Genomic DNA, 54,921 nt, shown 5'->3' with positions numbered 1-54,921 from the left:
GGTGACCTCGGTCGCCGCGGGCTTGCTTTCGGGTGGCGGTGCGCTGCGCGCCTCCTGGGTCTGCAAGCGCTCCTGCAGTTCGCGATACCGGGCCTCCTGCTCCTGCGCCTGTTGCCGCAGTGCCTCGATCTGACGTCCCTGCTCAGTCAACTGCTGCTGCAGCGCCTCCATGCGTTTGGTCGCGCTCCTGGCGGGCGATGTACCCTGGGCCTGCGCAACAGCGCCCGACCATGCCAATGAAGAACAGGCCAGGAACGCAAGCGTCCTGTGCTGCCGGGATGTCTCCATATCTCCACCTCCCTTGTTTTTTCGCTCGGGGGTTGAATGTCGCGCGCCAGCGTAAACGCATCTTTCAAAACGTGGCAAGATGCAAGTTGAAAACAAAAGTAATGGCGAATGCACTGTCTCAAAACTGATGCAGTTCCGCTCGCGCTTCCCTGGCGCCTCGCAGCGCATGCAGTGCGACGCAAGTCCTTGCGGCACAACGCAAGAGACCGGCAACGCGCTCGCTCCATGGCGCGGCCGCCTGTCACAGCGGTGAGACAGCAGGCGCATCCAGTCGTCCGGCCGAACCCGGAGTCCCCCAAGGCGAAAGCACTACCGCACGTGCGATCGGTCCTACACAACCGTCAAGGCGCTGTGACAAATCGTTCGATTGCACGGCCGTGCGCGCGCCGGCGAAATGCGCACGGCCAGGGCAACCGGAGGGGCGCTTCCCTCGGAGATGAGCGCCATGCGAATGAGGCCACGCGGTGTTGGCACCGAAGTTGCACGAGGTCTCTTGAATTGCGGGAACGCAACTCATCCGCGCTTTGTCACGTCAACAAATGGAGACCCTATGAAGAAGACACTTCTGGCTTCGGCCATCACGGTTGCATTCGGGTTCAGCGGTGTGGTGTTTGCCAACGACACGGGCCAGCTCGCGGTTCAATTGACCGGTGAAGGCGACAACACGAGCACGAACACCAGTACCTCCAGCAGCACGAGGACCAGCACCAGCACGCGCACCTCGTCGCGCAGCGACAGCAGCACCAACAAGGATTCGGGTGACGCCTACACCAGCGCTGCACGCTCCGCCGCGCTCAACAACGGCTCCACCGGAACCTTCAGCAATGCCTTCAACGTGACGAAGGCGACGGCCACCAGCAATCTGACCGGCGTGGTGACGGGCAACAGTGTCTACAACATCGGCAACCAGGCCTACAACACCGGCTCCGCCGCGGGCGGCACCGGCAATGGCGGCTACGGCGGCGTCGGCCGCGGCGGCTCGGCCTCCGGCACCGGCACCGGCGGCAACGGCGCAGTCGGTGCGACCGGCGGCAACGCCTCCAACGGCGCCATCAGCCATGGCAGCGCGACCAATGGCAGCGCCAGTGCGGGCAGAGGCGGCGACGGCTACGGCGGCGGTGCGAATGGCTTCAATGCCAGCGGCATCGTGGTTGCGGATGACGACGGCACGGCCACCAGCACCAATGGCGGCTCGCGCACGGCAGGCGCAGGCACCGGCGGCGCCGGCGGGTCGGCCACCAACGGCAGCGCGACCAACGGCAGCGCCAGTAACGGCAACAACACCGCGGGCAGCGGCGGCGCGGGCGGCGCCGGTGGTGCGGGCAACGGCGGCACCAACACCGGCAACGGCGGCACGGGCGGCGTGGGCGAAGGCGGCAGCGGCGGTGCGGGCGGGACCAACACGGTCAACGCCGGGACATTCAACATGTCCAACACCATGACCAGCGTCGGACAGTCGGCGGCCGGCATCATGATCGCGAACCAGAACAGCGGCTTCTCGTCGCTGGTCCAGCAAAGCGTGAACGTGCAGGCCAACCTGGCCGTGGGACGGTAGGCCCCAGAGCTCGCACTCGCCGTGCGGCCTGCAGCGCATGCAGGCCGCGCGGCGATGCCGGCTCGCTCACCGGAGAGACACATGAGATCGATCGCACTCTTCGGGTCCGTCGGCCTGGTCGCGGCGTTGATGTTGGCGCAAAGCGCCGCGGCGCAGACGTCGGTGGTGCCGAACGGCACGACGGCGTTCTCCAAACCCGTCGATTCGGCGGTGCTCGCCACCTACCGCGGCGGCAACCAGCTGGTGCACAACGAGATGGAACTGACGGGCACAACGGCCGACAACACGGCCCGCAACGTCACGACGGGCAGCAACGCCATCAGTTCAGGATCCTTTGCCAACATGACCGGCCTGCCGGTGGTGATCCAGAACACCGGCGCGAACGTGCTGATCCAGAACGCCGTGATCCTTCACCTGCAGATGAACTGACGGGGGCCCGATGCTGCGCGGCCTCTTGCTCTTCATCTCGCTGATCGCAGCGGCCAGCGCAGCACCGGGTCAGGTGGCGCACCTGCCGTCCATGGGCACGGGCGACGTGATCATGCCGGTCGTCAGCATGCGGCAGGCACGCCTGGCCGGCACGCTGCTGCAGAAGTACGACTTCAGCTGCGGATCGGCGGCGCTCGCCACCTTGCTCACGCACCACTACGGCCACCCGGTCACGGAGCAGATGGTGTTCGAGGAGATGTACGCCCGCGGCGACAAGAAGAAGATTCACACCGAGGGCTTCTCGCTGCTCGACATGAAGCGTTATCTGGCCGCGCACGGCTTCGAGGCCGACGGCTTCGAACAGCCGCTGGACAAGCTCAACGAGGCACGCGTTCCCGCCATCGTGCTGATCAACGAGAACGGGTATCACCATTTCGTGGTGGTCAAGGGCGTGCAGGCCGACCGGGTGCTGATCGGCGACCCGGCGCAAGGCACGCGCGCGCTGCCGCGCAAGACCTTCGAAGCCATCTGGAAGAACAACCTGCTGTTCGTGGTTCACAACCGCATGGAGTCGGCGCGCTTCAACCTGGCGGCCGATTGGCGCGTGGCGCCGCGTGCGCCGCTGGGCGGCGGCGTCAGCCGTGAAGGCCTCTCCCACATCACCCTGCCCAAGCTGGGACCGGGAGAGTTCTGATGCGCACCGCCCGCCTGCTCTGCGCCCTGCTCGGCTTGGCCCTGTGCCTGCCGGCGCGGGCCGACGCCGTGTGGGAGGCCGTGAGCGACCGGACGCTGGACGGCCTGCGCGGCGGCTTCGATGTGGGCGGCGGCCTGCTGGTCAGCTTCGGCATCACGCGTGCCGTCTACATCAACGGCGACCTGGTCACTCAAACCACGCTCAATTTCGGCCGGCTGTCCGAGCTGACGCCGGCGCAAGCCGCGCAGCTCAACCAGCAGATGACGGCGCTGAACCTGGTGCAAACCGGGCCGAGCAACAGTGTCGCTCCGGACGTCCTGTCGACGGGCGCGGGCACCATCATCCAGAACACGCTGAACAACCAGCACATCGTGAATCAGACCGTGATCGATGCCCGCAGCAACGCGATGGGCATGATCAAGAACCTCAATATCCAGAACACGCTGAACGATGCCTTGACCCGTTCGGCTGCCCCGCGCTGAGTCCTCTCAACCTGCGTCGAGCGCCATGCACAAGGCATGCAGGTTCGGCACGATCAGCTGCGGCCGCGCGCCATGTTCCCAGGGCCGCTCGTCGCGCACCAGCCAGGCGGCCTGCATGCCGGCATCGAGCGCACCGACCACGTCGAGCGCCGCATCGTCACCGACGTGGAGCACATCCTTGGGCAGCAAGCCGACCGAGGCCGCGGCGGCGCGGAAGATCGGCGCATGCGGCTTGCCGCTGCCGAACTCGCGCGCGTTGAAGGCGGCGCGAAACCAGCGCCCGACTCCGGTCTGATGGACATCGGCATTGCCGTTGGAGATGGCCACCAGCGGATAGCGTTCGCTGAGCCACTTGAGCGCGGGCAAGGCGTCGTCGTAGAGCGTCACGCGCTGGCGTTCGGCGAAGAAGATCTCGAAGGCCGGATCGGCCAGCGCCGGGTCTTCGCCCGCGCGCCTGAGCGCCGTGCGTATCGATTCGCGCCTGAGCGCACTCAGGTCGTGCGCAAGATCGGAACGCTCCTTGGCCGTGGCCTCGCGCAGTTCGCGCAAAACGCCGGGCGTCACCAGCAGGTTCGCGGTCTTCGGCGCCTCGCGCACCAGCCATTCGTAGAGCACGCGCTCGGCGCGTTCGATGGTGGGCCAGATCGGCCAGAGCGTGTCGTCGAGGTCGAGCGTGATCGCGGCGATGCGCTTCACGTCGAGGGTCAGGGAATCGGGGGTCGCAAAGGCCATGACCGAGAATAGCGCATGCCTTTTCGCCCTGAAGCTCCTGCCGTCGAAACGAACCAGGAGCGCACCGCCGTGCTCTGGTGCAACCTCGGCTCGCCCGACGAGCCGACCGCCGCCGCGGTGCGTCCCTACCTTGCCGATTTCCTGGGCGACCCGCGCGTGGTCGAGATTCCGCGGGCCCTGTGGGCGCTGATCCTGCACGGCATCATCCTGCGCACGCGACCCGCCAAGTCGGCTGCCAAGTACGCCAGCATCTGGACGCCCGAAGGCTCGCCGCTCAAGGTCTGGACGAAGAAGCAGGCCACCCTTTTGGCGGGCTGGCTCGGCGAGCGCGGCCACCGCGTGACGGTGCGCGACGCGATGCGCTACGGCAACCCGTCGATCGCCGCGCAGCTCGATGCGCTAAAGGCCGAAGGCGCGACCCGCGTGCTGGTGCTGCAGGCCTATCCCCAGTATTCGGCCACCACCACGGCGAGCGTGATCGATGCCGTCAACGCCTGGAGCGCGCGCGTGCGCCGCGTGCCGGAGTTCCGCTTCGTCAATCAGTACCAAGACGAGCCGCTCTACATCGAGGCCTTGGCCCAGAGCGCGCTCCGCTACTGGAAAGACCACGGCCGGCCCGACCAGCTGGTGATGAGTTTCCACGGCATCCCCGAGCGCAATATCCGGCTCGGCGACCCCTACCAGGCCCAGTGCCTAGTAACCGCCGGCCTGCTGGCCGAACGGCTGCAACTCACGCGCGAGCAGTACCGCGTCACCTTCCAGTCCCGCTTCGGCCGCGCGAAATGGCTCGAACCCTACACCGATCCGACCCTGCGAGAACTCGGCGCGACGGGCGTCGCGCGCGTCGACGTGATGTGCCCCGGCTTTCCGGCCGACTGCCTGGAGACGCTGGAAGAGATCGCGATGGAAGGCCGCGAGGCCTTTCTGCATGCGGGCGGGAAGGAATTCCACTACATCCCCTGCCTCAACGACAGCAGCGCGTGGATCACGGCGCTGGCCGCGATCGCGGAACGCCACTTGAGCGGCTGGCCGACGCGTTCGGCCTGAGTTCAATAGCGACCCAGGTAGTCGCGCTTGCCGATCGGCACGCCGCTGTGCCGCAACACGTCGTAGGCCGTGGTTACGTGAAAGAAGAAGTTGGGCAGCGCGAACTGCAGCAGGTAGCGCTGGCTCGTGAACTCCAGCTCGTTGCTGCCCACCTTCATCGAGACGGACCGTTCCTCGAAGCCGTCGATCTGGGCGCGATCGACGCTGTTCAGGAAGTCGACCGTCTTGGCGATGCGCGCCTGCAGTTCGCCCCAGGTCTTCTCGGTATCGGGAAAGCTCGGCGCCGTGATCGCGGCCAGCCGCGCGGCACCGAGCTTGGAGGTGTCGCTGGCGCGCTGGATCTGCCCTGCCAAGGTCAGCATGTCCGGCGCGAGCCGCGCATCGACAAGCGTCGCTGGGTCGATTCCCGAGGCCTGCGCATGCGCGAGCCCCTTGTCCAGCAGATGGGAGAGTTGGCCGAGCCCGCGGATGAACACCGGGATCGAGATGTCGTAGAGGGAAAGCGTCATGAAAGCTCCGGATTGATGCAGCGGCCGATTGTGGCCATTGCATCAATCACGTGCCGGCGGCGCGCACAAAGGCCTCGATCGGCGCCAGATGCTCCGGCACATTGAGCGCCGGCGCATGACCGCAGCCCGGCACTTCGATGATCTGCAGGCGCCCCGCGGCGCCGGGGCCTCGGCGACGCATCTCGTCCAGCGTCGCCGGCAGCACGAGATCCGACTCCGCACCGCGCAGGCACAGCACCGGCACTTCGATCGCGTCGTAGTGCGACCAGAGCAGGTAGTCCTCCGGATGGGCAACGAACTGGCGCACCATGGCCGGGTCGTAGTGCGGCGTCACGCGGCCGTCGGGCAGGCGGCGCGTGGAGGTCTCGGTGAGCCGGCGCCATTGCGCGTCGCTGAGCCAGCCGTAGGGCTTGTAGACCGTGCGGAAGAAAGCCTCGAGCTCGGCCACGGTGTCGAAGGCGGGCGGCTGGCCGGCATAGGAACGGATGCGCTCGACCGCGGCTTGCGCGATCTGCGGCGCGTTGTCGTTGAGCACCAGGCTCGCGATGCGCGGTTTCATGCGCGGCTCCAGCAGCCCGCCGGCACAGACCATGCCGATCGCGCCGCCCATCGAGGTGCCGACCCAGTGCACGCGCTCGAGCGCGAGCGCGTCGCAGAGACCGGTCGCCAGGCGGGCATAGAAGGACAACTGGTACTCGTCGTCCGGCGCCGGGCTCCACTGGCTCAGGCCGCGGCCGATGGTGTCGGGGCAGATCACGCGGAAACCGCGTTCGGCGAAGCGCACGGCCAGCTCGTCCATGTCGCGAGCGGTGCGGGCCAGCCCGTGCCAGGCTATGAGCACAGGGCCGCCGGGCGTGCCCCAATCCATCCAGTGGATCTCGCGTCCCGCGATCTGCAGGTAGTTCGAAGTCGGTGCGTTCATCGGAGAGCCCTCGCACGCAGGCGACCGACGATGCCGGTCGGGAAGTAGTAGACCGAGAGCACGAACAGCACGCCCAGCCACAGCAGCCAGCGATCGGGCGAGAGCAGCGCCGCCAGCCAGGGCGCGCCGCTCGTGGCTTCGCTGCCGATGCGCAGCAGGTCCTGCAGGTAGCTCTGCGCGACGACGAAGAGCGCCGCGCCGACAGCCGCGCCGTAGAGCGTGCCCATGCCGCCGATCACGACGATGAGCAGCACGTCGACCATGATCTCGAAGCTGAGCGAGGTGTCGGGTCCGTTGTAGCGCAGCCAGATCGCGAGCATCGCGCCGGCCAGCGTCGCGAACAGCGCCGACAGCACCGAAGCCGTCGTGCGGTAGACCACCACGCGGTAGCCTATCGCCTCGGCGCGGAACTCGTTCTCGCGGATCGCCTGCAGCACGCGGCCGAAGGGCGAGTTCACGATGCGCAGCAAGGCCAGCACGAGCACCACCGCGGTCACGAACAGCAGGTAGTAGCAGAGCAGCCGCCCGTCGAGCGAGACGCCGAGAAAAGGTTCTTCGGCGAACTCAAAGCTCGGCGAGATCAGCTCGGGCAGCTTGAAGGTCAGGCCGTCCTCGCCGCCGGTGAAATCCGACAGCTGCGAGGCCAGCGTCTGGAAGGCCGAGGCCACCGCGAGCGTGATCATCGCGAAGAAGATCGCGCGCACCCGCAGCGAGAACAGCCCGATCGCGAGCGACAGCACCAGCGAAACCGCGAGCGCCGCGCCCAGGCCCAGCAGCACGGTGCCCCAGCCGGGCCCGAGCCGCGTCGCCGAGATCGCGATGCCGTAGGCGCCGATGCCGAAGAACATGGTGTGCGCGAAGCTCACGATGCCGGTGTAGCCGAGCAGCAGGTCGAAACTCGCGACCAGCACGATGAACACCAGCACCTTTGCCGCGACGCTTAAGGCCTTGACGCCAGGGAAGATGAAAGGCGCGAAGGCCAGGCCCAGCACCAGCACGACGAGCAGCACCGCGAGCACGCGACTGCGCGGCATGTCGTTGGAAAGAAGGCGAGACAGCATGAATGAATCCGATCGTCCTGAGTCCTGAGCTTGTCGAAGGGTCGAAGGATCAACGGCTGCTGGCGACGGGGTACACGCCCTGCGGCCGCCACAGCAGCACCGCCACCATCAGCGCGATGCTGGCGAACTGCGTCGCGGTCGGCAGCAGGAAGCCGGTGTAGTTGGTCATGAGGCCGACCAGCAAGGCGCCGATCAGCGCGCCGGTGGTCGAGCCCAGGCCGCCGATGATGATCACGATGAAGATCAGCACGTTGACCTGCGCGCCCATCTGCGGAATGAGGTTCTGCTGGAACAGGCCCCACATTACGCCGCCCAGTCCCGCGAGCGCGCTGCCGACCACGAACACGCCGACGAACAGGCGCCCGATGCGGTAGCCGAGCGACTCGACCATCTCGCGGTCCTGCACGCCGGCGCGGATCAGCAAGCCGATCTTGGTGCGGCCCAGCGTCCAGGCCAGGAGCCCGAAAACGAAGACGCCGACCGCCACCGCAAGGATGCGGTACTTGCTGATCGCCGCATCGCCCACCAGCAGCGAGCCGCGCAGCGCATCAGGCAGCGGCAACGGAAGTTGTCCCGGACCCCAAATCATCTTGATCAGCTCTTCGCCGATGATCAGGCCGCCCACGGTGATGAGGATCTGCTTCAGGTGCTGGCCGTAGACCGGCCGCACGATGAAGCGCTCGAAGGCCAGGCCGACCGCGCCGGCCACCGCCATCGCGACCAGCATGGCGGGGAAGACCGCTACCAGGTTGCGCCACAGCTCCTGCGAGCCGGTCCAGTCGCTCATGCCGCCGAGCACCGTGCTGGCCACGAAGGCGCCCAACGCGATGAACACGCCGTGGCCGAAGTTGAGCACGTCCATCAGGCCGAAGATGAGCGTCAGGCCCGAGGCGATGATGAAGATGATCATGCCCATCGCGAGTCCGGCGACGGTGAGCGTGAGCCAGGTGGAGAAGGAGCCGGTCAGCGGGAACGCGATCAGCGCGATCACCGGCACGAGCGCCATCGGCTTCCAGTCGAAGTCGAGTTTCATAGTGCCAGCCCCAAGAGCGATTGCTGCAGTTGTTCGTCGGCCGAGAAGGCCGCCATCGTCCCGCTGTGCACCACGCGCCCGTTGTCCATCACGGCCACGGTGTCGCCCAGGCGCTGCGCGAAGTTGATGTTCTGTTCGACCAGCAGGATCGTGACGCCGCTCCTCTTGAGCTCGCTGAAGGCGTCGATCATGTTGTTGATGATGGCCGGTGCGAGACCCTTGCTGGGCTCGTCGATGATCAGCAGCTCGCGCGGCTCGACGATCGCCCGGGCCACCGCGAGCATCTGCTTCTGGCCGCCCGAGAGCTTGCCGGCCGGATGATTCCAGAATTTCTCCACCGCGGGGAAGAGCTTGAAGATCCACTTCAGGCGTGCGTCGTCCATTTGCTCGGCGTTCTTGGCCGCGCGCGCCGCGAGCAGCATGTTCTCCTTGACCGTGAGGTCGGAGAAGATGCCCATGTTCTCGGGCACGTAGGCGATGCCGAGCCCGGCGATCTGCGGCGTGTGCAGCGCAGTGATGTCCTGTTCGCCGAAGCGCACGCGGCCTTCGGACGCATGCCACAGGCCCATGATGGTCCTGAGCGTGGTGGTCTTGCCGGCGCCGTTGCGGCCCAGCAGCATCGTGAGCTGGCCGCGGGGCACCGCAAGGTCGACGCCGTGGAGGATGTGATAGGCGCCGATGTGGGTATGGACGCCTTGAAGCTCCAGGAGGTTCGCGCTCATGCAGCCTCCTTCGCGACGCCCAGATACGCCTCCTGCACGATCGGCGAAGCGATCACCTCCGACGGCTCGCCGTCGGCCACGAGCTGCCCGTTGTGCAGGACGATGATGCGGTCCGCGAGCTCGCGCACCACGTCCATCTTGTGCTCGACCAGGAGGATGGTCTTCGTCCCGTCTTTCTTGAGCGCGCGGATCAGGTCGAGGATCACCGGCGCCTCGGCCGCGTTCATGCCGGCCGTCGGTTCGTCGAACATGAAGACCTTCGGTTCGAGCGCCATCAGGAGCGCGACTTCGAGCTTGCGCTGGTCGCCGTGGGGCAGACTTGCGACCGTCGCATGCTCCTTGGCCTTGAGCGCAACCTCGGCCAGGATCGAATCGGCGCGTTCGGTCAGCGCGCGATGATCGCTCCAGATGCTCCAGAGATTGAGCCCGCGCCGGTGCGCGCCCTCGCGTGTCGCCTGCACCGCGAGGCGCACGTTCTCGAGCACCGTGAGATTGGGAAAGAGATTCGTCAACTGGAAGGCCCGGCCCAGCCCGGCCCGGGTGCGCGCCGAGGCGCTCTGCCCCGACAGCAACTGCCCGTCGAGCAACACCGTGCCGGCCGTCGCCTTGAGTTGCCCCGAGATCAGGTTGAAGTAGGTGGTCTTGCCCGCGCCGTTCGGGCCGACGATCGCGGTCAGCGTGCCGGGTGCAAAGCTGCAACTGACATCGTTGACGGCGACATGGCCTCCGAAACGGACGGTGAGTCCGCGCGTTTCGAGCATCGGGCTAGCGCTTGTTCTTTACCGGGATGTCCATCTCGGACGCCTTGATCTCGTGCACCAGCTCCGGCACGCCCCAGGCAAACGCCGGGTCGGCCTTGATCTTGAAGTGGTACATGCTCTGCAGCGCCTGGTGGTCTTCCTTGCGGAAGGTCATCGGGCCCTTGGGCGTGTCGAAGCTCATGCCTTCCATGGTGGAAATGAGCTTGTTGGTGCCGGTGTCGCCGCCGGTCTTCTTGAGCGCCGTCACCACCGCCATCGCAGCCGAGAAGCCGCCGGCCGTGAAGAAGTCCGGCGGCGTCTTGAACTGCTTGTAGTGGGCCGCGACCAGCGCCTCGTTCACCGGATTCTTCGGGATGCCGAAGTAGTAGTAGGTCGCGCCTTCCATGCCCGGGAACTGCTTGTAGCTGGCCATCGCCGGCAGGATGTTGCCGCCGGTGGCGATCTCGATGCCGTAGCGCTTCAGGTCGAGGTCGGCGATCTTGAACGGGTTGCCGGCGCCGGCCCACACGATCCAGATCACCTTGCGGCCCGGCAGGTCCTTGAGCTTGTCGATCAGGCGCTGGGCGCCGGCCGTGAAGTCGGTGGTGTTCTGCGGCAGGTACTCCTCGTGGACGACCTTGGCCTTCTTGACCGAATCCTTGAAGGCCTTCACGCCGTCGCGGCCGAAGGCATAGTCCTGTGCCAGCGTGGCGATGCTGACGCCGGGCTTGTCGAGCGCCACCGCATTGCTGATCGCATCCTGGCTCGAATTGCGGCCGGTGCGGAAGATGTACTTGTTCCACTTGTCGCCGGTGATCGAGTCGGCCACCGCGGGCTCGACCAGCAGGATCTTCTTGTATTCCTCCGCCACCGGCAGCATCGCCAGCGCAACGCCGGAGGACGTGGGGCCGACCGCGAGCGCTGCCTTGTCGTCGGCATAGGCCGCCGCCAGCAGCGACTTGCCGAGGTCGGGCTTGCCCTGGTCGTCCTTCTCGATCACGACGAGCTTCTTGCCGTTGACGGCCATGGTGCCGCCCGTGGCGTATTCGAGGCCCATCATGAAGCCGGTCTGGGTCTGCTTGCCATAGGCTTCGAGCGGACCGGTCTTGCTGTAGATGTGGGCGATCTTGATCTCGTTCGACTGGGCCCAGGCGGGGGTCGTGAGAGCCGAAGCGGCCAAGGTGGCGAGCGCCGCGATAGCGACGATGTGACGACGGTGCATTCTTTGTCTCCTGATTTGGGATGACTGAATATTGCACAGTTCGTGCCAGTCACGATCGCCTTGATGGCAAAGGACTTTCCCTCGTACGAAGACGCGGAAGACTGGAATCAAGACACTTGAAATGCCTTAATTTCAGACAGTTGTACGTTTCTCAGTCAGGGTTTTCCAGACGTTCGTAGAGCGTCGCGCGCGAGATGCCGAGCAGCCTGGACGCCGCCAGCTTGTTGCCGCCGGTCTCCGCCATCGCGGCGGCGATCGCCCGGCGTTCCAGCTCCGCGATCTGCTGCGCGAGCGGCCGCAGCAGCGCCTTGCCGTCGTCGGCTTCGGAGGCCGCCGGCAGCGCATCGGGCGCCGCAATCTTTTCCTGCCCGGTCTCGCGCAGGATGCGCTCGAGCTGCGCCGCGTCGATGCGCTGCGAATCGCTGCGCATGGTCACCTGCTCCAGCACGTTGCGCAGCTCGCGGATGTTGCCGCGCCAGTGCTGCGCGGCCAGCAGCGCCAGCGCATCGGGCGTGAGCTCGGGCGGCGCCTCACCGCTGCGCAGCGCCATGTCCTCGCCCAGCGCCTCGACCAGCGCCGGAATGTCGGCGCGCCGCTCGCGCAGCGGCGGCACGCGCACCGGCAACACGTTGAGCCGGTAGTACAGGTCTTCTCGAAAACGCCCTTCCCGCACCAGCACCGCGAGGTCGCGCGAAGTGGCCGCGATCACGCGCGCATCGAAGGGCACCAGCTTGTTCGAGCCCAGCGGCTCGATCTCGCCCTCCTGCAGCGCGCGCAGCAGCTTGGCCTGCAGGCCGAGCGGCATGTCGCCGATCTCGTCGAGGAACAGCGTGCCGCCGTCGGCCAGCTTGAACTTGCCTTCGCGCGCCTTGCGGTCGGCGCCGGTATAGGCGCCAGGCGCGACGCCGAAGAACTCGGCCTCCAGCAGCGTGTCGGGCACGGCCGCGATGTTCACGCTCACGAAGAGCTTCTGTGCGCGCGCCGAGGCCGCGTGGATCGCATGCGCGAGCAGCTCCTTGCCGGTGCCGGTTTCGCCCAGGAGCAGCACCGGGCTGGAAGACTGCGCCGCACGCCGCGCATGGCGCTTGACCTCCACCGCCGCCGGGCTGCTGCCGATGAAGCTGGCGAAGGTGTACTTCGAGCGGCGCAAGCCGTCGGCCGACTGCTGGTAGAGCGGGTTGTTGCGCTGGCTCGCGAGTTCGCGCCGCGCATCGTCGAGGTCGCGCTGCAGCAGCGCGAACTTGCTGATGAGCGGCTGCAGCGTGTCTTCCGGATGGTCGAACAGCACGATGCCGATCGCGCCGATGACCGCGCCGGCCGCGCCGCCCTCGCCCTCCTCGCGCAAGGGAATGCGGCTGACGACGAAGGTGCCGGCCTTGTTGGTGAGCAGGTCGATCAGGATCGGCTCGCCGGTTTCAAGCACGCGATGCATTAGCGTGTTGGGAATCACGTCCTCCACCTGGTGGCCGAGGAACTGGTCGATGGACGAGAAGCCCAGCGCCGGCAGGAAGCGCCGGTAGCCCTCGTTGACCCAGACGATGCGCCCGCCGCGGTCGACCAGGAACATGCCCTGGCTGATGCTGGAGAACAAATGGAACATCGAGCGCGCGGCGAGCGCGAGGATGCCATCGGCATCGAGCGGCAGTGCGGGCGGTGGCGCGGTGGCGGCGGACATGGCCGGATCGTAGCGCGCGCATCCTGCGGCGCATCAATGGCCGACGAGTTCGGCATCAACGAATTCTTAGCACTTGGTTAGGATGCGAGGTTTTTCGAATTGCAGTAAGGGCAATGGTTCTCGAGGTTCGCAGACTTGCTATGCTGCGCGCCTTGCACGGCCCACCCGGCTGCGCCCCGGCCCAGCGGCGAACGATCGGTTCGCCAGCCACGCCACTTTTGCGGAACGCTTTTCTCATGAGGAACTCCCGGCTTCCCGCGCTCTGGCTCGCGCTTCCCCTGCTGCTGTCGGCCTGCGCACTGCCGCGCCCGCCCGAGCAGGTGACGGCACCGACGCCCGCGCAATGGCACACGCCCCTGCCCCATGGCGGCTCGCTGCCCGTGCTGGCCGACTGGTGGCGCCAGCTCGACGATCTGCTCCTGGTCGAATTGATCGACGCGGCACAGGCCGCGAGTCCCAGCGTGGCCAGCGCGGCCGCGCGCATTGCCGAGGCGCGCGCGACGCGCGTGTCTGCGGGTGCGGCACTGGCACCGAATCTCACGGGCAACGTATCGGCCAGCCGCGGCAACTCACCCACCAGCGGCTTCGGCGGCACCGGTAGCAGCGGCAGCGGCCTCACCGCGATTCCGCCGGTCACGACGATCCAGGCTGGCCTGCAATCGAGCTGGGAAATCGACCTGTTCGGCGGCCTGCGCGCGAGCCGCGATGCGAGCCAGGCTCGGCTTGCCGGCGCCGATGCGAAATGGCACGAGGCACGGGTCTCGATTGCAGCCGAGACCGCCACCGCCTACCTCGGCGAACGCGCCTGCCGGCGCCAACTCGCCGTGGCCACATCCGACACGCAGTCGCGTGCCGAGACCGCACGGCTGAACGATCTGTCGATGCGCGCCGGCTTCACCGCGCCGGCCGACGCCGCACTCGCACGCGCCGGTGCCTCCGATGCGTCGGCGCGCCTCACGCAGCAGCGGGCGCAGTGCGCGGTTCAGCAGCAGGCGCTGGTCGCGCTGAGCGGCATCGATGCGGGCACGCTGCAGGCCAAGCTCGATGCCGCGCCGGTCGATCGCCCGCTGCCGGCAGTCCAGGCCGTCGCCAGCGTGCCGGCCGAGGCGCTTGCGCAGCGGCCCGACGTGTACTCGGCGGAGCTCGGCGTGGCCGCGGCGAGCGCCGACGCCGGCGCGGCGCTGGCGCAGCGCTTTCCGCGCCTCACGCTGCAAGGCTCGATCGGGCGGCTGCAGATCCGCACCAGCGGCATCCGCGAGACGATGGACAGCTGGACCATCGGCCCGGTCGCGCTCAGCGTGCCGATCTTCGACGGTGGCACGCTCGCGGCCAATGTCGATGCCGCGCGGGCGCGCTACGACGAGGCCGTCGCGCTCTACCGCGCCAACGTGCGCCAGGCGGTGCGCGAAGTCGAGGAAGCGCTGATCAACCTGCAGAGCACCGATGCGCGCGCCGGCGATGCCGATGCCGCGGTGCAGAACTACCAGGCCTCCTTCGATGCCACCAGCGCGCGCTACCAGAGCGGCCTGGCCAGCCTGTTCGAACTCGAGGATTCGCGGCGCACGCTGTTCGCGGCGCAGACCGCGCGCGTCTCGCTGCAGCGCGAGCGCGCCGAGGCCTGGGTGGCGCTCTATCGCTCGATGGGCGGCGGCTGGACGCGGCCCGGATCCGCAACGACAACAACGACCTCAACGACAGCAACGTCGCCATCATGAAAAGAATGAAGCGTTCCACCCTCGTCATCGTGCTCGCCGTGGTCGTGCTGCTCGCCGCGGCCGCGTTCATGTTCTCGCGCGGCAAGCCGGAGGGCGCTGCCGCCAAGCCCAAGGATGCGGCGGCAGCGCCGGCCAAGCCGGCGCTGACCGTGACCGTCGCCAAGCCCGAGACCAGCGAGCTCACCGTCACGCTCGCGGCCAACGGCAATGTCGCGGCCTGGCAGGAAGCCAGCATCGGGTCCGAATCCAACGGCCTGCGCCTGGCCGAGGTGCGGGTCAACGTCGGCGACGTGGTCAAGAAGGGCCAGGTGCTCGCCACCTTCTCGGCCGAGACCGTGCAGGCCGACGTCGCGCAGGCACGCGCCTCGCTCGCCGAGGCCAAGGCCACCGCCGCCGATGCAGCCGGCAACGCCGCGCGAGCCCGCACGCTGCAGGCCACCGGCGCGCTGAGCCAGCAGCAGATCAACCAGTACCAGACCACCGAGCAGACGGCCAAGGCCCGCGTCGAAGCGGCCGAGGCCGTGCTCGCGGCGCAGCAGGTGCGCGGCCGCAACACGCAGGTGCTGGCGCCCGACGACGGCGTGATCTCCTCGCGCACCGCCACCGTAGGCAGTGTGCTCAGCGCCGGCACCGAGCTGTTCCGGCTGATCCGCCAGGGCCGGCTCGAATGGCGCGCCGAGGTGACCTCGGCCGAACTGAGCCGCGTCGCGGTCGGCACGCCGGCCATCGTCATCAGCGCCAGCGGCGCCCAGGTCAGCGGCAAGGTGCGCAGCATCGCGCCGACGGTCGATCCGCAGACGCGCGCGGCGCTGGTGTACGTCGACATTCCCAACGTTTTGGAGAACACCGGCATCAAGGCCGGCATGTTCGCGCGCGGCGATTTCCAGCTCGGCCGCAGCAGCGCGCTCACCGTGCCGCAGGCGTCGATCGTGCCGCGCGACGGTTTCAACCATTTGCTCTTGCTGCAGCCGGACAACCGCGTCGCGCAGCTCAAGGTCGAGACCGGCCGCCGCGTCGGCGATCGCGTCGAGATCACGACCAGGCTGCCGGCCGATGCGCGCGTGGTGGTCCAGGGCGCCGGCTTCCTCAACGACGGTGACCTGGTGCGGGTGGTGGACGCCTTGCCGAACAAGGAGCAGCGTCCATGAACGTCTCGGCCTGGTCCATCCGCAACCCGATCCCGGCGGTGATGCTGTTCGTGCTGCTCACCTTCGCGGGGCTGCTGTCCTTCAACGCGATGAAGGTGCAGAACTTCCCCGACATCGACCTGCCGACCGTCACCGTCTCGGCCTCGCTGCCGGGCGCCGCGCCCTCGCAACTCGAGACCGACGTCGCGCGCAAGCTCGAGAACTCGATCGCCACCGTGCAGGGCCTGAAGCACATCACGACCAAGGTGCAGGACGGCGCGGCCACGCTGATCGTCGAGTTCCGCCTCGAGAAGCCGGTGCAGGAAGCGGTCGACGACGTGCGCTCCGCGGTGCAGCGCGTGCGCGCCGACCTGCCGGCCGACGTGCGCGACCCCGTAATCAACAAGCTCGACTTCGCGGCCCAGCCGGTGCTGGCCTTCACCATCGCCTCCTCGCGCATGGACCCGGAGGGGCTCTCTTGGTTCGTCGACGACACGGTGACCAAAAAGCTGCTCGCCATCAGCGGCGTCGGCGCCGTCAACCGCGTGGGCGGCGTCACGCGCCAGGTGCACATCGACCTCGATCCGGGCAAGCTGCAGGCGCTCGGCGCCACCGCGGCCGACATCTCGCGCCAGCTGCGCCAGGTACAGACCGAAAGCGCCGGTGGCCGCACCGACCTGGGCGGCAGCGAGCAGCCGGTGCGCACGCTGGCCACCGTGCGCTCGGCCGACGAGCTGGCGGACATGCAGATCCCGCTCTCGGACGGCCGCCGCATCCGGCTCGACCAGGTGGCGCGCGTCTCCGACACCATCGCCGAGCCGCGCGCTGCCGCGCTGCTCGACGGCAAGCCGGTGGTCGGCTTCGAAGTCGCGCGCAGCCGCGGCGCGAGCGAGGTCGAGGTCGGCGGCGCGGTGCAGAAGGCGCTGGCCGAGCTGCGCGCGCAGCATCCGGACATCCAGCTCACCGAGGCCTTCAACTTCGTCGAGCCGGTGCAGGAAGAGTACGACGGCTCGCTGCACCTGCTCTACGAAGGCGCCCTGCTCGCCGTGCTAGTGGTGTGGCTGTTCCTGCGCGACTGGCGCGCCACCTTCGTCTCGGCCGTGGCGCTGCCGATGTCGGCGATCCCGGCTTTCATCGGCATGTACCTGTTGGGCTTCTCGATCAACGTGGTCACGCTGCTGGCGCTCTCGCTGGTGGTCGGCATCCTGGTGGACGACGCGATCGTGGAGGTCGAGAACATCGTGCGCCACCTGCGCATGGGCAAGAGCCCCTACCAGGCGGCGATGGAGGCCGCCGACGAGATCGGCCTGGCGGTGATCGCCACCACCTTCACGCTGATCGCGGTGTTCCTGCCCACCGCCTTCATGAGCGGCGTGGCCGGCAAGTTCTTCAAGCAGTTCGGCTGGACCGCCTCGCTGGCGGTGTTCGCCTCGCTGGTGGTGGCGCGGATGCTGACGCCGATGATGGCGGCCTATATCCTGAAGCCCCTGGTCGGCGCCGAGAAGGAGCCGCGCTGGCTCGCCTTCTACATGCGCCTGGCCGAGCGCAGCCTGCGGCACCGCTTCACCACCATGGTGCTGGCCACCCTCTTCTTCTTCGGCTCGGTGGCGATGATCCCGCTGCTCAAGACCGGCTTCATCCCCCCCGACGACAACTCGCAGACCCAGGTCTATCTGTCGCTGCCGCCGGGCGCCACGCTGGCCCAGACCATGGCGATGGCCGAGGAGACGCGGCAACGCGTGATGGCGGTCGAGCATGTGAAGAGCGTCTACACCACAGTGGGCGGCGGCAGCGCGGGCGGCGATCCCTTCGCCAACTTCGGCACGCCCGAAACGCGCAAGGCCACGCTCACCATCAAGCTGGCGGACCGCGGCGACCGGCCGCGCAAGCAGGGCATCGAGAACGAGATCCGCAGGGCGCTCGAGACCCTGCCCGGCGTGCGCAGCACCGTGGGCCTGGGTGGCTCGGGCGAGAAGTACATCCTGGTGCTGACCGGCGAAGACCCGGCGGCGCTCACAAGCGCGGCGCGCGCGGTCGAGAAGGACCTGCGCACCATTCCCGGCCTGGGCAACATCACTTCGACCGCGAGCCTGATCCGTCCCGAGATCGCGGTGCGCCCGAACTTCGCGCGCGCGGCCGACCTGGGCGTCACCAGCTCGGCCATCGCCGAGACGCTGCGCGTCGCGACCCTGGGCGACTACGACCAGGCGCTGCCCAAGCTCAACCTGGCGCAGCGCCAGGTGCCGATCGTGGTCAAGCTCGAGGACTCGGCGCGCCAGAACCTCGCGCTGCTCGAACGGCTCAGCGTGCCCGGCAAGAACGGCCCCGTGATGCTCGGCCAGGTCGCCACGCTGACGATGGAAGGCGGCCCGGCTGTGATCGACCGCTACGACCGCTCGCGCAACGTTAACTTCGAGATCGAGCTCTCGGGCGTCGGCCTGGGCGATGCGAAGACCGCGGCGATGAAGCTGCCCTCGATCCAGAACCTGCCGCCCGGCGTGCGGGTGGCCGAGGTCGGCGACGCCGAGATGATGAGCGAGCTGTTCGCGAGCTTCGGCCTGGCGATGCTGACCGGCGTGCTGTGCATCTACATCGTGCTGGTGCTGCTGTTCAAGGACTTCCTGCACCCGGTCACGATCCTGTGCGCGCTGCCGCTGGCGCTCGGCGGCGCCTTCCTCGGCCTGCTGATCGGCCAGAAGGCGCTCTCCATGCCCTCGATGATCGGCTTCATCATGCTGATGGGGGTAGCGACCAAGAACTCGATCCTGCTGGTCGAATACGCGATCGTCGCTCGCCGCGACCACGCCATGAGCCGCTGGGACGCGTTGCGCGACGCCTGCCACAAGCGCGCGCGGCCGATCATCATGACCACGCTGGCCATGGGTGCCGGCATGACGCCGATCGCCTTCGGGCTGAGTGCGGCCGATTCCAGCTTCCGCGCGCCGATGGCGATGGCGGTGATCGGCGGCCTGATCACCTCCACCGTGCTGAGTCTGTTGGTGGTGCCGGCGGTGTTCACCTACATCGATGACATCGAACACTGGATCAAGCGCACGGTCGCGCGCATCCGCGGCCGCGCGCCCGACCCTGCCGATGCGCCGGAAGGGGCGCCGCCGCTGAAGCAGCAGCCGGCGCCGAACTGAGGCAGCATGGGCCATCGTGATCCCACACGGAGGCAAACCATGAACCCGAAGCGCATTCCTGCCGCGATGTCCTGCGCCGTCCTGCTGGCGGCGGCCACGGCCGCCGGCGCCCAATCGGCCCAAGAGGTGCAGGCCCGGCAACGCTACGAAAGAGAGATCGCGGCCTGCAACAGCGGCACGCTGGCGGCGCCGGCGCGCGAAGCCTGCATCCGCGCCGCCGGCAACGCGCTGGACCGCGCCCTCGGCGGCCCGCCAGCGGACGTCACGGCGCCCTCCGCCGACGGCCGCGCCACGATCGTCAGCCCGGCCGGCGCGCCACCGCCCTCCAGCGGCTCCGATGCAGTTCGCTCGCGCGACGGCCGCGCAACCATCGTGCTGCCGGCCGATCGCACCGCGCCTCGCTAGCCGGCATCATTGCAGTCCGGCCAGGGCGGCCTGGATGCGCTGGCCCTGCGCAGGCGTGATCAGCCCCGTCAGCAGTTCGCCGAAGCGCGCCTGGCCTGCACCCGAGTGGATGTACTGCCACCGGTAGGCCGACAGCAGGGTCTTGCGGATGGTCTCTACCTCGCCCGCGTCCAGCACGCCGGCCTGCGGCTTGTTGGCCATGAAGTACGCACTATCGGCCTCCGCCTGCAATTGCAGCAGGCCGTCGATGCCGGCCACCAGCGCGATGAGATCGTCGACGGCCGCATCGCGTTCTTCCGGCGTGAGCTTCGCGTCCTCGCGCTGCCACTCGAGTTCGTCGAGCACGGCATGCTGCGACTCCTCCTTCCAGTGGAAGAGGAACACGTCCTTGAAGAGCGCCGAGATCTCGGCATCCACCGCAATGCTCTCGCGGTAGTGCACCTGCGTGACGAGTTCGACGTCGCAGGTCAGCGCGAGCACAGCCCAGGTGCACTTGCCGAGCACGAACTGCGCCACCGTGTTGGGCTCGGGCACGAACAGGTAGCCGGCCGGCATGCAGCGCGCGGCCAGGCCTTCGATGCGGCGGAACAGCTCCTGGTGCTTGAGCTCCTCGTCGGTGAAGCGCACCAGCGCCTCCAGCGCCACCTGGTCGCCCAGCCAGTGATCGCGGCTCACTTCGAGCATCTTGGCGCCGACGAAGCGTTCGAGCAGGCCGAACATGTTGGCATAGGTGCGGCCCTGGATCCGGTTCAGGAAACGCCGCTCGCCGGAGCTCAGGAAAGCGAGGCGCTCCTGCAGCAGCGTCAGCCCGTCGGGCAGGAACTTGTCGGCCGCGCCGAACTCGCGCTGGCGGATCACGTCGCGATCGATGTCCCAGCGGATGCGCTTCGAGTTCTCGATGCAACGGGCATAGCGGAGGGTGGATGTCGCCTGGGACGACACGGTCTGTACGGACTGCATGGTGGGCTCCTTCGAACGCGTCAGGGGATGAACTCATTGTTCGAAGAAGCAGCCTTCGGGACCATGAGGCGGTGGTCCCGGAAATCGCGTTCGGCGGGCCGCACGACACGCAAAGCCCGGGACCACGGTCCGGGGTAGGCCTCAGCCGCGTCCCAAACCGGCGTTGCGGGCCAGCACGATCGCCTGCGGCCGGTTTTCGACTTCAAGCTTGGCGAAGATGCTGGTGATGTGGTTGCGCACCGTCTTCTCGCTGAGCTGCAGCGCCGCCGCCGCCTGGGTGTTGTCGCGGCCCTGCGCAATGAGTTCCAGCACCTCGCGCTCGCGTGCGGTCAGGCGTGCGAGCGCCGGGTCTTGCGCCCCGGCATCGGCGGTGCCGAGGAAGTCCCGCACCTCTTCGATCCACAGCGGCCAGACCTCGTCCTGCGCGAGCATCAGGTGGTGCACGCTGTGCAGCGGCACGAAGCGGGCTTGCGTGATGGCGCCCGCGATGAGGCGGCCTTCGTCGAAGGGCACGCGCAGATCGCCGGTGGCATGCAGCACCAGCGTCGGGCAATGCACCTGCGGCAGCAGGTCGGACACGTCGATGCTGTCGAAGGCCCGCAAGGTGCGCGCCGCGTTGGAGGGCGAGGTCGACACGCGCGCCAGCTCGTTGAACCACTGATGCTGTTCGGGCGTTCCTTCGGGCAGGAACTGGCTCGTGAAGAACTGGCGGAAGGCCGCATCCGCACGGCCCCAGCCGATCTCCATCAGCTTCGCCTGCGTTTCGGCTTCCTCGTCGAGCACCCGCCCACCGCCGCGCTTCCTGCGCCCGCGCGCATAGCCGCCCTGCAGCACCAGGCGGCTCACCCGCTCGGGATGGCGCGCCGTGTAGGCGATGGCCAGGCTGACGCCCTGGGAGATCGCGAGCATCGGAAAGCGTTCGAGGCCGGCGGCATCGATCACCGTCTCCAGATCTTGCAGCCAGACTTCGAAACTCACCTGCTCGACCTCCCGGTCCGACAGGCCGGTGCCGCGCTGGTCATAGCGCACCAGGGTGTTGCGGGACGACAGCATCTCGAGGACGTGGCCCCAGACCGGGCTGGTGAGGTCGAACTCGAGATGCGAGAGCCAGTTGCCGACTTTCAGCAGGGGCGGCCCCCTGCCGCTCGTGGCATAGGCGATCCGCACGCCGTCGGGCGCGGTGCAGAAGCTGATCTGCTGTTTCAGCGGCATCCCATCACCCCCGGCTGGGCAGTGCCAGCGGAGGGTTATGGTGCCATGGCGGGATCGGCTTGTCAGCCGCGCTCTAGCATGCGCGCCACGTCATCCGGGATCGAAATCTCATTCTTCGTCAGCGGCTCGCACCACGGGTCGCTGGACAAGGCGACGTTTCTTGACGACAACGGTCGGAACCACGAGCGGCGGCGTTCGATGGCCGGACTGGCTCGGAACATGCGCCTCGAAGTCGCGCCCCAGGGCTTTCTTGACGCGGCTGGTATTGAGCACACGAACCACGTCGCCATTGATCTGCATATAGGAGCCGTCCTCCATCTGCGCCAATGCGCCGATCTGCATGCCTTCCTGAACGGTCCCGAGCAAGCGCACGTCGGTACGCGAGTAGGTAAAGAAGGTCCAGCGGCTGCCCAATCGAATTCGCAGGGGTTGTCGACTCATGGTGAGATCTTGTGCATGGCTTGTGGTCCGGCTTCAAGAACTCGCGCCAAGACCAAACACCGCCGTCACGCGCGCCGCTCGCCCGCCTTGTGGCTTGGCGATCAGCGCAGCGGCGAAGAGATCGTAGCTTAGCGGACCCGCCGCTTCAGGCCGCAGCGCCCGCGCGCCGCTCCTTGCGCTCCGCCATCGCCTTGGCCACGCGCGGCAGGATCAGCACCGCCAGCACCACCACGATCAGCACGAAGGACATAGGCCGCAGGAAGAACACCGCCGCGCTGCCCTCGCCGATCGACATCGCGTTGCGCAGTTGCGCTTCGGCGAGCGGGCCCAGGATCATGCCCACCACCACCGGCGCGGTCGGGAAATCGAAGCGCCGCATGACGACGCCCAGCACACCGATCACGTAGAGCAGCACCAGGTCGAAGGCGCTCTGGCGCATGCCGTAGGCGCCGACCGTGGCGAAGATCAGGATGCCGGCGTAGAGCTGCGGCTTCGGGATCTTGAGCAGCTTGACCCACAGGCCGACCATCGGCAGGTTCAGCACCAGCAGCATCACGTTGCCGATGTAGAGCGACGCGATCAGCGCCCACACCAGCGCGGCCGAGGTGGTGAAGAGCTGCGGCCCGGGCTGGATGCCGTAGTTCTGGAACGCGCCGAGCAGGATGGCCGTGGTGTTCGAGGTCGGGATGCCGAGGGTGAGCAGCGGGATCAGCGCGGCGGTCACGGTCGCGTTGTTGGCGGCTTCGGGGCCGGCCACGCCTTCGATCGCGCCCTTGGTGCCGAACTCGGCCTTGCTGTCCGGGTCCTTGGCGAGCTTCTTCTCGGTCGCGTAGCTGAGGAAGGTCGGGATCTCGGTGCCGCCGGCCGGAATACAGCCGAAGGGCGCGCCGATCGCGGTGCCGCGCAGCCAGGCCGGGATCGAGCGCTTCCAGTCGCGCGCCGTCATGTGCACGCGGCTCAGCTTGTTCTGGCTTTCGACCACGCGGCCTTCGTAGAGCACCGCATAGAGCACCTCGGCCACCGCGAACAGGCCGACCGCGACCAGCACGATCTCGATGCCGTCGAGCAGCTCGGGAATGCCGCCGGTGTAGCGCCCCTGGCCGGAAATCTGATCGAGCCCGATGCAGCCGGCTGCGAGGCCGATGAAGAGCGCCGTCATGCCGCGCAGCGTGCTCTTGCCGAGCACGGCGCTCACGGTCGTGAAGGCCAGCACCATCAAGAGGAAATATTCGGGCGGCCCGAGCTGGACGGCGAAGTCGGCCACGAAGGGCGCGAACAGCGTGACGACCACGGTGGCGATGCTGCCGGCCACGAAGGAGCCGATGGCAGCGGTGGCCAGCGCGGCGCCGGCGCGGCCGCTCTTGGCCATCTTGTTGCCCTCCATCGCCGTCACCATGCTCGCCGTTTCCCCCGGCGTGTTGAGCAGGATGGAGGTGGTCGAGCCGCCGTACATGGCGCCGTAGTAGATGCCTGAGAAGAAGATCATCGAGGCCGTGATGTCGACCTTGCCGGTGATCGGCAGCAGCATCGCCACTGCCACCGCGGGGCCGATGCCGGGCAGCACGCCGACGGCCGTGCCGAGGGCACAACCCACCAGGCACCAGAGCAGGTTGACGGGCGTGATCGCGAGCGCGAAGCCCTGCATCAATGCATTGAAGATGTCCATGTCAGAGCCATCCCGTGGTCGTCAGGCCCGGCAGGTTGATCGCCAGGAACTTGGTGAAGAGCCAGAACACCGGTGCCGAGATCAGCAGGCCGGTCACGATGTCGGTGATCCAGGTGCGCGGCGCATTGACGGCCGCCTGGCCGTTCGCGCGCCGCAGGCCCTGCACGGCCAGCAGGTAGCACAGCGTGCAGCTCAGGATGAAGCCGATGGTGGTGATCAGCGCCGCGTTGAGCAGCAACCCGGCCGTCACCCAGGCGAAGCCGCTCCAGTAGGTCTGCACCGCACCGGAAGGCGCATCCATCTCGCGGAAACCGCCGGTGCGCGACTCCCAGATGATCCAGGCGCCGCACACCGTGAGCGCGACCGACACCAGCCAGGGCAGGAAGTTGGGGCCGACGCCGCCGTAGCCGGCCTCGGACGAGATGCCGATCGCGCCGAAGCCGAGCGCCAGGCCGGTGAGAAGGATGCCGACGCCGACCAGCGTCTGGGGCCAGACGGCGGGCGGCGGCGATTGGGGCTCGAGCGACGCGTATCCGCTCGAGAGGGGGTCGATGTTGGACATTGTTCTGGACCTCGCGTTGGTCAAGGAAGAAAGGAGCACGCCGCCGAGCGTGCTCCCGCGCTTTCGCGAATGCGCGCTCAGACCATGCCGGACTTGATCATGGTCGCGCGCAGGCTCGCGAACTCGTCGTCCACGAACTTGGCGAAGGCCTCGCCCGACAGGACGGCCGGCGTCCAGTCGTTCTTCTTCATGGCCTCGGCCCAGGTCGGCGTCTTGATCGCCGCCAGCACCAGGTCGGTCAACGCCTTGCGCTGCTCGGCCGTGATGCCGGGCGCGCCGTAGACGCCGCGCCAGTTGCCGATCTCGACGTCGATGCCCTGCTCCTTGAGCGTCGGCACGGTGCTGCCGGGCAGGCGCGTGCCGGAGGTGACGGCGATGGCGCGCATCTTGCCCGTCTTGATGTATTCGGCGAACTCGCTGTAGCCGCTGCCGCCGACGGTGACGTTGCCGCCCAGGATGGCCGCCGTGGCTTCGCCGCCGCCGCGGAAGGCGACGTAGTTGATCTTGGACGGATCGACGCCGACCTTCTGCGCGATCATGGCCGCGGCGATGTGCTCGGTGGAGCCGCGCGAACCGCCGCCCCACTTGACGCTGCCCGGGTCCTTCTTGAGCTGCTCGACCACGTCCTTCATGGTCTTCAGCGGCGAACTCGCCGGCAGCACGAACACGTTGTACTCGCTCGTGATGCGCGCGATCGGCGTGGCCTGCGAGAGGTTGACCGGCGGCTTGCCGGTGATGATGCCGCCCAGCATCACGGCGCCCATCACCATCAGCGCATTCGGGTCGCCCTTGGAGCCGTTGACGAACTGGGCCAGGCCGAGCGCGCCGGCGGCGCCGCCCTTGTTGTCGTAGGTGACCGTGTCGGCGAGCTTGCTGTCGGTCATCGCCTTGCCCAGCGCACGGCCCGTGGTGTCCCAACCGCCGCCAGGATTGGCCGGGATCATCATCTTGACGTTGGGGCCGGCCCAAGCCGAGAGTGGCAAGGCACCGGTGGCGGCCAGGGCGGCCAGGGACTTCAGAAAGGTATCTCGACGCATGCATGTCTCCTTGGATCTAGGAAGCTGAACGCCCGCTATGATGCGCCGCCCCGCTGTCAGTTGGCTGTCCGGCACACTGGGGTAAACACCGAAATTCCGGCCATGAAGCTGCTGCTAGTCGAAGACGATCCGTCGATGCAAACCACGCTGCAGCGCACGCTCGGGCGCCGCATGATCGACGTGCGTCTTTGCGGCGACGGCGCGGAGGCGCTCGCGCAATGGCGCGCCCTCGAGCCCGACGTGGTGGCGCTCGACCTCAGCCTGCCCACGCTGGACGGCCTGCAGGTGCTGGCGCAGGCGCGTGCCGAAGGCCTGCGCACGCCGGTGCTGCTCCTGACCGCGCGCGGCACGGTCGGCGACCGCGTCGTCGGCCTCAACGCAGGCGCCGACGACTACCTGCCCAAGCCCTTCGACCTCGACGAACTCGAAGCGCGCATCCGCGCCCTGCACCGGCGCCACCGGAGCGCTGGGCCCGAGGCCTTGACCCAGCTGCCGCAGGTCGGCGGATTGCGCTACGAAGCCGACAGCGGCGCCATCTACCACCGCGCCGAGGTGCTCGAGCTCACGCCGCGCGAGCTCGCGCTGCTCAAGGGGCTGATGGTCAAGCCGGGCCACGCGGTCAGCAAGGAACGCCTGTTCGAGCTGGTCTTTCCCGGTGAGACGGACGTGCAGTACGAAGCGATCGAGGTCGTCGTCTACCGGCTGCGCAAGAAGCTGGCCGGCACCGGCGCCGCCTTGATGACGCTGCGCGGCCTGGGCTATCTGCTGCGCGAAGAACGATGATCCGGCCCTTCTCGCTGCGCGCCAGGCTGCTGGTCGGCATCCTGGCGCCGGTCGCGCTGTTCATCGTGATCAACAGCGTGAGCCTCTACCGCCAGAGCCTTGCGGCCGCGACCACCGCCTATGACCGCACGCTGCTCGCCTCGGCCAAGACCATCGGCGAGCAGCTCGATGTGGAGGGCTATGACGAGGCCGCGTCGTTGCGCGCCATCGTCCCCTACTCCGCGCTCGAAGCCTTCGAGGCCGACAACAAGAGCCGCATGTTCTACCGCGTGTCGGCGCAGGACGGCGAAATGATCTCGGGCTTTGCCGAACTTCCCTTCTGGCGCGGCAAGCTGCCGGACCGGCCGCCTTATGCGGCGCTGGTGGACTTCTACGATGCACGCTTCCGCGAGCAGCCGGTGCGCGTGGCGGTGCTGCTGCAGCCGGTGGCAAGCGCGCGCGGGCGCGGCATGGCCGTGGTTCAGGTGGCCGAGACGCTGGAGCTGCGCGAGACGCTGGCGCGCAAGCTGCTCATCGACACGCTCTGGCGCCAGCTGGTGCTGCTGGGCGTGATCGCGGGGGTCACCGTGTTCGTGGTGCAGCGCGCGACCCGGCCGGTGCGCGAGCTGGGCGAAGCCATCGAGGCCCGGGCCGCCGACGACCTCTCGCCGATCGACGCACCCGATGCGCCGCGCGAGCTGCGCCCGCTGGTCGACGCCACCACCCGGGTCATGGGTCGGCTGCAGCGGCTCCTGGACCACCAGAAGCGTTTCGTGCGCGACAGCGCGCACCAGCTGCGCACGCCGCTGGCCGTGCTCAAGGCCCAGGTGCAGTCGGCGCGCCGCGGCGACGTGCCGACCGCGCAGGCGCTGGGCGAGATCAGCGAAACAGTGGAGCGCGCGACCCTGCTTGCCAACCAGATGCTCTCGCTCGCCAAGGTGGAGCAGTTGCGGCAGCAGCCCGAGTCGGCGACGCTGGAGCTCGGCGAGGCGGTGCGCCAGGTGGCGCTCGACCTGTCGCCGCTGCTGGCGGACAAGGCGCTCGACTTCGAGCTCTCGGTCGACGCGGCGCCGGTATGGGTGCGCGCGCACCGCTGGATGCTGCAGGAACTCGCGCGCAACCTGCTGCACAACGCCATCAAGCACAGCCCCCGCGGCGGCGCACTCGCGGTCCGCGTGCATGCCGAGGGCGAGATGGCGGTGCTCGGCGTGCGCGACGACGGACCCGGCATCTCCGACGAATTGCGGCAGCGCCTCTTCGCGGCCTTCGCGGCCGGCGACCTGGCCAGCGGCTCCGGACTCGGGCTGGCGATCTGCCGCGAAATCGTGCTCGCGCTGGACGGGCGCATCGCACTCGACAACCGGGAAGCCAGCGGACAGCATGTCGGGCTGGATGCCGTCGTGCATCTCCCGCTGGCGCGCGATACTTGAAGCACATGGATCGACTTCGCATCGACAAGTGGCTCTGGGCCGCACGCTTCTTCAAGACCCGCTCGCTCGCGGCCGAAGAGATCGCAAAGAACCGCGTGCAGGTCAACGGCGACGTGGCCAAGGCCTCGCGCGAGGTGAAGGTGGGCGACACGGTGGCGATGCGGCTCGGCGCCCTGACGCGCATCGTCCTGGTGCGCGGCCTCAGTGGCCAGCGCGGCCCGGCGCCGGTGGCGCAGCAGCTCTACGAAGAAACGCCCGAGAGTCTGGCGGCGCAGGCGGCCGCGCGCGAGCAGCGCCGCATGGGCAGCGAGCCGGCGCTCAGCATCGAACAGGGGCGGCCCACCAAGCGCGACCGGCGCGAGCTCGACCAGGCGCGTCGCGTCGACTGGGACAGCCGCTGGAGCGCATCGCTGGATCCCGACGACAGTTGAACATCGCGTACCCTCTCGGGCTTGTCGTTTCCGAGAGGAGTACCTGCGCATGCCCAGCTTCAAGAAGCACCGCGTCGGCAGCAAGTTCAAGCTCGCCGCCATCGATTCCGCCGATACGACTTTCATCGAAGGGCACGAGGACACGCAGCGCGAGCGGCTCGATGCGCTGGCGGTCGAACTCGACGAGCTGCAGAACCTGCTGCATGCCGAGGGCCGACGCAAGCTGCTGCTGGTGCTGCAAGGCATGGACACCAGCGGCAAGGACGGCACCATCCGCTGGGTGTTCTCGCGCACCTCGCCGCTCGGCGTGCGGGTGACGGCCTTCAAGGTGCCGAGCGAAGAGGAACGCGCACACGACTACCTGTGGCGTTGCCACGCCGCGGTACCGCGCAACGGCGAGATCATGGTGTGGAACCGCAGCCACTACGAAGACGTGCTGGTGCCGGTGGTCGAAGGCTGGATCGACAAGGCCGAGATTCGGCGCCGCTACGCGCAGATCAACGACTTCGAGCGACTGCTCGCCGAGACCGGCACGGTGATCGTCAAGTGCATGCTGCACATCAGCAAGGAAGTGCAGCGCGAACGCCTGCAGGCGCGCATCGACGAGCCCGACAAGCGCTGGAAATTCAAGCTGGGCGACCTGGACGCGCGCAAGAAGTGGGACGACTACCAGCGTGCCTACGAACAGGCGCTGGCCGCCACCTCCAGCGCCCATGCGCCCTGGCACGTGGTGCCGGCCGACAGCAAGCGCCATCGAAACCTGATGATCGCGCAGCTGCTTGTGAAGACCCTGCGCGAGATGAAGCTCAAGGCGCCGGCCTCCGATCCGGCCCTGGACGGGCTGGTCGTTCAGTAGCCACCTCCCCCAAATGGCGTATTGAAGGGGCTGGGGCCCGGTGGGAGACTTCGCGCTCGCTCGATTCCGGGCCATCACTAACGCCAAGGACAAAGATGGACGTCTTGACCTACTCAGAGCTGCTCACGGGCCTTCTTGCGGCCCTTGGCACCGGCATGCTGCTCCTCACGGCAACCAGCAGGGAGCCGAAGGCGCTGCACGACGAGATCGCGCACCGGGTCGAACAGTCGATCGCCCTGCTCGACGACTGCAAGGACGCGCCCTCGCGCTGACCTCCGCCACAGCCGGAGCGCTGCCGGCTGTCATCAAAGATCGGTCAGCTCGTCATTGATGGCGCGCGCGGTCTTCATGAGATCCGGAACCAGGCGGCGCAGCACGTCCGCCAGCAGCCAGCGCGGCGAAGGCACCGCGATGTTGACGGCGCCGACCGGCTCGCCCGCGCGGTTCACGAGCGGCGCCGCGATCGAGATGTCGCCTACAAAGGCTTCCTGGTCATTCAGCGCATAGCCGAGTTCGCGCACTTTCGCGAGCACTGCGCGCAACCCCGGTAGATCGGTCACGGTGCGCTTGGTCATCGGCGTTCGCTTGGCCGCCGCCAGCATCGCGAGCGCCGCCTCTTCGTCGAGCTGCGCCAGGATCGCGCGGCCGGCAGCGCTGCAGAAGGCCGGCAGGCGCGAACCCACGTGCAGGTCGACGCTGACCGCGTGCAGGCTCGGGAAACGCGCGACATAGACGATCTCCTGGCCTTCCAGCTCCATCAGGTTCACGGTTTCGCCGGTCTTGCGGTTCAGCGCATCGAGATGCGGCGTCACCTTGTCGCGCAGGCGGTCCGTCGCCAGCACGGTGTGGCCGAACTCGAGCATCCGACCTGAGAGCGTGAAGGCCCGCGTGACGGGATGCTGGCGCAGGTAGCCCAGCGCGTGCAGCGTGTGCGTGATGCGCTGCACCGCGCTGCGGTCCATCTGCGCAATGGCTGACAGTTCCGTCAACGCCACCGCGCGCCCGGCGGCGTTGAGCGCCTCCAGCACCTGGAAGCACTTGGCGACCGAACCCATGAAGAGCGGGCTTTCGAGCCCGGCGCCGGCCTTGCGCGCCTTGCGGGCGGCCGCTGCAGCGGTGGATCTGGCTTGGGACATGCTTGCCTCGAGATCGATCGCGCATTATTGCATTGCGATATCACATATTGATAAACAATATGACAGGTAATACAGTGCGCGATTCACGAATCCTCGATGTTGCGACGTTCCCTTTTGACCGCCTTCCTGCTCGCCGCCGCCCTGCCCGGCGCCGCGGCGCACGCGCTGCAGCGCCGACGATCCGGCGCCGCTGCCGATGCCGGACGTGCCGGACGTGCCGGTGCGTGAAGCGCAGCTCGCCGTCGCGGTCGTCGGTGCAGGCGTCGTCGGCAGCTGCATTGCGCTCGCGCTGCAGAAGCGCGGCGCCGCGGTCACGCTGATCGATCGCGACGAGCCCGGGCGCGGCTGCAGCTACGGCAACTCGGGCGCCATCAGCCCGGGCTCGCTGGCGCCGCTCGCGATGCCGGGGATTCTGTCCTCGGTGCCCGGCATGCTGCTGGACGAGGAAAGCCCGCTGCACCTTCCGATGCGCTACCTGCCGACGGCGCTGCCCTGGCTGCTGCGCTTCGTCGCCTCCGCGCAGCCCTCGCGCGTCGCGCTCTCGGCCGCCAAGCTGGCCGCGCTGCACGCGGGCGCCGTCGACCGCCACGCCCAGCTTGCGCGCGAGCTGGGCGTGCCCGAGTTGTTCGTGCGCCGCGGACATCTGCATCTCTATCCCGACGCGCGGGCGCTGGCCAAGGACGCCGGCACCTGGCGCATGCGCAGGTACTACGGCTATCAGTTTCAGCAACTCGACCGCGCCGGCATCCTGGCGCTCGAGCCGCGCGTGGGCGAGCGCTACCAGGTCGGCGTCTTCATGGCCGACCACGCGACCATCGTCAATCCCTTCCGCTACGTGCAGGCGATGGTGCGCGGCTTCGCCAGGCGCGGCGGCCAACAGCGGCGCGACGAGGTGCAGGCGATGACGCCGCTGGCCGACGGGCGCTGGCAGCTGCGCACGGCCGCCAAGGCCGATGCCGCGGCCAACACCTTCGATCGGGTCGTGGTGGCCGCCGGCGCGTGGGCGCGCCGGCTGCTGGATCCGCTCGGCGTGCGGCTCGCACTCGAAAGCCAGCGCGGCTACCACGTGCAGTTCGACGGCGGTCGCGACACCGTTTCGCGCACCGTGATCCTGGCCGACCGCAAGGTCTTCGTCACGCCGATGGAAGACGGCCTGCGCGTGGGCGGCACGGTGGAGTTCGGCGGCCTCGCGAGCCCGCCCGAACCGCGCCGCGCCGCGATCCTCGAGCGCATTGCACGCGAGACCTTCGGCGGGCTCGAGGCGCTGTCGTCCACGCAGTGGATGGGCCACCGGCCCTGCATGCCCGATTCGGTGCCGGTCATCGGCCCGGCAGCCGGCCGGCCCGGCCTGTGGCTCGCGGTCGGCCACGGGCACCTGGGCCTCACGGATTCCATCAACACCGCGCAGCGCATTGCCGATGGCATGCTCGCCGCGCGGCCGGGATAGCCTCGGTGCTCAGGCGCTTTCGGAGGAATGCGCGAGGCGATCGATCCTCAGGCGATGCCTTTCGTCGGTGATGGAGCGCGCAGCGAGGTAGACCGCACCGGCCGCTGCCAGGCCGCCGGCGCCGGTCAGCAGAAAGAGCAGCAGGATCTGGTACTTGGCCGATTCGACGGGGTCCATGCCGGCCAGCAACTGCCCCGTCATGATGCCCGGCAGCGTGATGATGCCCGCGGCAGACATCTGGTTGACGATCGGGATCATGCCGCGGCGTATCGCCGAGCGGATGGGTTCGGCCAGCGCCTCGCGGCTGGTGGCGCCCAGCGCCAGCTGGGCCTCGATCGCCGCGCGGCGCGCCGCCACCTCGCCGAAGAAGCTGTCCAGCCCGAGGTTGGCCGAGTTCAGCACGCTGCCCAGCACGATGCCCATCAGGGGAATGGCGTAGCGCGGGTCGTACCACGGCTCGGGTCTGATCGCGGTCGCCAGCGCCAGCACCACGGTCGCCACGCTCGACAGCGTCACCACCAGCGCGCCGATGCGGTAGTTGCCGCCGCCCTGGAGCCTTTGCCTCGGCCGGACGGCCACCTCGCGCGCCGCGGCCAGGATCATCAGCACGACGATCGCCAGCGTGGCGGCGGCCGATGCCGCGCCGAACACGAGCCGCAGCACCAGGCCCACGAGCAGCAGCTGAACCATCATCCGCAGCGCCGCCCACAGCATGGGCCAGTGCAGCCGCAAGCGCAGCACGAGCGATGCGCCTGCATTGACGAGCACGAGCAGCGCGGCCAGCGCGACGTCCACGATATCGAGGTGGACGACGCTCATAAGGCAACCTCCGCGCTGCGCGCTGCGGTATTCGCCTTGGGAACGGCCCGGCGGCTCATAGCGGATGCAGCTTCCCTTCGATCATCTCGAAGGCACGCCGGCTCATTCGCCCGGCCTGCTCGCGCGAATGCGTGACCAGGAGAATGGCCAGGCCGGCATCGAGGCGGTTGCGAAGCAAGGCCTCCATGGCCGAGGCCGAGGCGGGATCGAGCGAGGCGGTGGGCTCGTCGAGCAGCACCCGGGGCGCGCGGGCCAGCGAACGCACGAGCGCCAGCCGCTGGCGCTCGCCGGTCGACAGCCTTGCAATGTCGACGCGAAGCACGTCGAGCGCGAGATCCAGCGTTGGCAGCAGCGCATGGATCAGCGCCGCATCGCCCGGACGGAAATGCGCCGCGGCGTCCGGCGCCCACCAGGCCGGCTCGGCCGCCTGGTAGACCACGCGCCGCCGCCATTCGGGCGCGGGCCAGCTGTCGCGGCTGCGCCCTTCGAGCTCGACCTCGCCGGTGCCCGGGTCCATGTCGGCAATCAGGCGCAGCAGCACGCTCTTGCCGGAGCCCGACTTGCCGAGGACGGCCACGCATTCGCCATGGCCGATCTCCATGTCGAAGGGGCCGCCGAAGGCGGAGTGCAGCCCGCGGATGGAGAGCAAGGGGGAACTCATGTCTCCTCGATCATCCATCCACAGACGTCGTTGCGCAGCATGTGGGTCCCTCCGCCGATACCCAGCCAGTCCATGGCTGGTCAAGCATCATGCGCGTCGTTGAGGGTCGGCGTCGAAGGCTGGCGCTCGCACGCGCAGGTCGCCGCGCGCGATCCTCGGTGCGACATGGCGCCGCCAGAGCCGCTGGACCCCGACGAAGACGCCCGTCATCACGACGGCCAGCAAGAGCCCGGCCACGATGTCGGCCGGGAAATGAACCCCGACGTAGACACGCGCCCAGCCGGTGATCGCGGCCAGGGCCGCCATGCCGATGCCCAGGTCACGAAGCCGGGGACGCAGCAGAAACATCAGCGCGACCGTGAACATCACCGCAGCGTGGGCGCTCGGCAGCGACCCGCGTGCGCCATGGGGGATGTAGGCCGGGCTCAATCCCAGCATGAAAGGACGCGGCAGATTCAGCGACGCAGCGATGGCATGCGCGATCACCGCGGTGGCCACCGCAAAGGCCAGCGTCGCCATCACGTAGCCGCGTTCCGACGGCCGCCGCCAGGCGGCCCATCCCATGAGGGCCATGCCGGCCCAGGCCGCGCCGAGCGCGATGGCCGACGCCACGGGCAGAAGCCACGGGCTGGGCTCGTAGCCCGCCGCAATCCATTGAAGCAGGGCAAGATTCAGCGCCTTCATACGAGCATGAAGCCGCGAAGGCGCGTGGTCGGCATGGCGCCACTCTAGGTGGCGCTTGTGAAGGCAAGCTGAATACCGGATTCAGCTTTGGCATGTCTGCTAGTGCCAATGGAGCGGACCGCCCAAGTCCTCGCGGGAGGACCGCCTGCAATCCACCAGTGGCGTGCACCCCTGCATCGTCGCGGGATGCGGTAGCGGAGCACCCGGGAAGGCCACCTGTACGAAGCATGCACGGGCGTGCGACAGTTGACCAAAAGCGAGGCTCCGATGAAAGAGATCCGACTACGCTGGTCCGATGGGATCGCTAAAGACGATGAGCAGCTCACCGTTGAAGGCGTGCCGGTTCACCCGGGCGGAGGGCTGTGGCACCCCGATACGCCCGGCAACCGATGGACCCTTGAACAGGTCATGGCGGCCGGCAACGAGACCTACGGCGCCGGCACTCACTGGATCGAGGAACGCGAGGCCTGACGCCCTCTTACCCTCTTTTGATCTCGCCCGTTCTCTTTCCCTCGCCCTGACATGGGCCGCTTTTCCCAGTGCTCCGCGCTCGCCTCTGCCTGCTTCTTGCCCTTCCCTTTGCCGGTCAAGCCCAGCCCCGAACCTGCCCAGTCGTCGGCACAAGTGACGGCGACACCGAACTCGCGTCTCGGCAGAACGTCGCCGCTGCCCAATGCGTCCACTGACCCGATGGCCATCTCCCGAGAGTCAGGTCTGATATCGCCGAACCATCAGCCGCCTCCTCAACTGGATGGAGAAACGAGGCGCAACCAAAAAGCAGCAAAGCCCGCAGTCAGCGGGCTTTGAAGACACCTTCCCCATCGCGGTCGGCTCGTCAGGCTTTCACCTGGCCGGTGCCGACTTACTCGTATATGCGGTGACCGCATGCTCGGCACTCAACGCTATCGAGGCTAGAGACGGGCGCCGTCCCATGTCTTCACCATCCATGGATCGTGTGCTGTCGCCGAAGAAGTAGTGCCCTATTTTTCGGGGGATCCCCCGCCAGCGGAGAGGCGGGTATGAAGGGCGTACAAAAGCAAAACGGCCCGCGAAGGGCCGTCTTTACTAGCTATCTGGCGGAACCGGAGGGATTCGAACCCTCGATGAGGCTCTACACCCCATACTCCCTTAGCAGGGGAGCACCTTCGGCCACTCGGTCACAGTTCCTGGAAGCCGCAATTATGCCAGCTTAGGCGGCCGGTTGATCGAGATCGAAGGCCTTGTGGAGCGCGCGCACTGCGAGCTCCATGTACTTTTCGTCGATCACCACCGAGGTCTTGATCTCGCTGGTCGAGATCATCTGGATGTTGATGCCCTCCTCGCTCAGCACGCGGAACATCTTGCTCGCCACGCCGACGTGGCTGCGCATGCCGATGCCGACGATGCTGACCTTGCAGATCTTGGTGTCGCCGACGATGTCGGCGGCGCCCAGGGTCGGCAGCACCTTGGCCCTGAGCAGATCGACCGCCTTCGCATAGTCGTTGCGGTGCACGGTGAAGCTGAAGTCGGTGCGTCCGTCCTTGCTCAGGTTCTGGATGATGACGTCGACCTCGATGTTCGCATCGGCGATGGCGCCGAGGATGTGGTACGCGATGCCCGGCTTGTCGGGCACGCCGAGCACGGAGATCTTGGCTTCGTCGCGGTTGAAAGCGATGCCGGATACGACGGCTTGTTCCATGTTTTCGTCTTCCTCGAATGTGATCAGGGTGCCGGAGCGAGCTTCTTCCTTGATGTCGATGTCCCACGGCGTGAAGCTCGACAGCACGCGCAGCGGCACCTGGTACTTGCCGGCAAATTCGACCGAGCGGATCTGCAGCACCTTGGAGCCCAAGCTCGCCATCTCGAGCATTTCTTCGAAGCTCACGGTGGTCAGCCGGCGCGCGTCGGGTTCGACGCGCGGGTCGGTGGTGTAGACGCCGTCGACATCGGTGTAGATCAGGCACTCGTGCGCCTTCATCGCCGCCGCGATCGCGACCGCCGAGGTGTCGCTGCCGCCGCGCCCCAGCGTGGTGATGTTGCCCGCCTCGTCGACGCCCTGGAAGCCGGTGACGACAACCACCTTGCCGGCGTCGAGGTCGGCGCGCACGCGCTCGTCGTCGATGCTTTCGATGCGGGCCTTGGTGAAGGCGCTGTCGGTCTTGACCTGAACCTGCCAGCCGGCGTAGCTGACCGCCTGCATGCCCTCGGCCTGCAGCGCGATCGCCAGCAGCGCCGACGAAGCCTGCTCGCCGGTGGAAGCCAGCATGTCGAGCTCGCGGTTGTGGTCGTCGCCGGGTTTGGGCGGGGCCAGCTCTTTGGCGAGGCCGAGCAGGCGGTTGGTTTCGCCGCTCATCGCGCTCGGCACCACCACCATCTGGTGGCCGGCGCGTGCCCACTTAGCGACGCGCTTGGCGACATTCCGGATGCGCTCGGTCGAGCCCATCGACGTGCCGCCGTATTTGTGAACGATCAATGCCATGGGTGAAGTCAGGACAGAAGGATTCGGATACCGCGATGACGGCATCCGTGTCCCGCCGCGGGCCATTCAGCGCGAGGGCTGCGGGCTACGGCAGGGGACGGGCATTGTACCAACGCAGAGACTCGCCTTCGCGCAGGACGTAACCGTCGGCAACCTTGAGGCGGATGCGGTGGCCGCGCGTGCTGCAGGCCTCGATCTGGTCGAGCAGCTGCTCGAGCTGGGCCTCGCTGGGCACCGCGCCGTGATCGCGCTTGAGCCAGTGGCGCAGGGCGTTGGCGAGACGTTCGCGCGGCAGCGCACGCAAGGCGGCCAGCGCAGGCGGCGAGCCCGCGGCCGCGATGTCCCCGGCGGCGACCTCGGTCAGCAGGCCCGACGCCTTGGCCGCGTTGCGTGCCGAGCGCGCGAATGTTTCGTGAAATTGCGGCAGCGCCGCGGCAAGCGCCGGCAGCACCTGCAGCCGGATGCGGTTGCGCGTGTAGCGCAGGTCGGCGTTGCTCGGGTCGTCGATGTGCGCGACGCCGCTGGCGGCGATCCACCCGCGCAGCGCGCTCGCATGCACATCGAGCAGCGGTCGGTGGAAGTCGACGCCATGCCGCTCGATCTGCCGCGGCATGCCGGCCAACCCGTCGAGGCCGGCACCTCGGCTGAGCGCGATGAGCATCGTCTCGACCTGGTCGTCGGCATGCTGGGCCAGCGCGACATGCCGCAGGCCATGGGCCTGGGCCAGCGCCGCCAGCGTCGCGTAGCGCGCCCGGCGCGCCGCGTCTTCAGGGCTCTCGCCGGGCGCATGCCGGGCATCGACACGGCCCACGTGCAGCGGCACGCCCAGCGCGCTGCACGTGGCGGCGCAATGGTCCTCGAAGTCGTCGGCCGCCTGCTGCAGGCCGTGATGCACGTGCAGCGCCTGGATCTGTCCGGGCCAGCGCTGCGCCGCGGCATGCAGCAGCGCCGTGGAATCGGCGCCGCCGCTGTAAGCGATGCCCAGCGGCAAGGGCGCCACCCAGGACGCGAGCGCTGGGGCGGCAGGATTCTCCATGGGGTGCGGCAGGCGGGCAATTGCCCGCGCGATGCCTACTTGGCGCTTTCGGCCTTGGTGTCGGCGAAGCGGCCGTAGCTCTGCAAGCGCTCGTAGCGGCGGTCGAGCAGTTCCTTCGGCTTCAGGTCGCTGACCTGGCGGAAGGCGTCGTTGAGGGCACGCTTGAGGAAGGCCGCCATCTGCCGATGGTCGCGGTGCGCGCCGCCGACCGGCTCGTTGACGATCTTGTCGACCAGGCCCAGGGCCTTGAGCCGGTGCGCGGTGATGCCGAGCGCATCGGCCGCTTCCTGTGCCTTGTCGCTGGTCTTCCAGAGGATCGAGGCGCAGCCTTCGGGGCTGATCACCGAGTAGATGGAGTACTGCAGCATCAGGAGCTGATCGCCGACCGAGATGGCGAGCGCACCGCCGGAACCGCCTTCGCCGATGATGGTCACGATGACCGGCACCTCGAGCTGCGCCATCTCGAAGATGTTGCGGCCGATGGCTTCGGACTGGCCGCGCTCCTCGGCATCGATGCCCGGGTAAGCGCCCGGCGTGTCGACGAAGGTGAACACCGGCAGCTTGAATTTTTCGGCGGTCTTCATGAGCCTGAGCGCCTTGCGGTAGCCCTCGGGCTTGCTCATGCCGAAGTTGCGCGCGGTCCGCTCCTTGGTGTCGCGGCCCTTCTGGTGGCCCAACACCATGCAGGGCGTGCCGTTGAAGCGCGCCAGGCCGCCGACGATCGAAAGATCGTCCGCAAAGTGGCGGTCGCCGTGCAGTTCGACGAAGTCGGTGAAGATCTCGCCCACGTAGTCGAGCGTGTAGGGCCGTTCCGGATGCCGCGCGATCTTGGTGATCTGCCAGGGCGTCAGGTCGCTGTAGATTTCCTTGGTGAGCTGCAGGCTCTTCTTGCCGAGCTGATCGATCTCTTCCGAAATGTCGACCGCCGATTCGGTCTGTACATAGCGCAGTTCTTCGATCTTGGATTCGAGCTCCGCAACGGGTTGCTCGAAGTCGAGGAAGGTTCGTTTCGCCAACGTCTTCTCCTGTTGTCAGTATGCGACCGGTAGCGGGTCGAGCGATCGCCAAATATACCAAGTCGCGACGCTGCAATACGGTGCCCAGGCCACGGCGACCTCGCGGGCATCGCTGCGGCTCACCGGGTCGCCCGAGAAATAGCTCTGGCTGATGCCGTTGATCAGCCCGATGTCGTCCAGCGGCAGCACGTTGGGCCGCATCAGGTGGAAGATGAGGAACATCTCGGCGGTCCAGCGTCCGATGCCGCGGATCGCGACCAGCTCGGCGACGATCATCTCGTCGGACATGTCTTCCCAGGCGTCGACGTGCACCACGCCCGCATCGAAGTGCAAGGCCAGGTCGACCAGGTACTCGATCTTGCGCGCCGACAAGCCGGCGGCACGCATGTCGTCGACCTTGAGTTTCAGCACGTTGGCCGGCGTCATCCTGCGCGGCAGCTCGGCGAAGCGGTCCCAGACGGACTGCGCCGCCTTCACCGAGATCTGCTGGCCGACGATGCTGCGCGCCAGCGTGGTGAAGGCGTCGCCGCGCGACTCCAGGCAGGCGTCGCCGAACTGCGGGATCAGCCGCTTCATGACGCGGTCTTTCTTGGCCAGGTGCTTGCAGGCTTCTTCCCAGTAGTCGGGGGTGAAGACCTCGATGGTCGGTTTCTTGGCGGCAGGCATTTTTTCTTCTCGACCCCTTACTTGGACACGGTCCACGTCGTACCGGTCGGCGAGTCCTTCAGCACGATGCCCTGGGCGAGCAGATCGTTGCGGATGCGGTCGGCCTGCGCGAAGTTCTTTGCCGCCTTGGCTTCGGCGCGCTGTGCGATCAGGACCTGGATCGAGGCATCGTCGAGCGTGCTGCCGGCCTGCAGGAATTGCTGCGGATCGGCCTGCAGCAGGCCGATGCAGCCGCCCAGCGCCTTCAGCAGCCCGGCAGCCTCGGCCGAGCGCGTGCGGTTCACCTCGCCGGCCAGGTCGAAAAGAACGGCCACCGCTTCGGGCGTGCCGAAGTCCTCGTCCATCGCTGCCTTGAAGCGCGCGGCGTAGGACTCGCGCCAGTCGATCGCGACCGCGGCCGGCGCCACCAGGTGCAGCGCCGTGTAGAGCCGCTTGAGCGAGGCGCGCGCATCGTCGAGGTGCACGTCGCTGTAGTTGAGCGGGCTGCGGTAGTGCGCGCGCACGACGAAGAAGCGCACGGTCTCGGCGTCGTACTGCTTGAGCACGTCGCGGATCAGGAAGAAGTTGCCCAGGCTCTTGGACATCTTCTCGTCGTCGATGTTGATGAAGCCGTTGTGCATCCAGACGCGGGCCAATGGCTTGCCGCTTGCGCCCTCGCTCTGCGCGATTTCATTTTCGTGATGGGGGAACTGCAGGTCCATGCCGCCGCCGTGGATGTCGACCGTCTCGCCGAGCAATTGGCAGGCCATGGCCGAGCACTCGATGTGCCAGCCGGGACGGCCCGCGCCGTAGTCGCTGGACCACTTGACCTCGTCGGGCTCGGTGGGCTTGGCGCTCTTCCACAGGACGGGGTCGAGCGGGTCTTCCTTGCCGTCCAGCACGGCCACGCGCTCGCCGGCATGGAGCTCGTCCAGCGTCTTCCCGCTCAGCTTGCCGTAGCCGGGGAACTTGCGCACCGCATAGTTGACGTCGCCGTTGGTCGAGCGATAGGCCAGGCCTTTCTTCTCGAGCGTGGCGATCATCGACAGCATCTGCGGAATGAATTCCGTGGCGCGCGGTTCGTGCGTGGGCCGCTCGATGCCCAGGGCGTCGGCATCCTCGTGCAGCGCATCGATCATGCGGTCAGTGAGCGCCCGGATGCTCTCGCCGTTCTCCACTGCGCGACGAATGATCTTGTCGTCGATGTCGGTGATGTTGCGCACGTAGTCGACCTCGAACCCCGACTGCTTCAGCCAGCGCTGCACCACGTCGAAGGCGATCATCGAGCGCGCATGGCCCAGGTGGCAGTAGTCGTAGACCGTCATTCCGCACACGTACATGCGCACCCGGCCGGGTTGCAACGGAGAAAATTCCTCCAGCTCACGCGAGAGCGTGTTGTAGATGCGAAGACTCATGAGGCTCGGAACGCGTCGCTTCGCACCCATGCGATACAGGCGGGCGACAGGGGTTTTTCAGGGGTGTGGATGCTGTGGCAACGAGGGGTTGAACGCGGCCCCTCGGCTACAATCCACCCCAGTATAAACGGCCGCCGCCGGATATTTTCCGGGTGTTTTCGAGGCCCGCGTCCCCATCTCTCGAGGCTTCATGAAGCACGCCGCTCTCCCCTTCCCCATGGTTCTACGCATTCTTTCGGCCCTCCTGTTCGTGCTCGCCGCCGGTGCGGCGCAAGCCGACGACTATGCCGACGTCAACGCATTGCTGCGTCAGGGCAAGTCCCAAGAAGCGCTGGCAAAAGCCGATGCCTACATCGCAGGCAAGCCGCGCGATCCGCAAATGCGCTTCCTGCGCGGCGTGATCCTGACCGAGCAGGGCAAGCAGGCCGACGCGACCGCGGTCTTCACCCAGCTCACGCAGGATTTCCCCGAGCTGCCCGAGCCCTACAACAACCTCGCGGCCCTGTACGCAGCCCAGAGCCAGTTCGACAAGGCCCGTGCCGCGCTCGAAATGGCGATCAAGCTCAACCCGAGCTATGCCACCGCGCACGAAAACCTGGGCGACGTCTACGCCCGCCTCGCCGGCCAGTCCTATGGCCGCGCGCAACAGCTCGAAGCCGGCAACACCACCGTGGCGCCGAAGCTCACGCTGATCCGCCAGCTCTTCACGACGCCGACCTCCGGCGCGCTGCCGCCCGCGACCAGCGTCATCCGCAAGCCCGTTCGTCAATAAATAGGCCCCTCGCTGCCTCCCGTGCAGCGGCACGGCGCAGCGCTCTTCATTCGAAAGCGAGTCCTCTTGAACATGCACGTCCTTTCACGCCGCACGGCACTCGTCCTGGCCGCGAGCCTGGCCATCGCGAGCCCCAGCTGGGCGCAGAGCGCGCCGCGCGTCAAGCTCAGCACCTCGGCCGGCGACATCGTGGTCGAACTCGCGGCGGACAAAGCGCCGAAGACGGTCGAGAACTTTCTGCAGTACGTCAAGGACAAGCACTACGACGGCACGGTGTTCCATCGCGTGATCGACGGCTTCATGATCCAGGGCGGCGGCTTCACGGCCGACCTGCAGCAGAAAGCCACGCGCGCGCCGATCCCGCTCGAGGCCGGCAACGGCCTCAAGAACGACAAGTACACGATCGCGATGGCGCGCACCGGCAACCCCAACTCCGCCACCTCGCAGTTCTTCATCAACGTGAAGGACAACGCGATGCTCAACGCACCCAACCCCGACGGCTACGGCTACACCGTGTTCGGCAAGGTGGTGGCGGGCACCGAGGTGGTCGACAAAATCCGCGCCGCGCGCACGGGCAACAAGAACGGCATGCAGGACGTGCCGGTCGAAACCATCACCATCCAGTCCGCCACCGTGGCGAAGTAACCCAAGGAGCAACCCCATGAGCAATCCCCAAGTCGAACTGCACATCAAGGACCAGGGCGTGATCACGCTCGAACTCGACCAGGACAAGGCGCCGAAGACGGTCGAGAACTTCCTCGCCTACGTGACCAAGGGCCACTACGACAACACCGTGTTCCACCGCGTCATCCCCGGCTTCATGGTGCAGGGTGGCGGCTTCGAGCCGGGCATGACGCAGAAGCCGACCGGCGCCGAGATCCAGAACGAGGCCAACAACGGCCTCAAGAACGACAACTACACCGTCGCCATGGCCCGCACCAGTGCACCGCATTCGGCGACCGCCCAGTTCTTCATCAACGTGGCCGACAACGGCTTCCTGAACCACACGGCGCCGTCGGCGCAGGGCTGGGGCTACGCGGTGTTCGGCAAGGTCGTGGGCGGCAAGGAAGTGGTCGACAAGATCAAGGCCGTGAAGACCGGCCGCAAGGGCTTCCACGACGATGTGCCGCTCGAAGACGTGGTGATCGAGAAGGCCGTCGTCAAAGACTGATCCATCGATGACGGCTTTCGCCGAGCTCGTGGCCCCTGCGGCGTGGCACACGGTCGACCTCCTCTCCGACCTCCACCTGCAGGCCTCGGACGCGGCCACTTTCGACGCCTGGCGCGGCTATCTGCAAACCACGCCGGCCGATGCGATCTTCATCCTCGGCGACCTGTTCGAGGTCTGGGTCGGCGACGATGCGGCGGCCGAACCCGGCTTCGAAGCGCAATGCGCCGAATTGCTGCGCACAGTGGCCGAACGGCGGCCCGTTTTCTTCATGCACGGCAACCGCGACTTCCTGGTCGGCGCCGCATTCGCGGCGCAGTGCAAGCTGACGCTGCTCGACGATCCGACCGTGCTGGTCCTGCATGAGCGGCGCTGGCTGCTGAGCCACGGCGACCTCCTCTGCCTGGAAGACACCGAGTACTTGCAATTCCGCGCCCAGGTGCGAACGCCCGCCTGGCAGAGCGCCTTTCTGGCACGGCCGCTGGCCGAGCGTCGCGCATTGGCCCGCTCGATGCGCACGCAGAGCGAAGACCGCAAGCGCAGTCCCGGCATGGTCTGGGCCGATGTCGATGCGGATGCCGCGCGCGCATGGCTCGCGCAGGCCGGCGCGGCGACGCTGGTCCACGGCCACACGCACCGGCCCGCGACACATGCACTCGGCGATGGGCTCGAGCGCATCGTACTGAGCGACTGGGACCTGACAGCCCACCCGGCGCGCGCCCAATTGCTCTGTCTTTCGAGCGCCGGCGCGCAACGCGTCGATCTGCGCTGATGTTCGGCTGGCTGCGCAACCTGCGCGCCCCGCCCCCGATTCCCGAGCCTGCCTGGCAGGCCACGCTGGCACGCTACCCTTTCCTCGCCGAGCGGCCGGCGGCCGACCTGGAGCGCCTGCGCCGCCTCGCGGCGGAATTCCTGCGCGACAAGGAATTCCACGGCGCGCACGGCTTCGTCATCACCGACGAAGTCGCGCTCGCGGTGGCGGCGCAGGCGGTGCTGCCGGTGCTGCACCTGAGAGGCGGCCTCACCTGGTACGACGATTTCGTCGGCATCGTGGTGCATCCCTCCGAAGCCGTGGCGCGCCGCAAGACGACCGACGAGACCGGCGTGGTGCATGAATACGAAGAGGTGCTGGCCGGCGAGGCCATGGACCGCGGCCCGGTGATGCTGAGCTGGCAGGACGTGCTCGCGAGCAGCGTCACGCGCGACGCGGGCTACAACGTCGTGATCCACGAGTTCGCCCACAAGATCGACATGCGCGGCGGCGCCGCCGATGGCTGCCCGCCGCTGCCGGCCGGCTTCGCAGGCACTTCGTCGGCGCGCGATGCACGCGCCGCCTGGTTCGCTGTGCTGCAGCCGGCCTACGACGCCTTCCGCGAGAAAACCATCGTGGCCGAGCGCTTCGGCGGCGAGCCGCCGTGGCTCGATGCCTACGCCGCCGAATCGCCCGGCGAGTTCTTTGCCGTGGCCTGCGAGGCCTACTTCGTGAACCGCACGCAGCTGGCCGCGGAGTTCGCCGAACTGGTGGCCCTGTTCGACGAATTCTTCATCAAGCGCTAGGCGCCCTGCCCATTATTTGCGCAGCAAGGCCTTGAGCGCGTTCTGCAGCCGGCGCGCCGATGCCGCGTCGTGCGCAGCGGCCAGCACCTTGCCGGCATCCTGCCCCCAGGTCTGGACCGGCGCCGGATCGCCGCGCGTGGTCAGCAGCTTCAGCTGCAGCGCACGGCGTGCATCGAGCTGCTCGGCCGGCGTCGGCACTTCGGCCGCCATCTCGAGGCGCAGCAAGGCCTCGGCCGCATCGTCGGCCGCGGCCGTCGGGCCTGCGGCCAGGGCCTGCGACCACTGGCCGCGCACTGCCGGCGTGACGGCGCGGCCCAGTTCCTGAGCGCTGGGCAGCTTCGACGCGTCGCGCTGCTCCCAGGCGCCGAGCACCTGCGTGAGCGCCTCGCCGTGCGCCTGAGCCGCGAGCTTGCGCAGTGCCAACTCGGCGCGTTCGAGCGCCTCGCGCTGCGCGCGGAAGGCGGCGTCGCCGAGGCGCGGACCGCGGTCCTCGAAGCGCGGCGGGCGGTCGCCGAAGCGGCCTCCGCCGGCGGGCGCGCCGCGATCGTTGGCGCGGGGCGCCCGGTCATTGGGACGGCCGCCCGGCGCGCCGCGGCTGTCGCGGCGATCGCCGAACTTGCCGCCGCGTCCAGCCGGCACGGTCTCGGCCTTCTTGTTGCCGGGACGGTCGTCACCGCGCACGGCGATCACCGGCTTCGGCGCGGGCTTGGGCGGCGCAGCGGGTGCCGGGCTGGCTTCGGCCTCCGCGGCATCGGTGCGCGCGGAGGGGTCGGCACCGTCGGCCGGCGCCACCAGATCGGGCGCCGATGCAGCGGATTCGGCGGGCGCCACGGGCGACGCCTCGGCGTCGCTGGGCGCTGGGGCCTGCTCGGCGCTCTCGCCGAACTCGGCCGCGGCCTGGCCCGGTGCCACCACTTCGGTGGCACCCACCGCGGGACCGTTGGACGTTGCCGTGGACGCAGGCGCAGGCGCTTCGCCGCGCAGCGCGGCTTCGAGCTGCGCGACAGCGGCGCGGATCTTCTGCGCATCGCCGGTGCTGTTGGCGGCATCCAGCGCCTTCGAGGCATTGAGCACGTTGCGGTCGTGCTCGCTCACGGCGGCAGCCGCCTTTTCGCGCTCGGCGCTCTTGCGATTGAAGGCCTCGTCGATCGGCGCGCGGAAGGCGTCCCACAGTTTCTGTTCCTGGCGGCGATCCAGCGGCACGCTCTGGGCCTCGGCCTGCCAGCGCTGCTGCAGCGCCTTGACCGCATCGATGCGCAGCATCGGCGCGGCGCCGAGTTCGGCGGCCTCGGCAATCATCGCCTGGCGCCGTTCGATGCTGGCCTTCTGCTGCGCTTCGAAGGGCGCGCGTGCAGCGCCAAAGGCCTCGTTCCATTGCGGCTGGAGTTCGGCGAACACCTTCTCGCCCACATGGCCGGCATCGCGCCAGCGATCGGCGAACTGGTGCAGCGCGCGGTTGTGCGCCTTGAGGTCGGACGCATCCGCGTGCTCCGCGGCCCAGGCCTTCACTTCCTCGATCAGCGCCAGGCGCTGGGCGCGATGCTCGGCCGCGTCGGCGCGCACCTTCTCGAGCCAGGCCTCGACCACCTTGTGGGCTTCGTTGCAGGCTTCGTCGAAGCGCTTCCAGAGCGCGTGATTCGGCACGCCGCCCTGGTCGGCCTGCTTCCATTGCTCGCGCAGGGTGCGCAAGGTTTCCTGCATCTTGCGACCGCCCAGGGCTTGGCCTTCGGGGCGCTTGAGCAGGGCTTCGGCCTTGGCCACCAGTTCTTCACGCACCTTGTCGGCGCTCCAGCGCTGCCAGCCTTCGAGTTCGCCGGCGGCGACCAGGGCCGCATGCACGCGGGCTTCGAGCGGCGGCTCGACCAGCTTGCCGTGCTCCTTGAGCACGGCGCGCAGTGCGGCGGCTGCACCGGCACTGGCCTTGCCATGGCCTTCGGCGGTTTCCTTTTCGAGCTTGGCGAGCGCGGCTTCCACAGCGGTCTGGGCGGCGGCCCGCTTCTCGGGATCGACCTTCGGCACGGGCGGCTTCGGCGCCGCGGGCGCGGCCGCCTCGGCCACGCCGCCACGCGCAACGCGCAGCTCGTCGGCCCAGACCGGCACGGGCGGCAGCGGCGCGGCCGCATCCTCGGCCGCCGCGATGGTCTGCGCCAGCGCCTGGTGGAAGGCATCGGACACCACCAGCAACTGCGCCTTGGAGGACTCCAGCTGCGGCGCGAACTTGGCGTCGAGGCTGTTCCAGTTGCCGTCGGCCGTGATCTCCGCGGCCTGCTGCTGCCAGTGCGCGACGTCGGCGCGCAAGGCTTCTTCGGCGGCTTGCGCGTCGCGCCAGCTCTTGGTCGACAGCACTTCGAAGCGCTGCGCCAGCAGCACTGCGGCCTCGCGATGGACCTGCGCGCGATGCTGCAGGTCCTCGATGCCCTTCACGCGTTCGGCCAACCGGGCCTTGAAGCCGGCCAGTGGCTCGCGCGACAGGGGCGCACCCGCCTTGGCCGCGTCGCGCTGCCAGGCCAGCGCGTCGGCGATATTGAGCTTGGGCTGGGCCAGCAGCGCCTCGGCCTTGTGCGCCCATTCGGCGGCAATGGCTTCCTGGCCCTTGGCGCGCTTGAGCTCGTCGAGCTTCTCGCGCAGCAGGCGCGCGGCGCCCTTGTCGCGGCCGCTCAATTCCTTGAATACCTCCTGCATCTGCTCGGGCGCCGGATTGCCCGCGAGCCAATCGCGGATGCGCTGGGCACGCTCACCCGAGGTCGGTGCAGTGAAGGCGCCGCCGGTCATCGTGTCGAGGGACTGGAGGTCGTTGGGCTTGGTGGAAGTTGAAGTCACTGCGCGAATGTCGTTATCTGAAGAAGAAAAGCGAAGGCGCCGGCATTTGCCGGCGCACTCCGCCATTTTCACCGACTTGTGCCCTGCTTTCAGCGGGTCGCCAGATTCAGTTCGGCACCTGGTTTCCAATCGTTGCCGGCAGCCTTCGTACGCACGGCACCGAGGAACAGCCGCTCGCTGGGAAGCTTCTGGGCCAGCAGGTAGTCGCGCACCACGGCGCCGCGCTCCACGGCGAGTTGCCGCATCGATTCCTCGTCGGCCGGGATGCTGGCCATGAGCAGGCCTTCCATCTCCTTGGTCGGAAGATCCTTCGCCAGCCCGATCATGTTGCGCGGCTTGGTGATCTCGGAGCGCTTGTACACCGCGGCCAGCAACTCCGGGTATTCGGCATCGGTGAGGGGCGTGACTTCGGCTGCATTCTGGCTGCCGCTGCGCGCCGCGGCGCGGCGTTTCTCGGTCTGGGCGAGTGCGCGCAGGCGCTGGCGCTGGTAGGCCTCGCGCTCCTGCTCGAGGCTGGCGGTGCCGACCACGGTCATCTGCAGCCCGGGTCGGTCCGTGAGCGCCTTCACCACCTTGTCGAGGCTTTCCTTGGCGGCCGGCGAAAGATCCGAACTGCCGGGCGCGAAAGTGATCGCGCTCGACTCGCCGCTGCCGCCGCCCAGTCCGCCCGTGAGCAGGCTGAACGGCGAGGTGGCGGCCTTGACGATCAGGTTCACGATCGCCTTGAAGATCAGCGGGCCGAGGCTGAACTGCGGATCGTTGAGTGAGCCGCTGACGGGAAAGTCGATGTCGATCACGCCATTGCGGTCGGCCAGCAGGGCGACGGCCAGGCGCACCGGCAGGCTGTTCGGCGCGCCCTGCACTTCGTCGCCGAACTGCAGCTGGTTGAGCACCAGCTTGTTGGTGGCGGTGAGCTGGCCGTCGGGCGTGATCTTGTAGGTGACGTTCATGCTGAGCTTGCCGCGCTCGATGCCGTGCCCGGCGTAGCGCACCGAGTACGGCGACAGCGGCGGCAGATCGAGCTCGCGCATCTTGGCCGTGATGTCGAGTTCGAGCGGCTTGGCCAGCGGATTGAGCTTGCCGGTGATCTCGAGCTGGGCGGTTTGCTGCGCCTTGCCGCGCAATTCGAGATCGGCCAGCGCTGGCTTGTCGCCTTGCGGCTTCGACGAGAAGGCGCTGAGCTTGCCGGTCAGCTCGCTGAGGTCGGCGGAATAATTGGGCTTGACGAACAGATCGGTGAAATCGATGCGTCCGTTGACCATGCTCATCGGACCGAAATTGATGACCGGCGCCGGGCCGCCGCTGTCAGGCGCAGGCGCTTTGGCCACAGCCGCCGGGGCCGGTGCGGCGGTCTCGGTTGCGCCGCCGACCATGGCTTCCGCCGAGACGGGGGCGCCGCCCGAGCGTGCGGCGGGCTTGGCGGTGGTCGTGGTGGTCGTGCCGCCGAGGCTGCGGCGCGTGGTGGGTTCGCCTGCCGGCGCTACGGCGGCGGTCGTCTGGCCGGGCTTCTTGGTGAGGTCCTGCAGGTTGAGGCGACCGGTCGGATCGACGATCACGCGGGCGAAGAAGTCAGTCAGGGTGGTTTCGCGCACGTCCACGGCCAGCGGCACGCTGGGCGCCATGTTGACTTGCAGGCCACGCAGGCTCAGCGTCTTCCAGCTCAGGATCTGGTTGCTGCGGGTCGCCAAGCCCGGCGACTGGGTCAGCGCTGCGCTGTTGGCGCGGAAGTCGTCCAGCGCCGTATCGCCGGCCAGCTTGAGACTCATGCCCGCGGGTGCCGTCGCGAACTTGACCGTGCCGCGGTAGTTGGCGAACGCGCGCCGGATGTCGATGTTCAGTGCATCGGCGTAGTAGGCCTTGAAGGCATGGGCCGGAATGGCGGCCGCCTCCAGCCGACCCTCGGCCGCCACCGGCTTGAGCACGACCGAACCCTTGTAATCGAAGCGCCCGGCTTCCGCGCGGCCGGCACCGATGCGCCCCGAAAGCTGCAAGGGCGAAGCGGTGGCGCTGTTGGGAGCGATCTTCTGCGCGTTGAGTTTCAGCGCGCTGATCTCGAAGGCCACCGGTGTGGCGCCGGCCTTGTCCGAATAAGAGAGCGCGCCATTGTCGACCGCCACCGTGCCGATGGAAAGCTCCCACGGCTTGGTGTTGGCGCCCGGCGCAGCGGCCGCCCCGGCGGGCTTGGGCGCCGCGACCTTGGCAGCCGCGCCGTTGCTCTGGCTGCCGCCCGCCGGGGTTTTCAGCCAGCGTTCGAACATCCAGCGCTTTTCGTTGTCGCGCTCGACGACGACCTTGGGGCTGGTGGCCGTGAACGAAGCGATCGCGAGCGTGTGCTTCGTCATGTCGACTTCGGCATCCACGAGCTCGAAGCGCCCGACGCTCGCCAGCGCGGTCTTGGCCTGCGTCAGCGCGAGCCCGTCGGCCGCGACGCGGCGCGCCTTGAGCTTCAGATCGGGCTGGGCCCAGGCCACGTCGATCTGGCCGCTGAGCTTGCCGTCGAGCGTGGGCTCCAGGCTCTGCGCGAGGTACGGGGCCGCCAGCGACAACGGCAAGCCCTCAACCTCGGTCTGGACCTTGGCCACCTTGTCGGTCGCCTCGCCGCTGAACTTGAGGGGGGCCCCGCCGACCGAGGTGGAACCGCTGAAAGGCGCCGGCTTGTCCATCGGCCAGGTCAGGGCGCTGGCTTCGATGTTGAGCTGCTTCACGTCGATGGCCGCGGCCGGCTGGGTGGTCTGGTCGCGCCAGCCGATCTCGCCGCCGGAAAGCGCCAGCTTGTCGACCCGAACCCGCCAGGCCGGCTGCTCGGCCGGCTTCGGTACAGGTTCGCCGTTCGTGTTGGGTGCCGCGGAGGGTGTCACTTTTTCGGTTGCGCCGGTGGCCCGGTCGGTGGCCAGCAGGTTGAGCTGCCCGGCTGCATCGCGCGCCACGACCAGCTGCGGCGCGGCCAGCGCCACCTCGCCCAGATGCACCACGCGCTCCAGCGGCCGGACGTCGGCCAGCGCAACCTTGAGCGAATCGAAGCCGAGCAGATCGCGCCCCTTCGAATCCGCCAGCTTGATGCTGTGCGCCGCGACCGTGCCGGAGAGCTTGAGGCCCGCGGTGGCGGTGCGTTCGAAGTCGATCTTGAGGTCCGCGTCGAGCTTGCCGGCGCGCAGGGCGACCGGCAGGCCGCCGGGGATGTAGCCCAGGTAAGGCACCAGGTCCAGATCCTTGAAGTGCACCTGCGCGTCGGTCTTGCGGCTTTCCGCGAAGGGCGTGGCGAAAGCGGCCGAATCGAATCCGCTGCCGTTCAGGACGAAGGCCAGCTTGGGCTCGGTCTTGATTTCGCGCTGCGAAGGCAGATTGCTGAGAAAGGGTACCTTGAGCACGAGGTCGCGCAGCTCATGCCTGCGCTTGACGGTCTGGTCGTCGAAATCGACCGCGCCGCCGGTGATGGCGATGTTGTAGATCGCGAAGCGCGGCGGCTCGCTCTTGGGCGCGTCGGGCGCACTGGCGAGCTTGGCCAGGATGTCGTCGATGTCGTATTTGCCGTCCGCCAGGTGCGTCAGCAGGATGGCCGGCGCGTCGATGGCAATGGCATCAATCACCGGCGCCAGACGCAGGATCGATTGCAGCTCCGCATCGGCATAGATGCGCGCCACCGCCACCTGGGGCTGGCTGCCGTCGGCCGTGGCGATGCGCAGGTCCTTCAGCGTCAGCTCGAGCGTCCAGGGCTTGAAGTCGATCTTGCCGACCGTGACCTGGCGACCCAGCTTTTCGCTCGCGATCTTCTGGATCTGGCTCTTGGCGATCGGCGGCACCGCCAACCAGGCAAGCAGCCAGAGACCGAGCAGCACCAGCAACGCCAGCACTCCCCGTCGCACCCATTTGTTCTGTTTCAGCGAAGCAGCATTCATCATCGGGGGCGAGTGTGCCGCAAAAGTGCGAGCACCTTCCCAGAAACAAGAAAGCCCGGTGGCTCGACGCGAAGTCTGGCCTCCGGGCTCGATGGCGGGCGCAACGCCCATGCCATCTTTTCGCTCGACCGGAAGTGAATTTGTTCCGACCGTGCTGGCAGCAAGAGATTGCCACCGTTGGGCCTCGGCCGCTGAACCGTTCGATTGCTCTTCCGGTTGCTGGACCTTGGTTTAACGCCTGAAAGCTCAGGCCTCCTCAGGGTAGGCGCGCGCTCCAAGGATTGCAAATGAGCTTTTCAATGGATCGGCGGCCGGCGATTCGCCCCTCTTCTTTTCAAGCCTTGTTAGCATAAAAACTCAAATCCTTATTCTTGACCGTGTATTTAGCCCCTCCTAGAATCCGCGTAGCCCCCGCCGCCACTTGGCAGCCGGGACTCCACCAATATCCGCTGCTGAATTCTTTCGGCTTAGTCAGGTGGCCGCGCTCCACTCCCCCTCCTTGCGCGGAACCTGATTCGTACCAATCCAAGCGCCGCTGCCTTCGACCATCGCCCTTCTGGCGCTGCGACTCAGGTGCCGCACAGAAAGGAAGAGCGATGAAACAGGCGTTTGAAGCCACGGCCCGCGGGCTGCGGACCGTCGTGTCCGATGTGGCCGACGGTTTTTTCGAGATCACCCACAACGGCTTTGCCCTGGTCGGCTTGGCCATCGTGTTCGCTGCGCTGGCGCTGGCCGCGCGCCCGGACCTGCGCCAGTCCGGCGAAGAACAGCTCATGGGCTGGCTCCAGTCGCGCAAGCCGCCGCCGGAGGCAACCGATCTCGAGCCGACGGCCATCGACCGCACCACGGCGGCGAGCCCGCACGAGCTGCCCAAGCAGCAGGCCGCCGTCGCCTACTGGCTGAGCAAGAAGTACCGCGTGGCCGTCGAGCCGTTGAGCGTGCTGGTGGCCGAAGCCTTCGAACTCGGCAAGCGCACCAAGCTCGACCCGACCCTGATCCTGGCCATCATGGCGGTCGAATCCAGCTTCAACCCCTTTGCCCAGAGCCAGGTCGGCGCCCAGGGCCTGATGCAGGTGATGACCCGCGTGCACGGCGAGAAGTACGAACGCGCGGGCGGCACCCTGACCGCCTTCGATCCGGTGACCAACATGCGCGTGGGCGTCAAGGTGCTGCAGGAATGCATCGCGCGCGCAGGTTCGCTCGAGGGCGGCCTCAAGTTCTATGTCGGCGCCGCCAATCTGCCCGACGACGGCGGCTATGCCGGCAAGGTACTGGCCGAACATGCGCGCCTGCAGCAGGTGGTCGGCGGACGCACGCCGCCCACCACCACGCCGACACCGCCCGGCATGCGGGCGCAGCCGCTGCCCGTGGTGGCACCCGCCAAGCCGGAAGCGAACACGCAGAGCGTGGCGTTGCTGTCCGATCTGTAGGCCCTTTCGAAGACGGCGGCCATCGCCGTCAGCTACACTCGACCGGCACGCGACTGGCGATAGGCGCAACCCTTTTCAGGTGCATTGCGCTGACGTGGAACACCACTGGGAAGCGTGCCGCCCGCGGTCTTGAGCAGGCGTTCAGCCGTTCGCCTGGGCAGCCCTTGTTTGGTTGAAGAACAAGGACCATCGTCTTAAAGGACTGCCATGTACAACCGCAATATCCTGGTCGAACAGACCGATCCCGAAATCTGGGCCGCCATCCAGGCCGAGCATGCCCGGCAGGAACAGCACATCGAGCTGATCGCGAGCGAGAACTACGCGTCGCCTGCCGTGATGGCCGCGCAAGGCACGCAGCTCACCAACAAGTACGCCGAAGGCTATCCCGGCAAGCGCTATTACGGCGGCTGCGAACATGTCGACGTGGCCGAGCAGCTGGCGATCGACCGCGTCAAGCAGCTCTTCGGCGCCGACGCGGCCAACGTGCAGGCGCATTGCGGCGCCTCAGCCAACGAGGCCGTCATGCTGGCCTTCCTGAAGCCTGGCGACACCATCATGGGCATGAGCCTGGCCGAAGGCGGCCACCTGACCCACGGCATGCCGCTCAACATGAGTGGCAAGTGGTTCAACGTCGTGAGCTACGGCCTGAACGACAAGGAAGAGATCGACTACGACGCGATGGAGCGCAAGGCGCACGAATCGATGCCCAAGTTGATCATCGCGGGCGCCTCGGCCTACTCGCTGCGCATCGATTTCGAGCGCTTCGCCAAGGTGGCCAAGGACGTCGGCGCCATCTTCATGGTCGACATCGCCCACTACGCGGGTCTGGTCGCCGCCGGCGTCTACCCGAACCCCGTGCCGCACGCGGACGTGGTGACCTCCACCACCCACAAGAGCCTGCGCGGACCGCGCGGCGGCATCATCCTTATGAAGTCGCAGCACGAGAAGGCGATCAACAGCGCCATCTTCCCGGGCCTCCAGGGCGGACCGCTGATGCACGTGATCGCGGCCAAGGCGGTGGCCTTCAAGGAGGCGCTCTCGCCCGAGTTCAAGGCCTACCAGCAGCAGGTGGTCAAGAACGCGCAGATCGTTGCCGAAACGCTCACCGGGCGCGGCCTGCGCATCGTGAGCGGCCGCACCGAGAGCCATGTGATGCTGGTCGACCTGCGCGCCAAGGGCATCACCGGCAAGGAAGCCGAGGCCGTGCTGGGCAGCGCCCACATGACGATCAACAAGAACGCGATCCCGAACGATCCGGAAAAGCCGATGGTCACGAGCGGCGTGCGCATCGGCACCCCGGCGCTGACCACGCGCGGTTTCAAGGACGAGGAGGCGCGCGCCACCGCGAACCTGATCGCCGACGTGCTGGACAACCCGCGCGATGCCGCCACCATCGAAGCGGTGCGTGCGAAGGTGCATGCACTGACCAGCCGCTTTCCCGTCTACGGTTGAACCGAAAGTGACCGCATGAAGTGCCCCTTTTGCGGTCACCTCGAAACGCAGGTCGTCGAGACCCGCGTTTCGGAAGACGGCGACTTCGTGCGGCGCCGCCGGCAGTGCGGCGCCTGCGACAAGCGCTTCACCACCTACGAACGGCCGGACGTCAATTTCCCGGTCGTGGTCAAGAAGGACGGCAGCCGCGCCGACTTCGATCCCAAGAAGGTCCGCGCCTCGATGATGCTGGCGCTGCGCAAGCGGCCGGTGAGCATCGAGCAGATCGACCATGCGCTGCTGCGCATCGAGCAGAAGCTCCTGTCCAGCGGCTTGCGGGAAATCGAATCGACCAAGGTGGGCGAACTGGTGATGCGGGAGCTCAAGCGCATGGACAAGGTGGCGTACGTGCGCTTTGCTTCGGTTTACAGAAGCTTTGAGGATGTGGACGAGTTCCGGCAGTTGCTGCGGGATATCTGAGACGCACCGGAAGCGGCGCCTCTGACGCCGGTATTCGTGATCGTCAGAGCACCGCAGGCGTCGGAGGCCATCTGCCGTGGCGTCTACGGCACGCCGTGCGAGGAATGAGTTGAAGCTCGGCACAGCCAACGACGCCAGGGTCGCCAAGAGCGCAACCACGACCAACAGTTCGAGTAAAACCGCAAATCCCTGCAGGTCGCCGGCGAGACCCGTCCCGGCCCGAGCAAAATGGTCGCTTCATACATTCAATCCGCGCCGACAGGCCGGCGCGAACTTCCTCCCCTGGCTCAATCAATTCGGCGCGAAGTCTAAATTCCGGAAGCGATGCATGAATAAATCTTTCGACAAACGGACTGAATTGAAGGATCAGCGGAAATCTCGCTAAATCTGAATCAAATCTGAATTTGAAGAATTGCGAATTGACGCCCCCATGAATAGAGATATCCAGGCCATGGCGCAGGCGCTCGATCTCGCCCGTCAGGCGAGCGTCGAGGCGGAGCCGAATCCCCGTGTCGGTTGCGTTCTGCTCGACGAAGAAGGCGCGGTGATCGGTCAAGGCTCCACGCAAACGGTGGGCGGCCCTCATGCGGAAATCATGGCCTTGCGCGACGCCGCCGCCCGCAATTGCCCGATCAAAGGCGCCACGGCCTATGTGACGCTCGAGCCCTGCTCGCACCATGGCCGCACCGGCCCCTGCTGCGACGCATTGATCGCGGCCGGCATCAAGAAAGTCGTGGCGTCCATCGCCGATCCCAATCCGCTGGTCGCCGGCCAGGGTTTCGAGCGCCTGCGCGCCGCCGGCGTCGAATTGGAGGTCGGCGCGGGCGCTGATGAATCGCGTGAACTCAACCTCGGCTTTTTCAGCCGCATGGTCCGCAAGACGCCCTGGGTGCGGCTCAAGGTCGCCGCTTCGCTCGACGGCAAGACGGCGCTGGCCAACGGCACCAGCCAATGGATCACTTCGGAAGCAGCGCGCACAGACGGCCACGCCTGGCGCGCGCGCGCAAGTGCGGTACTGACGGGTGTCGGCACCGTACTCGAAGACGATCCGCGCCTCGATGTGCGGCTGGTCCCAACGCCGCGGCAGCCCCATCTCGTGGTGGTCGACAGCCATTTGCAGACGCCGCCGGAGGCAAAGATCTTCGGCGCGGCCCGGCCCGTCTGGATCTATGCCGCCAACCGGAACGACGCC

At 67.8% G+C, this 54,921-nt stretch carries 53 protein-coding genes, 1 tRNA gene and 1 riboswitch (2 of these 55 running past the window's edge); of the genes, 26 read left to right on the top strand and 28 right to left on the bottom strand.

The window, feature by feature from the left end:
• A protein-coding gene (locus tag ACSQ89_RS12070) for a SlyX family protein (protein ID WP_436292512.1) crosses the window boundary here: on the bottom strand, positions 1–288 show its 5' portion. It extends 1,011 nt beyond the left edge of the window; only the first 288 of its 1,299 coding nucleotides appear in the window; it begins with the start codon at positions 286–288; its stop codon lies beyond the left edge, outside the window.
• A gap of 550 nt (positions 289–838) precedes the next feature.
• On the opposite strand from ACSQ89_RS12070, the gene ACSQ89_RS12065 reads away from it, so the two are divergent.
• The 4 genes from ACSQ89_RS12065 (at position 839) to ACSQ89_RS12050 (ending at position 3,448) form a co-directional block, all read left to right on the top strand.
• Positions 839–1,843 (top strand): hypothetical protein, encoded by a 1,005-nt coding sequence (locus ACSQ89_RS12065; protein ID WP_436292511.1) that lies wholly within the window; start codon positions 839–841, stop codon positions 1,841–1,843.
• Between the two features lie 81 nt (positions 1,844–1,924).
• Positions 1,925–2,272, top strand: a complete 348-nt coding sequence (locus ACSQ89_RS12060) for a hypothetical protein (protein ID WP_244503949.1) — start codon at positions 1,925–1,927, stop codon at positions 2,270–2,272.
• Positions 2,273–2,282: 10 nt separating this feature from the next.
• Positions 2,283–2,966, top strand: coding sequence for a C39 family peptidase (locus tag ACSQ89_RS12055; RefSeq protein ID WP_093109172.1), 684 nt, complete (start codon positions 2,283–2,285; stop codon positions 2,964–2,966).
• Positions 2,966–3,448 carry a hypothetical protein gene (locus ACSQ89_RS12050; protein WP_093109171.1) on the top strand — a complete coding sequence of 161 codons (483 nt, stop codon included), beginning with the start codon at positions 2,966–2,968 and terminating at the stop codon, positions 3,446–3,448. The genes ACSQ89_RS12055 and ACSQ89_RS12050 overlap by 1 nt, the downstream gene beginning before the upstream one ends.
• A gap of 6 nt (positions 3,449–3,454) precedes the next feature.
• Here the strand turns inward: ACSQ89_RS12050 and ACSQ89_RS12045 are convergent, their stop codons facing one another.
• Positions 3,455–4,180, bottom strand: a complete 726-nt coding sequence (locus ACSQ89_RS12045; protein ID WP_436292510.1) for an HAD family hydrolase — start codon at positions 4,178–4,180, stop codon at positions 3,455–3,457.
• Positions 4,181–4,195: 15 nt separating this feature from the next.
• On the opposite strand from ACSQ89_RS12045, the gene hemH reads away from it, so the two are divergent.
• On the top strand, positions 4,196–5,227 hold the full coding sequence (hemH, locus tag ACSQ89_RS12040) for a ferrochelatase (protein ID WP_093109169.1): 1,032 nt from the start codon (positions 4,196–4,198) through the stop codon (positions 5,225–5,227).
• Positions 5,228–5,229: 2 nt separating this feature from the next.
• Here hemH and ACSQ89_RS12035 read toward each other — a convergent pair whose 3' ends face one another.
• The 8 genes from ACSQ89_RS12035 to ACSQ89_RS12000 all read right to left on the bottom strand — a co-directional run bounded on the left by ACSQ89_RS12035 (position 5,230) and on the right by ACSQ89_RS12000 (position 13,111).
• On the bottom strand, positions 5,230–5,736 hold the full coding sequence (locus ACSQ89_RS12035) for a DUF1993 domain-containing protein (RefSeq protein WP_436292509.1): 507 nt from the start codon (positions 5,734–5,736) through the stop codon (positions 5,230–5,232).
• A gap of 46 nt (positions 5,737–5,782) precedes the next feature.
• Positions 5,783–6,658: an alpha/beta fold hydrolase gene (locus ACSQ89_RS12030; RefSeq protein ID WP_093109167.1), complete on the bottom strand. Its 876-nt coding sequence runs from the start codon at positions 6,656–6,658 to the stop codon at positions 5,783–5,785.
• Positions 6,655–7,719 (bottom strand): branched-chain amino acid ABC transporter permease, encoded by a 1,065-nt coding sequence (locus ACSQ89_RS12025; protein WP_093109166.1) that lies wholly within the window; start codon positions 7,717–7,719, stop codon positions 6,655–6,657. The genes ACSQ89_RS12030 and ACSQ89_RS12025 overlap by 4 nt, the downstream gene beginning before the upstream one ends.
• A gap of 49 nt (positions 7,720–7,768) precedes the next feature.
• Positions 7,769–8,752 carry a branched-chain amino acid ABC transporter permease gene (locus ACSQ89_RS12020; protein ID WP_436292508.1) on the bottom strand — a complete coding sequence of 328 codons (984 nt, stop codon included), beginning with the start codon at positions 8,750–8,752 and terminating at the stop codon, positions 7,769–7,771.
• The gene (locus ACSQ89_RS12015; RefSeq protein WP_093109164.1) at positions 8,749–9,474 is read right to left on the bottom strand and encodes an ABC transporter ATP-binding protein; all 726 of its coding nucleotides are present in this window, start codon (positions 9,472–9,474) and stop codon (positions 8,749–8,751) included. The genes ACSQ89_RS12020 and ACSQ89_RS12015 overlap by 4 nt, the downstream gene beginning before the upstream one ends.
• The gene (locus ACSQ89_RS12010; RefSeq protein WP_093109163.1) at positions 9,471–10,235 is read right to left on the bottom strand and encodes an ABC transporter ATP-binding protein; all 765 of its coding nucleotides are present in this window, start codon (positions 10,233–10,235) and stop codon (positions 9,471–9,473) included. Before ACSQ89_RS12010 ends, ACSQ89_RS12015 begins: the two co-directional genes overlap by 4 nt.
• A gap of 4 nt (positions 10,236–10,239) precedes the next feature.
• Positions 10,240–11,436: a substrate-binding domain-containing protein gene (locus tag ACSQ89_RS12005; RefSeq protein WP_093109162.1), complete on the bottom strand. Its 1,197-nt coding sequence runs from the start codon at positions 11,434–11,436 to the stop codon at positions 10,240–10,242.
• A gap of 151 nt (positions 11,437–11,587) precedes the next feature.
• Positions 11,588–13,111: a sigma-54 interaction domain-containing protein gene (locus ACSQ89_RS12000; protein ID WP_093109161.1), complete on the bottom strand. Its 1,524-nt coding sequence runs from the start codon at positions 13,109–13,111 to the stop codon at positions 11,588–11,590.
• A gap of 236 nt (positions 13,112–13,347) precedes the next feature.
• On the opposite strand from ACSQ89_RS12000, the gene ACSQ89_RS11995 reads away from it, so the two are divergent.
• The 4 genes from ACSQ89_RS11995 to ACSQ89_RS11980 are packed head-to-tail and all read left to right on the top strand — an operon-like array spanning position 13,348 to position 19,501.
• Positions 13,348–14,826, top strand: a complete 1,479-nt coding sequence (locus ACSQ89_RS11995; RefSeq protein ID WP_436292507.1) for an efflux transporter outer membrane subunit — start codon at positions 13,348–13,350, stop codon at positions 14,824–14,826.
• On the top strand, positions 14,823–15,974 hold the full coding sequence (locus ACSQ89_RS11990) for an efflux RND transporter periplasmic adaptor subunit (protein WP_436292506.1): 1,152 nt from the start codon (positions 14,823–14,825) through the stop codon (positions 15,972–15,974). Before ACSQ89_RS11995 ends, ACSQ89_RS11990 begins: the two co-directional genes overlap by 4 nt.
• Complete coding sequence (locus tag ACSQ89_RS11985) at positions 15,971–19,096, top strand: efflux RND transporter permease subunit (protein WP_436292505.1); 3,126 nt, start codon at positions 15,971–15,973, stop codon at positions 19,094–19,096. Before ACSQ89_RS11990 ends, ACSQ89_RS11985 begins: the two co-directional genes overlap by 4 nt.
• A 39-nt stretch (positions 19,097–19,135) precedes the next feature.
• Positions 19,136–19,501 (top strand): hypothetical protein, encoded by a 366-nt coding sequence (locus ACSQ89_RS11980; protein ID WP_436292504.1) that lies wholly within the window; start codon positions 19,136–19,138, stop codon positions 19,499–19,501.
• A 6-nt stretch (positions 19,502–19,507) separates the two neighbouring features.
• Here the strand turns inward: ACSQ89_RS11980 and ACSQ89_RS11975 are convergent, their stop codons facing one another.
• The 6 genes from ACSQ89_RS11975 to ACSQ89_RS11950 all read right to left on the bottom strand — a co-directional run bounded on the left by ACSQ89_RS11975 (position 19,508) and on the right by ACSQ89_RS11950 (position 25,379).
• A complete protein-coding gene (locus ACSQ89_RS11975; protein ID WP_436292503.1) occupies positions 19,508–20,461 on the bottom strand; it encodes a hypothetical protein in 954 nt (317 codons plus the stop codon).
• A gap of 141 nt (positions 20,462–20,602) precedes the next feature.
• Positions 20,603–21,673 (bottom strand): alpha/beta fold hydrolase, encoded by a 1,071-nt coding sequence (locus tag ACSQ89_RS11970; RefSeq protein ID WP_436292502.1) that lies wholly within the window; start codon positions 21,671–21,673, stop codon positions 20,603–20,605.
• 108 nt (positions 21,674–21,781) lie between these two features.
• The gene (locus ACSQ89_RS11965; RefSeq protein ID WP_436292501.1) at positions 21,782–22,087 is read right to left on the bottom strand and encodes a hypothetical protein; all 306 of its coding nucleotides are present in this window, start codon (positions 22,085–22,087) and stop codon (positions 21,782–21,784) included.
• Between the two features lie 172 nt (positions 22,088–22,259).
• The gene (locus tag ACSQ89_RS11960; protein ID WP_436292500.1) at positions 22,260–23,780 is read right to left on the bottom strand and encodes a tripartite tricarboxylate transporter permease; all 1,521 of its coding nucleotides are present in this window, start codon (positions 23,778–23,780) and stop codon (positions 22,260–22,262) included.
• A gap of 1 nt (position 23,781) precedes the next feature.
• On the bottom strand, positions 23,782–24,342 hold the full coding sequence (locus ACSQ89_RS11955; protein ID WP_093109152.1) for a tripartite tricarboxylate transporter TctB family protein: 561 nt from the start codon (positions 24,340–24,342) through the stop codon (positions 23,782–23,784).
• A 77-nt stretch (positions 24,343–24,419) separates the two neighbouring features.
• Positions 24,420–25,379, bottom strand: a complete 960-nt coding sequence (locus tag ACSQ89_RS11950; RefSeq protein ID WP_093109151.1) for a Bug family tripartite tricarboxylate transporter substrate binding protein — start codon at positions 25,377–25,379, stop codon at positions 24,420–24,422.
• A gap of 102 nt (positions 25,380–25,481) precedes the next feature.
• Here ACSQ89_RS11950 and ACSQ89_RS11945 point away from each other — a divergent pair, with 102 nt between their 5' ends.
• From ACSQ89_RS11945 to ACSQ89_RS11925, 5 genes are all read left to right on the top strand, one after another.
• On the top strand, positions 25,482–26,162 hold the full coding sequence (locus ACSQ89_RS11945) for a response regulator (protein WP_436292499.1): 681 nt from the start codon (positions 25,482–25,484) through the stop codon (positions 26,160–26,162).
• Positions 26,159–27,571, top strand: a complete 1,413-nt coding sequence (locus ACSQ89_RS11940) for a sensor histidine kinase (RefSeq protein WP_436292498.1) — start codon at positions 26,159–26,161, stop codon at positions 27,569–27,571. Before ACSQ89_RS11945 ends, ACSQ89_RS11940 begins: the two co-directional genes overlap by 4 nt.
• A 5-nt stretch (positions 27,572–27,576) precedes the next feature.
• Positions 27,577–28,002 (top strand): RNA-binding S4 domain-containing protein, encoded by a 426-nt coding sequence (locus ACSQ89_RS11935; RefSeq protein WP_093109148.1) that lies wholly within the window; start codon positions 27,577–27,579, stop codon positions 28,000–28,002.
• Positions 28,003–28,051: 49 nt separating this feature from the next.
• A complete protein-coding gene (locus tag ACSQ89_RS11930; RefSeq protein WP_436292497.1) occupies positions 28,052–28,858 on the top strand; it encodes a PPK2 family polyphosphate kinase in 807 nt (268 codons plus the stop codon).
• Between the two features lie 95 nt (positions 28,859–28,953).
• On the top strand, positions 28,954–29,130 hold the full coding sequence (locus tag ACSQ89_RS11925) for a hypothetical protein (RefSeq protein WP_170855677.1): 177 nt from the start codon (positions 28,954–28,956) through the stop codon (positions 29,128–29,130).
• Positions 29,131–29,163: 33 nt separating this feature from the next.
• Here ACSQ89_RS11925 and ACSQ89_RS11920 read toward each other — a convergent pair whose 3' ends face one another.
• A complete protein-coding gene (locus tag ACSQ89_RS11920; protein WP_093109146.1) occupies positions 29,164–29,994 on the bottom strand; it encodes an IclR family transcriptional regulator in 831 nt (276 codons plus the stop codon).
• A 96-nt stretch (positions 29,995–30,090) separates the two neighbouring features.
• Here ACSQ89_RS11920 and ACSQ89_RS11915 point away from each other — a divergent pair, with 96 nt between their 5' ends.
• Positions 30,091–30,222, top strand: a complete 132-nt coding sequence (locus tag ACSQ89_RS11915) for a hypothetical protein (RefSeq protein ID WP_436292496.1) — start codon at positions 30,091–30,093, stop codon at positions 30,220–30,222.
• On the top strand, positions 30,191–31,441 hold the full coding sequence (locus ACSQ89_RS11910; protein ID WP_436292495.1) for an NAD(P)/FAD-dependent oxidoreductase: 1,251 nt from the start codon (positions 30,191–30,193) through the stop codon (positions 31,439–31,441). The genes ACSQ89_RS11915 and ACSQ89_RS11910 overlap by 32 nt, the downstream gene beginning before the upstream one ends.
• 9 nt (positions 31,442–31,450) lie before the next feature.
• On the opposite strand, the gene ACSQ89_RS11905 is transcribed toward ACSQ89_RS11910, so the two are convergent.
• The 3 genes from ACSQ89_RS11905 to ACSQ89_RS11895 form a co-directional block, all read right to left on the bottom strand.
• Entirely contained in the window at positions 31,451–32,260 is an 810-nt protein-coding gene (locus tag ACSQ89_RS11905) for an ABC transporter permease (protein WP_436292494.1), read from the bottom strand.
• A gap of 55 nt (positions 32,261–32,315) precedes the next feature.
• Positions 32,316–32,921, bottom strand: a complete 606-nt coding sequence (locus ACSQ89_RS11900) for an ABC transporter ATP-binding protein (RefSeq protein WP_436292493.1) — start codon at positions 32,919–32,921, stop codon at positions 32,316–32,318.
• Between the two features lie 87 nt (positions 32,922–33,008).
• Positions 33,009–33,605 (bottom strand): phosphatase PAP2 family protein, encoded by a 597-nt coding sequence (locus ACSQ89_RS11895; RefSeq protein ID WP_436292492.1) that lies wholly within the window; start codon positions 33,603–33,605, stop codon positions 33,009–33,011.
• A 267-nt stretch (positions 33,606–33,872) separates the two neighbouring features.
• On the opposite strand from ACSQ89_RS11895, the gene ACSQ89_RS11890 reads away from it, so the two are divergent.
• On the top strand, positions 33,873–34,076 hold the full coding sequence (locus tag ACSQ89_RS11890; protein ID WP_139191723.1) for a hypothetical protein: 204 nt from the start codon (positions 33,873–33,875) through the stop codon (positions 34,074–34,076).
• A 603-nt stretch (positions 34,077–34,679) separates the two neighbouring features.
• On the opposite strand, the gene ACSQ89_RS11885 is transcribed toward ACSQ89_RS11890, so the two are convergent.
• The 6 genes from ACSQ89_RS11885 to cysS all read right to left on the bottom strand — a co-directional run bounded on the left by ACSQ89_RS11885 (position 34,680) and on the right by cysS (position 40,175).
• Positions 34,680–34,772: transfer RNA gene (locus ACSQ89_RS11885), tRNA-Ser, on the bottom strand.
• 22 nt (positions 34,773–34,794) lie between these two features.
• Positions 34,795–36,063: an aspartate kinase gene (locus tag ACSQ89_RS11880; protein WP_093109140.1), complete on the bottom strand. Its 1,269-nt coding sequence runs from the start codon at positions 36,061–36,063 to the stop codon at positions 34,795–34,797.
• An 85-nt stretch (positions 36,064–36,148) separates the two neighbouring features.
• Positions 36,149–37,099 (bottom strand): tRNA lysidine(34) synthetase TilS, encoded by a 951-nt coding sequence (gene tilS / locus ACSQ89_RS11875; protein WP_436292491.1) that lies wholly within the window; start codon positions 37,097–37,099, stop codon positions 36,149–36,151.
• A 35-nt stretch (positions 37,100–37,134) separates the two neighbouring features.
• Positions 37,135–38,115 carry an acetyl-CoA carboxylase carboxyltransferase subunit alpha gene (locus ACSQ89_RS11870; RefSeq protein ID WP_093109138.1) on the bottom strand — a complete coding sequence of 327 codons (981 nt, stop codon included), beginning with the start codon at positions 38,113–38,115 and terminating at the stop codon, positions 37,135–37,137.
• A gap of 15 nt (positions 38,116–38,130) precedes the next feature.
• Positions 38,131–38,781 carry a DNA-3-methyladenine glycosylase family protein gene (locus tag ACSQ89_RS11865; protein ID WP_093109137.1) on the bottom strand — a complete coding sequence of 217 codons (651 nt, stop codon included), beginning with the start codon at positions 38,779–38,781 and terminating at the stop codon, positions 38,131–38,133.
• A gap of 17 nt (positions 38,782–38,798) precedes the next feature.
• Complete coding sequence (gene cysS, locus ACSQ89_RS11860) at positions 38,799–40,175, bottom strand: cysteine--tRNA ligase (protein WP_436292490.1); 1,377 nt, start codon at positions 40,173–40,175, stop codon at positions 38,799–38,801.
• A gap of 190 nt (positions 40,176–40,365) precedes the next feature.
• Between cysS and ACSQ89_RS11855 the strand changes: the two genes are divergently transcribed.
• From ACSQ89_RS11855 to ACSQ89_RS11835, 5 genes are all read left to right on the top strand, one after another.
• Positions 40,366–40,947, top strand: a complete 582-nt coding sequence (locus ACSQ89_RS11855; RefSeq protein WP_436296192.1) for a tetratricopeptide repeat protein — start codon at positions 40,366–40,368, stop codon at positions 40,945–40,947.
• Positions 40,948–41,019: 72 nt separating this feature from the next.
• Entirely contained in the window at positions 41,020–41,592 is a 573-nt protein-coding gene (locus ACSQ89_RS11850) for a peptidylprolyl isomerase (RefSeq protein ID WP_093109135.1), read from the top strand.
• Positions 41,593–41,608: 16 nt separating this feature from the next.
• Positions 41,609–42,118, top strand: a complete 510-nt coding sequence (locus ACSQ89_RS11845; protein ID WP_093109134.1) for a peptidylprolyl isomerase — start codon at positions 41,609–41,611, stop codon at positions 42,116–42,118.
• Between the two features lie 7 nt (positions 42,119–42,125).
• Positions 42,126–42,887 carry a UDP-2,3-diacylglucosamine diphosphatase gene (locus ACSQ89_RS11840; RefSeq protein WP_093109133.1) on the top strand — a complete coding sequence of 254 codons (762 nt, stop codon included), beginning with the start codon at positions 42,126–42,128 and terminating at the stop codon, positions 42,885–42,887.
• Positions 42,887–43,672: a zinc-dependent peptidase gene (locus ACSQ89_RS11835; protein WP_093109132.1), complete on the top strand. Its 786-nt coding sequence runs from the start codon at positions 42,887–42,889 to the stop codon at positions 43,670–43,672. The genes ACSQ89_RS11840 and ACSQ89_RS11835 overlap by 1 nt, the downstream gene beginning before the upstream one ends.
• 12 nt (positions 43,673–43,684) lie before the next feature.
• On the opposite strand, the gene ACSQ89_RS11830 is transcribed toward ACSQ89_RS11835, so the two are convergent.
• Entirely contained in the window at positions 43,685–46,492 is a 2,808-nt protein-coding gene (locus ACSQ89_RS11830; protein ID WP_436292488.1) for a DUF349 domain-containing protein, read from the bottom strand.
• Positions 46,493–46,581: 89 nt separating this feature from the next.
• Entirely contained in the window at positions 46,582–50,388 is a 3,807-nt protein-coding gene (locus ACSQ89_RS11825; RefSeq protein WP_436292551.1) for a DUF748 domain-containing protein, read from the bottom strand.
• Between the two features lie 596 nt (positions 50,389–50,984).
• Between ACSQ89_RS11825 and ACSQ89_RS11820 the strand changes: the two genes are divergently transcribed.
• The 4 genes from ACSQ89_RS11820 to ribD all read left to right on the top strand — a co-directional run.
• Positions 50,985–51,818 (top strand): transglycosylase SLT domain-containing protein, encoded by an 834-nt coding sequence (locus ACSQ89_RS11820; RefSeq protein WP_436292487.1) that lies wholly within the window; start codon positions 50,985–50,987, stop codon positions 51,816–51,818.
• A 39-nt stretch (positions 51,819–51,857) separates the two neighbouring features.
• Positions 51,858–51,984, top strand: a riboswitch (ZMP/ZTP riboswitch).
• Positions 51,985–52,025: 41 nt separating this feature from the next.
• Positions 52,026–53,270 carry a serine hydroxymethyltransferase gene (gene glyA / locus ACSQ89_RS11815; protein WP_436292486.1) on the top strand — a complete coding sequence of 415 codons (1,245 nt, stop codon included), beginning with the start codon at positions 52,026–52,028 and terminating at the stop codon, positions 53,268–53,270.
• Between the two features lie 15 nt (positions 53,271–53,285).
• Positions 53,286–53,729: a transcriptional regulator NrdR gene (nrdR, locus tag ACSQ89_RS11810; protein WP_093109128.1), complete on the top strand. Its 444-nt coding sequence runs from the start codon at positions 53,286–53,288 to the stop codon at positions 53,727–53,729.
• A gap of 430 nt (positions 53,730–54,159) precedes the next feature.
• Positions 54,160–54,921: the 5' portion of a bifunctional diaminohydroxyphosphoribosylaminopyrimidine deaminase/5-amino-6-(5-phosphoribosylamino)uracil reductase RibD gene (gene ribD / locus ACSQ89_RS11805; RefSeq protein ID WP_436292485.1), read on the top strand. The gene runs 357 nt beyond the window's last position; only the first 762 of its 1,119 coding nucleotides appear in the window; the start codon lies at positions 54,160–54,162; its stop codon lies beyond the right edge, outside the window.

This window comes from Variovorax sp. LjRoot175 (genome assembly GCF_964253805.1).
Taxonomy (GTDB): Bacteria; Pseudomonadota; Gammaproteobacteria; order Burkholderiales; family Burkholderiaceae_C; genus Variovorax.
The sequence above is the reverse complement of the archived record's forward strand: the minus strand, read 5'-3'. Positions and strand labels throughout refer to the sequence as shown.

Bases quoted from the DNA above. Each gene is read 5' to 3' on its own strand.
- ACSQ89_RS11880 (WP_093109140.1), bottom strand. From the start codon at position 36,063: ATGGCATTGATCGTTCACAAATACGGCGGCACGTCGATGGGCTCGACC.
- hemH (WP_093109169.1), top strand. From the start codon at position 4,196: ATGCCTTTTCGCCCTGAAGCTCCTGCCGTCGAAACGAACCAGGAGCGC.
- cysS (WP_436292490.1), bottom strand. From the start codon at position 40,175: ATGAGTCTTCGCATCTACAACACGCTCTCGCGTGAGCTGGAGGAATTT.
- ACSQ89_RS11825 (WP_436292551.1), bottom strand. From the start codon at position 50,388: ATGAATGCTGCTTCGCTGAAACAGAACAAATGGGTGCGACGGGGAGTG.
- ACSQ89_RS11995 (WP_436292507.1), top strand. From the start codon at position 13,348: ATGAGGAACTCCCGGCTTCCCGCGCTCTGGCTCGCGCTTCCCCTGCTG.
- ACSQ89_RS11935 (WP_093109148.1), top strand. From the start codon at position 27,577: ATGGATCGACTTCGCATCGACAAGTGGCTCTGGGCCGCACGCTTCTTC.
- ACSQ89_RS11920 (WP_093109146.1), bottom strand. From the start codon at position 29,994: ATGTCCCAAGCCAGATCCACCGCTGCAGCGGCCGCCCGCAAGGCGCGC.
- ACSQ89_RS12025 (WP_093109166.1), bottom strand. From the start codon at position 7,719: ATGCTGTCTCGCCTTCTTTCCAACGACATGCCGCGCAGTCGCGTGCTC.
- ACSQ89_RS12050 (WP_093109171.1), top strand. From the start codon at position 2,966: ATGCGCACCGCCCGCCTGCTCTGCGCCCTGCTCGGCTTGGCCCTGTGC.
- ACSQ89_RS12005 (WP_093109162.1), bottom strand. From the start codon at position 11,436: ATGCACCGTCGTCACATCGTCGCTATCGCGGCGCTCGCCACCTTGGCC.
- ACSQ89_RS11865 (WP_093109137.1), bottom strand. From the start codon at position 38,781: ATGCCTGCCGCCAAGAAACCGACCATCGAGGTCTTCACCCCCGACTAC.
- ACSQ89_RS11845 (WP_093109134.1), top strand. From the start codon at position 41,609: ATGAGCAATCCCCAAGTCGAACTGCACATCAAGGACCAGGGCGTGATC.
- ACSQ89_RS11900 (WP_436292493.1), bottom strand. From the start codon at position 32,921: ATGAGTTCCCCCTTGCTCTCCATCCGCGGGCTGCACTCCGCCTTCGGC.
- tilS (WP_436292491.1), bottom strand. From the start codon at position 37,099: ATGGAGAATCCTGCCGCCCCAGCGCTCGCGTCCTGGGTGGCGCCCTTG.
- ACSQ89_RS11940 (WP_436292498.1), top strand. From the start codon at position 26,159: ATGATCCGGCCCTTCTCGCTGCGCGCCAGGCTGCTGGTCGGCATCCTG.
- ACSQ89_RS11950 (WP_093109151.1), bottom strand. From the start codon at position 25,379: ATGCGTCGAGATACCTTTCTGAAGTCCCTGGCCGCCCTGGCCGCCACC.
- ACSQ89_RS11820 (WP_436292487.1), top strand. From the start codon at position 50,985: ATGAAACAGGCGTTTGAAGCCACGGCCCGCGGGCTGCGGACCGTCGTG.
- ACSQ89_RS11910 (WP_436292495.1), top strand. From the start codon at position 30,191: ATGCCGGACGTGCCGGACGTGCCGGTGCGTGAAGCGCAGCTCGCCGTC.
- nrdR (WP_093109128.1), top strand. From the start codon at position 53,286: ATGAAGTGCCCCTTTTGCGGTCACCTCGAAACGCAGGTCGTCGAGACC.
- ACSQ89_RS11890 (WP_139191723.1), top strand. From the start codon at position 33,873: ATGAAAGAGATCCGACTACGCTGGTCCGATGGGATCGCTAAAGACGAT.
- ACSQ89_RS11975 (WP_436292503.1), bottom strand. From the start codon at position 20,461: ATGCAGTCCGTACAGACCGTGTCGTCCCAGGCGACATCCACCCTCCGC.
- ACSQ89_RS12060 (WP_244503949.1), top strand. From the start codon at position 1,925: ATGAGATCGATCGCACTCTTCGGGTCCGTCGGCCTGGTCGCGGCGTTG.
- ACSQ89_RS11980 (WP_436292504.1), top strand. From the start codon at position 19,136: ATGAACCCGAAGCGCATTCCTGCCGCGATGTCCTGCGCCGTCCTGCTG.
- ACSQ89_RS12065 (WP_436292511.1), top strand. From the start codon at position 839: ATGAAGAAGACACTTCTGGCTTCGGCCATCACGGTTGCATTCGGGTTC.
- ACSQ89_RS11895 (WP_436292492.1), bottom strand. From the start codon at position 33,605: ATGAAGGCGCTGAATCTTGCCCTGCTTCAATGGATTGCGGCGGGCTAC.
- ACSQ89_RS11905 (WP_436292494.1), bottom strand. From the start codon at position 32,260: ATGAGCGTCGTCCACCTCGATATCGTGGACGTCGCGCTGGCCGCGCTG.
- ACSQ89_RS12000 (WP_093109161.1), bottom strand. From the start codon at position 13,111: ATGTCCGCCGCCACCGCGCCACCGCCCGCACTGCCGCTCGATGCCGAT.
- ACSQ89_RS11930 (WP_436292497.1), top strand. From the start codon at position 28,052: ATGCCCAGCTTCAAGAAGCACCGCGTCGGCAGCAAGTTCAAGCTCGCC.
- ACSQ89_RS11970 (WP_436292502.1), bottom strand. From the start codon at position 21,673: ATGCCGCTGAAACAGCAGATCAGCTTCTGCACCGCGCCCGACGGCGTG.
- ACSQ89_RS11960 (WP_436292500.1), bottom strand. From the start codon at position 23,780: ATGGACATCTTCAATGCATTGATGCAGGGCTTCGCGCTCGCGATCACG.
- ACSQ89_RS11840 (WP_093109133.1), top strand. From the start codon at position 42,126: ATGACGGCTTTCGCCGAGCTCGTGGCCCCTGCGGCGTGGCACACGGTC.
- ACSQ89_RS12030 (WP_093109167.1), bottom strand. From the start codon at position 6,658: ATGAACGCACCGACTTCGAACTACCTGCAGATCGCGGGACGCGAGATC.
- ACSQ89_RS12020 (WP_436292508.1), bottom strand. From the start codon at position 8,752: ATGAAACTCGACTTCGACTGGAAGCCGATGGCGCTCGTGCCGGTGATC.
- ACSQ89_RS11985 (WP_436292505.1), top strand. From the start codon at position 15,971: ATGAACGTCTCGGCCTGGTCCATCCGCAACCCGATCCCGGCGGTGATG.
- glyA (WP_436292486.1), top strand. From the start codon at position 52,026: ATGTACAACCGCAATATCCTGGTCGAACAGACCGATCCCGAAATCTGG.
- ACSQ89_RS11945 (WP_436292499.1), top strand. From the start codon at position 25,482: ATGAAGCTGCTGCTAGTCGAAGACGATCCGTCGATGCAAACCACGCTG.
- ACSQ89_RS11955 (WP_093109152.1), bottom strand. From the start codon at position 24,342: ATGTCCAACATCGACCCCCTCTCGAGCGGATACGCGTCGCTCGAGCCC.
- ACSQ89_RS12015 (WP_093109164.1), bottom strand. From the start codon at position 9,474: ATGAGCGCGAACCTCCTGGAGCTTCAAGGCGTCCATACCCACATCGGC.
- ACSQ89_RS11915 (WP_436292496.1), top strand. From the start codon at position 30,091: ATGTTGCGACGTTCCCTTTTGACCGCCTTCCTGCTCGCCGCCGCCCTG.
- ACSQ89_RS11925 (WP_170855677.1), top strand. From the start codon at position 28,954: ATGGACGTCTTGACCTACTCAGAGCTGCTCACGGGCCTTCTTGCGGCC.
- ACSQ89_RS11990 (WP_436292506.1), top strand. From the start codon at position 14,823: ATGAAAAGAATGAAGCGTTCCACCCTCGTCATCGTGCTCGCCGTGGTC.
- ACSQ89_RS12055 (WP_093109172.1), top strand. From the start codon at position 2,283: ATGCTGCGCGGCCTCTTGCTCTTCATCTCGCTGATCGCAGCGGCCAGC.
- ACSQ89_RS12035 (WP_436292509.1), bottom strand. From the start codon at position 5,736: ATGACGCTTTCCCTCTACGACATCTCGATCCCGGTGTTCATCCGCGGG.
- ACSQ89_RS12010 (WP_093109163.1), bottom strand. From the start codon at position 10,235: ATGCTCGAAACGCGCGGACTCACCGTCCGTTTCGGAGGCCATGTCGCC.
- ACSQ89_RS11855 (WP_436296192.1), top strand. From the start codon at position 40,366: ATGAAGCACGCCGCTCTCCCCTTCCCCATGGTTCTACGCATTCTTTCG.
- ACSQ89_RS12045 (WP_436292510.1), bottom strand. From the start codon at position 4,180: ATGGCCTTTGCGACCCCCGATTCCCTGACCCTCGACGTGAAGCGCATC.
- ACSQ89_RS11850 (WP_093109135.1), top strand. From the start codon at position 41,020: ATGCACGTCCTTTCACGCCGCACGGCACTCGTCCTGGCCGCGAGCCTG.
- ACSQ89_RS11835 (WP_093109132.1), top strand. From the start codon at position 42,887: ATGTTCGGCTGGCTGCGCAACCTGCGCGCCCCGCCCCCGATTCCCGAG.